Origin of the sequence: Kitasatospora sp. NPDC048545, assembly GCF_040651155.1 — a bacterium.
In the GTDB taxonomy this organism is placed as follows: domain Bacteria; phylum Actinomycetota; class Actinomycetes; order Streptomycetales; family Streptomycetaceae; genus Kitasatospora.
Genome location: NZ_JBEZIQ010000010.1, coordinates 1 through 57671 on the forward strand (window position 1 = coordinate 1; position 57671 = coordinate 57671).

Genomic DNA, 57671 nt, shown 5'->3' on the forward strand with positions numbered 1-57671 from the left:
CGCGCCGCCGTCGCCGCCTTCGACGGCGTCGACCCGGCGAGCGTCCCGGCCGACGCGCTGACCGCCTCCGGCTCCGGCCTCGACCCGCACATCTCCGTGGCCTACGCCAAGGAGCAGGTCAACCGGGTCGCCAGGGAACGCGGACTGCCGGCCGACAAGCTGAACCAGCTGGTCGACACGTACACCGAGGGCCGCTCGCTCGGCTTCCTCGGCAACGAGGCGGTCAACGTCGTCCTCCTCAACAAGGCGCTCAGCGAGCAGAAGTGACACCGCATCGGAACAGCGGTTGAACCGGGCCGGCCCGGGCACGGGAGAACACCTCCCGCGCCCGGGCCGGCCGACCCGCGTCCGCGCGCACCACCTCCCGGGGCGCGCGCCACCTCACGATGGAAAGAGCAGTGCCCATGGCCCGCGACCTCACCCCCGGTGCCGGCATCCGCCGTGGCCGGCTGAGGGTGTACCTCGGCTCCGCGCCGGGGGTCGGCAAGACCTATCGGATGCTGGACGAGGCCCGGCGCAGACAGGAACGCGGGTCCGACGTCGTGATCGGGTACATCGAGTGCCACGGGCGGCGCCACACCGAGGGCATGCTGGCCGGCCTGGAGGTCCTGCCGAGGGTCCACCGCTCCTACCGGGAAGCCGAGTTCGAGGAGATGGACCTCGACGCGGTGCTCGCCCGCCGTCCGTCCGTCGTCCTGGTCGACGAGCTGGCGCACACCAACGTCCCCGGCGGCCGGCACCCCAAGCGCTGGCAGGACGTCGAGGAGATCCTGGCCGCCGGGATCGACGTCATCACCACCGTCAACATCCAGCACCTGGAGTCGCTCAACGACGTCGTCCGGAAGATCACCGGCATCCCGCAGCGCGAGACCGTCCCGGACGAGGTGGTCCGCCGGGCCGACCAGATCGAACTCGTCGACATGGCCCCGCAGGCACTGCGCCGTCGGATGGCCCACGGCAACGTCTACAAGGCGGAGAAGGTGGACGCCGCGCTCTCCAACTACTTCCGGGTCGGCAACCTCACCGCCCTGCGCGAACTCGCCCTGCTCTGGGTCGCCGGACGGGTCGACGAGGGCCTGCGCGACTACCGCGCGACCCACAGCATCGACCGGGTCTGGGAGACCCGTGAACGCGTCGTGGTCGCCCTCACCGGCGGCCCCGAAGGCGAAACGATCATCCGCCGTGCCGCCCGCATCGCCGACCGCACCGCCGGCGGCGAACTGCTGGCCGTCCACATCACCCGCAGCGACGGCCTGGCCGGCGCCTCCTCCGGCGCACTCGCCCAGCAACGGCAGCTGGTCGAGACCCTCGGCGGCAGCTACCACGTGGTCGTCGGCGACGACATCCCCACCGCACTGCTCGCCTTCGCCCGCGCCCACGACGCCACCCAGCTGGTACTGGGCACCAGCCGCCGCGGCCGGATCAACCGCTTCCTCACCGGCCCCGGCATCGGCGAGACCACCGTGGACGCCTCCGAGGACATCGACGTCCACATGGTCACCCACGAGTTCACCGGCCGCGGCCGGCTGCCCCCGCTCGGCCGCCGCCACTCCAAGCGCCGCACCGTCGTCGGCTACGCGGCGGGCCTGGTGCTGCCCTGGCTGCTCACCGCCCTGCTCTCCCAGGCGCACCACCGGATCAACCTCACCACCGATGCACTGATCTTCCAGCTCGGCGTCGTCATCGTCGCCCTGCTCGGCGGTGCGGTGTCCGCCCTGGTGGCCTCGGTCATCGCCTCGGTACTGCTGAACTACTACTTCATCCCGCCGATCCACAGCCTCACCATCGGCGAGACCAACAACATCGTCGCCCTGGTGGTCTTCGCCGCCATCGCCCTCACCGTCTCCACCGTGGTCGACCACGCCGGCCGGCTCACCACCCGGGCGGCCCGGGCCACCGCCGAGGCCGAGACCCTCTCCACCCTGGCCGGCAGCGTGCTGCGCGGCGCCGACGCCCTGCCCGCCCTGCTGGAGAAGTCCCGGACGGCCTTCGGCATGCGGGCCGTCGCCCTGCTCTCCCGGGCCGACGGCGAGGTGCTGGCGCACTGCGAGGGTGAGCACCAGGACGACGGCGACGGCCCGCAGGAGTCCACCGAGGTCCCGGTCGGCGCGGACGCCGTCCTGGTGCTCACCGGCCGCCGGCTGTCCGCCGCCGACCAGCGCGTGCTCACCGCCTTCGCCGCCCACGTCGCCGCCGCCCTGGAACGCGACCGGCTGGCCGTCGTCGCCGCCGAGGTCGAGCCGATCAAGGCCGCCGACCGGATGCGCACCGCCCTGCTCGCCGCCGTCAGCCACGACCTGCGCACCCCGCTCGCCGCCGCCCTCGCCTCGGTCGGCTCGCTGCGCAGCCCCGACGTCGAGTTCTCCCCCGAGGACCAGGCCGAACTCCTCGCCACCGCCGACGAATCCCTGGTCAAACTCACCAGCCTGGTCGACAACCTGCTCGACATGAGCCGCCTCCAGGCCGGTGTGCTCACCCTGCACCTCACCGAGACCCACCTGGACGAGATCCTGCCCCGGGCGCTCGACAGCCTCCCCGACCCGTACGCACCGGTCCAGCCCCTGGACCTGGACACGACCCCGGCCGTGTTCGCCGACCCGCCGCTGCTGGAACGCGTCCTCGCCAACGTGATCACCAACGCGCTGCGCCACAACGCCCCCGGCGCACCCGTCCTCGTCACCGCCAGCCACCACGCCGACCAGGTCGAGATCCGGGTGATCGACCGCGGCCCCGGCATCGCCCCCGAGGACCGCGACCGGGTCTTCCTGCCCTTCCAGCGCCTCGGCGACACCGACAACACCACCGGTGTCGGCCTCGGCCTCGCCCTCTCCCGCGGCCTCGCCGAGGCCATGGGCGGCAGCCTGGAGGTCGAGGACACCCCCGGCGGCGGAACCACCATGCTGCTCACCCTGCCCGCCGTCACGGCGCACCCCGCCACCGAGCCCGCCGCCCCGGGGAAGGAGCCACCGCATGAGTGACATCCTGATCGTCGACGACGAACCGGCGCTGCTGCGCACCCTGCGGATCAACCTCAGCGCCCGGCAGTACGCCGTCCGCACTGCCGCCAGCGGCGGCGAGGCACTCGACCGCGCCGCGCACGCGCTCCCGGACGCCGTCCTGCTCGACCTCGGCCTGCCCGACCTCGACGGGATGGAGGTGCTGCGCGGCCTGCGCACCCGCAGCGCGATGCCGATCATCGTGCTCTCCGGCCGCAGCGACGCCGCCGACAAGGTCGGCGCCCTGGACGCGGGCGCGGACGACTACCTCACCAAGCCGTTCCTGATGGACGAACTGCTGGCCCGGTTACGGGCGGTGCTGCGCCGGCCCTTGGGCGGTGTCCCGCCGGCCAGGCCGGTGATCGGCGACCACACCGTGGACCTCGCGGCCACCACCGTCAACGGTCCCGCCGGTCCGGTGCGGCTCACCCCGACCGAGTGGCGGATCCTCGCGCTGCTGCTCGCCAACCCCGGCCGGCTGGTGCCCGGCCGGCAGATCCTGCGCGAGGTGTGGGGCCCGGCCCAGGAGGGGCGCGGCAACTACCTGCGGGTCTATCTCGCCGGGCTGCGCCGCAAGTTGGAGCGCGACCCGGCCCGGCCGCGGCACCTGATCACCGAGCCGGGGATCGGGTACCGGTACGTGCCGTAGCGCCGGGCCGGCGACCCGTGCGTCCGGGCGTCCGTGTGTCCGGGCGTCCGGGCGTCGGCGTCAACGGGGCGTCAAGACCGGCCCCCGGCACGGCAGTAGAGCGTCAAGGCCGGCCGGGGGAGGTGCTCCGTGGGCGTAGCGTCGGTGCCGAACCGAGCGGTCCCCGCTGCGTGTGGGGTAGCCGGGGCCGCTCGCGCCGCCGTCGAACGACGGCCAGCAGGTGGGGGAGGGGCGCGTGACAATCCGTCGCGCGCCCCTTTGATCTCCTGGTCCGCACCGTTGATCCGCCGCTCCGGTCCGTCCGGTCCGTTCGGTCCGGTCCGTCCGCTCCCGTCCGTCCGCAGGCCCTGCCGACCCCGCAGGCCCGGCCGGCCCTCGCCGGTCAGTCCTCGGTGCTTCCGGACTGCCGGGGCAGCGCCAGTGCCACGGTGTCCGCGAACTCCCGCACTGCGCTGGTCCGGCTGACCACCCGGCCGCTGTGCACCACCAGCCGGCTGTGCCCGCCGGCGAGCGCCCCGGCCAGGCTGTCCCCGCGCACCGCCAGCAGCTCCGCCGGGAACCCGGCGTCCACCCGGACCGGCGGCAGCCCGAGCGCCGCCCGGGCCTGGTTCGCCACCGCGTCGTACGCCGTCTCCGGGTCCAGCTCCCCGCCCGCCGCCAGCAGGTACGCCGACTCCAGTGGATCCGCCCGGCCGACCGGGTTGGACGGGTCGCGCAGCGCTCCGCTGCCCGCCGCCAGTGGCACCCGGGCCGCCGCCAACTCCCTCAGCAGGCCCGGCCGCAGGCCCGTCGTGCGGCCCTCCAGGCCGGTGCAGCCGCCGTTCTGCGGCAGGCACACCACCCGCACCCCGCCGGTCGCCAACACCGCCGACGCCCCCCGGGCCAGCGCGCCGCACGGCCCGAGCGTCACCCGCGGCCGCAGCGGCGCCAAGGCGCCTGTCAGCCGCGCGAGTTGGGCGAGGTCGGCGGCGGTGGTGTGCAGGTCGACCGGGCAGTCCGCCTCCCGGGCGGCCTCCAGCAACAGCTGGACGTACCCGGCCGGGTCGGGGTCGAGCTCCGGGCAGCCGCCCGCCGCCGTGGCGCCGAGCTTCAGCGCCTCGCGTAGCTGTGCCCGGCCGTCCGCGCCGGCCCGGCCGGTGAGCAGCCGGGGCATCGCCACGGCCTGCAGGTCGGCCAGCCCGCGCAGCGCCTGCCGGGCGGTGAGCACCGCTTCCAGGGGGCGCAGCCCATGCACGTTGCCGATCCGGACGTGGGTGCGCTGGGCGGTGGCGCCGTAGCCGAGCGAGGTGAGCGCGGCCTCGGTGATCCGGCGGGTGAGGTCGGCCTGGGTGTCCTCGGGCGGGGCGGGCAGGGCGGCGGAGAAGGCGGTGTCGTAGTGGGCGTGCGCCTCGGCGGGGGCCGGGAGCAGCAGGTAGCCCTTGAGGTCGATCCGGGCGCCGGTGGTGACGGTGGGCGCGCCGGGCAGGGCGGGCATCGGGCCGAGGCTGCCGACGGTGCCGACGGCCTGGATCCGGTCGCCGCTGATCCGGACGTCCACCACCCGTCCGTCGGCCAGCCGGGCGCCGGTGAGCAGCAGGACCGGGCCGTGCCCGAGGGGGTTGGCCGCCGGGCCGGGCTCGTGGTGCGGCCCGTCGGCGGCTGCGCTGTCCATCGCGGGCTCCTTCTCGGGCCGGCCCGTGCGGGCGGCCAGTCGATCCCGGTGAATGAGCGTCGAGCCTATGGCGCGCGGGGGCGGGGAGCCGGGAGGCGGGAAATAGTCGTATCGGGTCGGGCCGTGCGCCCCGTGGGCCGATCGAACACCCGGCCTTGGATCGCTCCTCCGTGCACCTCGCCCACCTGCGGTCTTCGCCGCGGGATACGGATTTCACCTCCGGCCGCGAAACGTGTAATCTCTTCCTCGTTCGCCCCTATAGCTCAGTCGGTAGAGCGTCTCCATGGTAAGGAGAAGGTCTGCGGTTCGATTCCGCATGGGGGCTCTGGTGAGAAGCAGTCAGTTTCGACTGTGCTGCGGATCACTGTGGCGGTGTAGCTCAGTTGGTAGAGCAAGCGGCTCATAATCGCTGTGTCACCGGTTCAAGTCCGGTCACCGCTACCCCGCGTAGTCGGTCGGGAGATCGCACTCCCGGTCGGCTACTCTTGTTGTGTTCTTATTCGTTGTCCAAGGAAGGCACTCCCGTGGCTGCCACCGACGTCCGCCCGAAGATCACGCTGGCCTGCGTGGAGTGCAAGGAGCGGAACTACATCACCAAGAAGAACCGGCGTAACGACCCGGACCGTCTTGAGATGAAGAAGCACTGCCCCCGCTGCAACTCGCACACCGCTCACCGCGAGACCCGCTGACCTCTTCGTAGGGCATCGGGCCTGTGTGAACTCAGGTCTTCGACTCCGGGCCGCATCCCTCTTGGGGGGTGCGGCCCGGAGTCATTTCCGTATCCGTCCGCTTCGTGTCCATCCGTGTTCCGAGGAGCTGCCATGGCGCTCGACCCCTCCTTCATCGGGCGTAGTTACCCGCCCACCGAGCCGTACGAGGTCGGCCGGGAGAAGATCCGCGAGTTCGCGATCGCGATCGGCGACGCCAATCCGGCGTACGCCGACGCCGAGGCGGCGAAGGCGCTGGGCCACCCGGACGTGATCGCCCCGCCGACCTTCCCGTTCGTGGTCACCTACAGTGCGGCCGGCCAGGTCGTGGGGGACCCGGAGCTGGGCCTGGACTTCAGCCGGGTCGTCCACGGCGACCAGAAGTTCACCTACACGCGCCCGGTGCGGGCCGGCGACCGGCTCTCGGTCGTGGTGACCATCGACAACATCAAGTCGCTGGCGGGCAACGACGTGCTCACCGTGCGCGGCGAGGTGCTGGACGGGACCGGCGAGCACGTGCTGACGGCGGTCATGACCCTGGTGGCCCGGGCCGCCGACGAGGCGGGGGAGTGAACACGATGGCGATCAGCTACGACGAGGTCGAGGTCGGCACCGAGCTGTCGGCGCAGTCGTTCCCGGTGACCCGCGCCACCCTGGTGCGCTACGCGGGCGCCTCGGGCGACTTCAATCCGATCCACTGGAACGAGAGGTTCGCCCTGGAGGTCGGCCTCCCGGACGTCATCGCGCACGGCATGTTCACCATGGCCGAGGCGATCCGGGTGGTCACCGACTGGGTCGGCGACCCGGCCGCGGTGGTCGAGTACGGCGTGCGGTTCACCCGTCCGGTGCCGGTGCCCGACGACGGGGTCGGCGCGGTGATCGAGGTCTCGGCGAAGGTCGCCAAGAAGCTGGACGACGGCCGGGTGCAGGTCGACCTGCTGGCCACCACGGGCGGTCAGAAGGTCCTCGGGATGTCCAGGGCGATCGTCCGGCTGGCCTGAGGCCGACCGGTCCGGGGGGAGGGCCGACCGGGGGAGGGCCGGGCCGGGGGGGCCTGGCCGGGGGTCTGGCCACGGCCGGGTGGCCGGCTGCGACCGGGGCCGTGCGGCGGGATCCCCGGGTGCGGCCGTGGGCCTTGCATAGATAGTGATTGGCCACTAACTTGGAAGTCATGGCGAGGTCGAGCATGCGGATGAGCGCGGAGGAGCGGCGCGAGAGCGTCGTCCGTGCCGCGATGATCGAGTTCGCCCGGGGTGGCTACCGGGGCACCTCCACCGAGGCGATCGCCCGCCGGGTGGGCGTCTCGCAGCCGTACCTGTTCCGGCTCTTCCCGGGCAAGCAGGCCATCTTCGAGGCCGCCGCCGAGCGCTGCGTCGAGGAGACCTGGAGGGTCTTCGACGAGGCGTCGGCCGGCCTGACCGGCGAGGCCGCCGCCGAGGCGATGTCCGAGGCGTACCTGGGGCTGGTCGAGGACCGTGACCAGCTGATGATGCAGATGCAGCTCTACGTCTCCGTGTTCGCGGCCAGGGCGGTCGGCGAGGAGGAGATCGGGGAGAGCGCCCGGCGACTGTGGGAGAGCCTGTTCGAGCGGGTCAGGATCCGGATCGGCGGCGACATGAAGGACGCCACGCAGTTCTTCGCGCACGGGATGCTGATCAACACCCTGGTGGCGCTGGGCTTCCCGCCGGACCACCGGATCTGGGGCGGCTTCGACGGGTGCGAACCGGCCGGGTAGCAGGGTCGCGCGGTGGCGTCCGTGCGGCCCCTTTTCGGCCCATGAAAGTTATTGATCAATAACTACCTAGAGGCACCAACTACCTAGAGACCTGGGGAAGTCATGACGGAGAAACCGGCCCTCGGCAGGACCGCGATCTGGACCCTGGTGATCGTCAGTGCGGCCAGTTTCATGGCCGCCCTGGACAACCTGGTGGTCACCACCGCACTGCCGTCGATCCGCGAGGAACTCGGCGGTGGGCTGTCCGACCTCGAATGGACGGTCAGTGCCTACACCCTGAGCTTCGCCGTGCTGCTGATGTTCGGGGCCGCCCTCGGCGACCGCTTCGGCCGCCGCCGGATCTTCCTGATCGGCCTGGCGATCTTCACCGCCGGCTCCGCGGGGGCCGCCCTCTCCCCGGAGATCGGTGAGCTGATCGCCGCCCGGGCGGTGCAGGGCGTCGGTGCCGCGGTGATGATGCCGCTCACCCTCACCCTGCTCACCGCCGCCGTGCCCGAGGCAAAGCGGGGGATGGCCTTCGGCATCTGGTCGGGCGTCAGCGGCCTCGCCGTCGCCGCCGGACCGCTGATCGGCGGGTCGCTGACCGAGCACTTCTCCTGGCAGTGGATCTTCTGGGTGAACGTCCCGGTCGGTCTCGTGCTGCTGCCGCTGGCCTTCCTGCGGCTCGGCGAGAGCCGGGGTGCGGACCGGGCCCTGGACCTGCCCGGGACCCTCCTGGTCAGCCTGGGCATGTTCGGCGTGGTGCTCGGCCTGATCCGTGGCAACCCGGACGGCTGGACCAGTCCGCTGGTCCTCGGCGCCCTGATCGCCGGCGTCGTGCTGCTGGCCGCCTTCGTCTGGTACGACCAGCGCGTGGCGGCCCACCCGATGCTGCCGATGCGGCTCTTCCGCAGCCGCGCCTTCTCGGCCGTCAACGCCGCCAGCCTGCTGATGTACCTCGGGATGTTCGGCTCGATCTTCCTGATCAGCCAGTACCTCCAGGGCGTCGGGGGCTACAGTCCGCAGGAGGCCGGCATCCGGATGCTGCCGTGGACCGCGATGCCGCTGCTGGTCTCGCCGATCGCGGGCATCGTCTCCGACCGGATCGGCGGGCGCCCGATCGTGGTCACCGGACTGGCCCTCCAGGCCGTCGGCCTGGCGCTGTTCGGACTCGTCGCCGACGGCGGCGGCTTCGACTACCCCGCGCAGATCCCGGCCATCGTGATCTGCGGGATCGGCATGTCGCTGTACTTCGGCCCGACCGCCCAGCTGGTGATGGCGAGCGTCCGGCCGCAGGAGCAGGGGATCGCCTCCGGCGCCAACAACGCGATGCGCGAGGTCGGCGGAGCTCTCGGCGTCGCCGTGCTCTCGGCGGTGTTCTCGGCACAGGGCGGCTACCAGTCGGCGCAGGCCTTCGCGGACGGGCTGGTGCCCGCGCTGTACGTCGGCGCGGTGGCCGTCGGCGTGGGTGCGTTCGCCGCGGTGCTGATCCCGCGCCGCCGCAAGGCCGCGGCGGCCGCTGCGGCTGCCGGGTCCGCCGGGCAGCCGGCGGGGGACCGGGCCGAGGCCGCCCGGGTCTGAGCCGGTACGGCGTGCGGGGCGGGGTGCGGGGGGAAGGGCGGCCGGGCGGCCGCCCTTCCCCCCGTACGCTGGTGGGCGTGCTGGTAGAAAACGACGCCCCCCTCGCCCCGCTGACCACGCTCCGGCTCGGCGGCCCGGCCCGCCGCCTGGTGACCGCCCACACCGACGACGAGGTGATCGCCGCCGTGCGCGAGGCCGACGCGGCCGGCGAGCCGCTGCTCGTCCTCGGCGGCGGCTCCAACCTGGTGATCGGCGACGACGGCTTCCCCGGCACGGTGCTGCGGATCGCCACCGCCGGCTTCACCCTGGACGGCACGGTGCTGGAGCTGGCCGCCGGTGAGGTGTGGTCGGAGGCGGTCACCCGCGCGGTGCGCGAGCACGGCCTGGCCGGCGTCGAGTTCCTGGCCGGCATCCCCGGTTCGGCCGGTGCCACCCCGGTCCAGAACGTCGGCGCGTACGGCCAGGAGGTCGCCCACACGATCACCGAGGTCGTCGCCTACGACCGCGCGGCCGACCGGGTGGTCACGCTCTCGAACGCCGAGTGCGCGTTCTCCTACCGGCACAGCCGGTTCAAGGCCGAGCCGGACCGCTACGTGGTGCTGCGGGTCCGGTTCGCCCTGACGGACCACGACGGCTTCTCCAGCCCGGTCAAGTACGCCGAGGTGGCCAAGCACTTCGGCGTCGGGCCGGACGAGCGGGTGCCGCTGGTGGAGGCGTACGAGGCGGTGCTGAAGCTGCGGTCCGGCAAGGGCATGGTGCTGGACCCGGCGGACCACGACACCTGGTCGGCCGGCTCCTTCTTCACCAACCCGGTGCTCACGGCCGCGCAGTACGAGTCCTTCCGGACCCGCCCGGGCGCCGAGAACGCCCCCGCCTACCCGGCCCCGGAGGGCTGCACCAAGACCTCCGCGGCCTGGCTGATCGACAAGGCCGGCTTCGGCAAGGGCTACGGCAGCGGCCCGGCGACCCTCTCCACCAAGCACACGCTGGCGCTCACCAACCGCGGCTCGGCCACCGCCGAGGACCTGCTGGCCCTGGCCCGGGAGATCCGGGACGGGGTCCGCGAGGCCTTCGGGGTGGAGCTGGTGAACGAGCCGGTGATGGTGGGCGTCGCGCTCTAGACGGTCGTGGCAGCGGTGGCGGCGGGCGCGTCCGCGGGGGCGTGCCCGTTCGCCAGCCAGGCGTCGATGTCCGCCAGCAGCTCCTTGCGGACGGCCTCCGGCGCGACCGAGCCGCGCACCGACTGCCGTGCCAGCTCGGCGAGTTCGGCGTCGCTGAAGCCCAGGAAGTCCCGGGCCAGGTCGTACTGCGCGGCCAGCCGGCTGCCGAACAGCAGCGGGTCGTCCGCGCCCAGCGCCAGCGGGACCCCGGCGTCGAAGAGCCTGCGCAGCGGGACCTCCTCGGGGCTCTCGTAGACGCCCAGCGAGACGTTGGAGGACGGGCACACCTCGCAGGTGATCTGCCGGGCCGCCAGCCGCTCCATCAGCCGCGGGTCCTCGGCGGCCCGCACGCCGTGGCCGATCCGGCCGGCGTCCAGGTCGTCCACGCAGTCCCGGACGGACTCCGGGCCGGCCAGCTCGCCGCCGTGCGGGGCCGCCAGCAGGCCGCCCCTGCGGGCGATCGCGAAGGCCCGGTCGAAGTCCCGGGCGAGGCCACGGCGCTCGTCGTTGGAGAGGCCGAAGCCGACCACCCCGTGGTCGGCGTAGCGGACGGCCAGCCGAGCCAGTGTCCGGGCGTCCATCGGGGACTTCATCCGGTTGGCCGCGACCAGCACCCGGATCCCCACCCCGGTGGCCCGGGCGGCCTGCTCCACCGCGTCCAGGATCAGTTCCAGTGCGGGGATCAGCCCGCCCAGCCGGGGTGCGTACGAGGTCGGGTCGACCTGGATCTCCAGCCAGCGGGAGCCGTCCTGCCGCTCGTCCTGCGCGGTCTCCAGGACCAGCCGGCGGATGTCCGCCTCGTCCCGCAGCACCGAGCGGGCGGTGTCGTAGAGGCGCTGGAAGCGGAACCAGCCGCGCTCGTCGGTGGCCCGCAGTTTCGGCGGCTCGCCGGAGCTGAGCGCCTCCGGCAGCCGGACGCCGTGCTTGTCGGCCAGCTCCAGCAGCGTGGCGGGGCGCATCGAGCCGGTGAAGTGCAGGTGCAGGTGGGCCTTCGGGAGGCCCCTGACGTCTCGCGGGTTCAACAGGCGTTCCATTCACCGATACTGCCGTATGCGGCCCCCAAACGGGAACCGCCCTCGTTCCATCCCCTGAAGGGGTGAAAGAGGGCGGTGTGCCGGGTGAATCCCGCGTGTCAGGTTGACCCCGGGGTCAGTCGCGGGCCTCGCCGAGCAGCTTCTGGATCCGGCTGACGCCCTCGACCAGGTCGGCGTCGCCGAGCGCGTAGGAGAGCCGCAGGTAGCCGGGGGTGCCGAAGGCCTCGCCGGGGACGACCGCGACCTCGGCCTCGTCCAGGATCAGGGTCGCCAGCTCGCCGGAGGTCTGCGGGCGGGTGCCGCGGATCTCCTTGCCGAGCAGGCCCTTCACCGACGGGTAGGCGTAGAAGGCGCCCTCGGGCTCGGGGCAGTAGACGCCCTCGATCTCGTTGAGCATCCGCACGATGGTCCTGCGGCGGCGGTCGAAGGCGGTGCGCATCTCGGCGACGGCGTCCAGGTCGCCGGCGACGGCGGCCAGGGCGGCGCGCTGCGCGACGTTGGAGACGTTCGAGGTGGCGTGCGACTGCAGGTTGGTCGCGGCCTTGACGACGTCCTTGGGGCCGATCACCCAGCCCACCCGCCAGCCGGTCATCGCGTAGGTCTTGGCGACACCGTTGACCACGATGCACTTGTCGGCCAGCTCGGGCAGCAGGGCCGGCAGCGAGGTGAAGGTCGCGTCGCCGTAGACCAGGTGCTCGTAGATCTCGTCGGTGAGCACCCACAGGCCGTGCTCCAGCGCCCAGCGGCCGATCGCCTCGGCCTCGGCCTCGGTGTACACCGCGCCGGTCGGGTTGGACGGCGAGACGAACAGCACCACCTTGGTGTTCTCGGTGCGGGCGGCCTCCAGCTGTTCGACCGACACCTTGTAGCCGGTGGTCTCGTCGGCCACGACCGCCACCGGGACGCCGCCGGCCAGCTGGATCGACTCCGGGTAGGTGGTCCAGTACGGGGCCGGGACGATGACCTCGTCGCCCGGGTCCAAGATCGCCGCGAACGCCTCGTAGATCGCCTGCTTGCCGCCGTTGGTGACCAGCACCTGGGCGGCGTCCACCTGGTAGCCGGAGTCGCGCAGCGTCTTGGCGACGATCGCGGCCTTCAGCTCGGGCAGGCCACCCGCCGGGGTGTACCGGTGGTTCTTCGGGTCGCGGCAGGCCTCGACGGCCGCCTCGACGATGTAGTCCGGGGTCGGGAAGTCGGGCTCGCCGGCGCCGAAGCCGATGACCGGGCGGCCGGCGGCCTTGAGGGCCTTGGCCTTGGCGTCCACGGCGAGGGTCGCGGACTCGGCGATCGCGCCGATCCGGGCGGACACCCGGCGGTCGGCGGGGCGGATGGACTGGTCGGGCTGCGGAGTCGAAGCGCTCATGCCTGCATGGTCGCAGAACCGGACGGACCGGGCGTCGTGGTTCCAGTATCCGTACGGTCCCGTCCGGATCGCGGCGACCGGCGATCCGTCGGCGGGCGCCCCGCGGGACCGGACATCCGCCGGGCGACCGGTCCTCCCGGAAGAAGAGGTTCGACCAAACACCCCTCGACCACGTACACTCGCTGCTCGACGGCCCGCCGAAAAGACCGGAGCTTTCACCGCTTGTGCAGACAGCGGGGAGAGATGCGGTAGGTTGGTCGCCACAGGAGCCGCGAGGCACCGTAGGGCAATAGCTCAATTGGTAGAGCACCGGTCTCCAAAACCGGCGGTTGGGGGTTCGAGTCCCTCTTGCCCTGCTGCTAGATCCGTTTTCAGCCCGTTCGCTCCACAGAGCGAGCGGGCTTGATGGGGAGATGGCACCGATCAGCACCGCTAAGCCGGCCGGTCGTGCCCCATCGGGTGTGCGGCGAGTCCGGCAGGACCCGGATTCAGGTGAGGACGAGTGACGGAGACCACGGGCTCCACCGCAACGCCTGAGAGCGGCAACCCCGAGGGTGCCGATGGCGCGGCCGAGACCACGTCCGCGGAGGGCGAGGAGAAGGCGCTGTCGCGCCGCGACCGCAAGCGGGCCAACCGCTCCGGCGACAAGAAGTCCGGCAAGCGGGCCAAGAAGGGCCTGTTCGCCCGCATGGGGCTGTTCTACCGCCAGATCATCGCGGAACTGCGCAAGGTCGTCTGGCCCTCCCGGAGCGAGCTCACCAACTACACCACCGTCGTGGTCGTGTTCGTCGTCGTCGTGATGGCCTTCGTGGCCGGTCTGGACTACGGCTTCTCCAAGCTGAGCCTCTGGATCTTCGGCTGACGCGGCCGACCACCTTCGAAACAGCCTCCCGACCCGGGCCGATCTTCGGCCCGGGTCGAGCTGTCGGCGGCGGTCGTACGCGCCGTTACCGTTGACTCGGTACTGTTGAAGTCTCCGAGACCTCACCAGGCGCCCGCGCGAGCGGCAGCGTGCCGGGTCCGGTTTCGGAGCGCGCCACCTTCACCATCTCCAGGAAAGAAGCAGCCACCGTGTCTGAGTCCCCCCTGTACGACGCCGACGAGACCGTCCGCGAGGCGGATGTCGCCGCCGAGCTGGACGCGGCCGAGCTGGCTGACGACGCCGAGGCCGCCGAGCAGGTCGTCGACGCCGCGGACAGCGACGAGGACGAGGTCGAGGCGTACGACGAGGCCGAGGCGGGCGAGCCCGCCGAGGAGGCCGCGCTGCACGTGGAGGACGACGTCGAGGCCGCCGCCGAGGAGACCGAGGTCGAGGAGACCGAGGTCGTCGAGGCCGCCGAGGAGGCGGAGGAGGCGGAGGAGGCCGAGGAGGTCGACCCGGTCGCCAAGTTCCGCGAGGACCTGCGCTTCATGCCGGGCGAGTGGTACGTGATCCACACCTACGCCGGCTACGAGAACCGGGTGAAGCAGAACCTGGAGCAGCGCGCCGTCTCGCTGAACGTCGAGGAGTACATCTTCCAGGCCGAGGTGCCGCAGGAGGAGGTCGTCCAGATCAAGAACGGCGACCGCAAGACCATCCGCCAGAACAAGCTCCCTGGCTACGTCCTGGTGCGCATGGACCTCACCCCGGAGTCCTGGGGCGTCGTGCGCAACACCCCGGGTGTCACCGGCTTCGTCGGCAACGCCTACGACCCGTACCCGCTGACCCTGGACGAGGTCGTCAAGATGCTCGCCCCCGACGTCGAGCGCCAGGCGGCCAAGGAGGCCGGAAAGCCCTCGCCGGTCAAGCCGAGCGAGATCCAGGTGCTGGACTTCGAGGTCGGCGACTCGGTCACCGTCACCGACGGTCCGTTCGCGACCCTGCAGGCGACCATCAACGAGATCAACCCCGACTCGAAGAAGGTCAAGGGCCTGGTCGAGATCTTCGGCCGGGAGACCCCGGTCGAGCTCTCCTTCGACCAGATCCAGAAGAACTAGTCGTACGGTCTTCGGATCCGGGGCAGGGCCGAGGGCCCTGCCCCGGATCCGTTTTGGTCCAGCGGCGCTGACGCGTTAGCCTGGTTCGATGTGTGTGCTGGCGGCCGGGTGTCGCCCCGGTTCCGCACGCACCAGCAATCACCTCTCGGAAGGACCCGGAGAGACATGCCTCCCAAGAAGAAGAAGGTCACGGGGCTTATCAAGCTCCAGATCAACGCCGGTGCGGCCAACCCGGCGCCGCCGGTCGGCCCCGCGCTGGGCCAGCACGGCGTCAACATCATGGAGTTCTGCAAGGCCTACAACGCTGCGACCGAGTCGCAGCGCGGCATGATCGTGCCGGTGGAGATCACGGTCTACGACGACCGTTCCTTCACCTTCGTCACGAAGACGCCGCCGGCCGCGCGCCTCATCCTGAAGGCCGCCGGTATCGAGAAGGGCTCCAGCGAGCCGCACAAGACCAAGGTCGCGAAGCTCACCAGCGCCCAGGTCCGCGAGATCGCCACCACGAAGATGCCCGACCTGAACGCCAACGACCTGGACGCGGCGGAGAAGATCATCGCCGGCACCGCCCGGTCGATGGGCATCACCGTCGAGGGCTGATCACCTTCTCGTCCCCTGTGGTAGGGCCTGCGCAGGCCCGTGAATACCACAACTCCAATCACCATTCAGGAGCAGCAGTGAAGCGCAGCAAGGCTCTGAAGGCCGCGGACGCCAAGGTCGACCGCGAGCGCCTTTACGCCCCCCTCGAGGCCGTCCGCCTCGCCAAGGCGACCAGCACCACCAAGTTCGACGGCACCGTCGAGGTCGCCATGCGTCTGGGCGTCGACCCGCGCAAGGCCGACCAGATGGTCCGCAGCACCGTGATCCTCCCGCACGGCACCGGTAAGACCGCTCGGGTCCTGGTCTTCGCGACCGGCGAGCGTGCCGAGGCCGCGCGTGCTGCGGGTGCCGACATCGTCGGTGCCGACGAGCTGATCGACGAGGTCGCGAAGGGCAAGCTGGACTTCGACGCCGTCGTCGCCACCCCGGACCTCATGGGCAAGGTCGGCCGCCTCGGCCGCGTGCTCGGTCCCCGTGGTCTGATGCCGAACCCGAAGACCGGCACCGTGACCCCGGACGTCGCCAAGGCTGTCAACGACATCAAGGGCGGCAAGATCGAGTTCCGCGTCGACAAGCACTCGAACCTGCACTTCATCATCGGTAAGGCCTCCTTCACCGACGAGCAGCTGGTCGAGAACTACGCCGCCGCGCTGGACGAGGTGCTCCGCGCCAAGCCGTCCGCCGCCAAGGGCCGCTACATCAAGAAGACCGCGTTCTCGACCACCATGGGCCCCGGCATCCTGGTGGACCCGAACCGCACCCGCAACCTCCTCACCGAGGAGGACCCGGCCGCGGTCTGAGCCCCAGTGCTCTAGAGCAGTCCGTACGGCGGGCCCGTACCCCCTTCACCGGGGGTGCGGGCCCGCCGTCGTTCCCGCCGCAGGGCCCGCGGTCCGGGCCGGTCGTGGGGACCGGGACCTGCACGGATGGGAACAAGTGCCCGAAGCGTCGTACGCTCTGTCGGTCAGCATGTGGAGAACCCGTGACCGACGGAGTGTGCCGTGCCGCCCACCCCCCGCTCCGCCGCCCTGGTGGTGGCCCTGCTGCTGCTCGGCGCCGGCTCCGGCTGCAGCCTGCTGGCCGCACCGGCCACCCGTACCCCCGGCTCCCCGGCGGCCGTACCGCCCAAGCAGGTGGTGCTCTCGGCCGCGCAGGCACTGGACGATGCGGGCGGTGCCCGGATCGAGGTGGTGCGGGAGGGCCCGGCCGGTCGGCGCACCGCGAACGGCACGCTGGTCTGGGGCCCCCGGGACGAGGCCGAGCTGACCGTCACCGACGAGGCGGGCACCGGGCAGCTGGTGATGAAGGACGGTGCCATCGACCTGTCCTATGGGGGTGGTGCGGCCAAGCACGCCGAGCGGGCCACCGCCGAGGCGCTGGATCCGACGGCCGGCCCGGCCCCGGACGGCTACGCGGGCGGCTGGACGACCGCGCTGGTCACCGCCCCGGGCAGCCGCGCGTACGCGATCGCGCAGAGCGTCAAACTCGGTTCGCTCGGCGCCGAGGAACTGGCCGGCGCGACCGTGGCGCACTACCAGGGCTCCGCGCCGGTGGAGGAGTTCCTCGCTGCGGACCCGGAGTCGAGCCCGCAGCGGCGTGCCGCGACGGTGGACTGGTACCGGCAGCACGGGGTGACGGCGATCGCCTTCGACGTCTGGGTGGGACCCGGCGAGCGGTTGCTCCGGCTGCGCGAGACGGTCCGGGGGAGCGACGGAACCACCGTGACCACGACCGACGTCCCCTTCTCCGGCACGGACGACGCGACACCCGCCGCGGGAGGCTGACCGGAGGCCCGGAATCCGCTGCGTGGCGGCTCCGACGATCCGTTAGAGTCCGGCTGGGCAATGCCTGGGAAGAGCTGACAATCGGCTCTTCCGTGAAGCTGTTACGGATCTCACGGGGGTACCTCCATGCGCGCTGTGCGCCTCGCCTCGGCCGTCGCGACGACGGCCCTCCTGCTCGGTGCGGTCACCGCCTGCGGTGGCAGCAAGGGCGGCAACGACGCCAAGAGCGGTGACGCCAAGGGGGGCGACCCCATCGCGGCGGCGCTGACCGGGGACCCGAAGGCGGCGCTGACCGCCTCCGCGCTGGTGATGCAGAAGGCCGGCAACGGCAAGGTCAGCATGGTCAGCCCGGACGACAGCAAGGGCGGCGGCACCGGCGACGCCGACTGGAAGGAGCCGGGCAAGGCCTCCGTCGACCTGGTCGGCGACATGGGCGGCAGGAAGCTCAAGATCCGGGTGATCGGGCCGGACGCCTACCTCGGCGGGGACGACGCGGCCGCGGCCCTGGGCGGCAAGCACTGGGTCAAGCTGCCCGCCGGCAACGAGGCCGGCGACGGCTTCCGGGCGGCCGGCCAGATGCTGAACCCGGTCGTCCTGCTCACCGTCGCGGCCCAGAGCGGCAAGCTGTCCAAGGTCGGCGAGGAGACCCTGGACGGCGCCCAGACCACCCACCTGAAGGCGGTCGAGGACACCGCCACCCTGGTGGCCGGGATGTCGGCGCTCCCCGAGGAGCAGCGCAAGGTCGTCCAGAAGACGCTGGAGCAGGACGGCAAGACCCTCACCTTCGACTTCTGGCTGAACGGCAAGCAGGAACTCGTCCAGTACCAGGAGTACGGCGACTCGAACGGCCCGAAGCAGGCCGTCACCGTCAAGTACTCCGGCCTCGGCAAGGCCGCCGCGATCACCGCGCCCGCCGCCACCGACCTCGGCAGCGAGGCCGACCTGCTGAAGCTGCTCGCGGGCTGATCGACCCGGGCCCGTGACCGGGGCCGGCTCGGCCGACCGGTGGATCCGGCCGGGTCTGCGCGATCCGACCAGGGGGCCGCCACCCGCCGGGCCGGGGACGGGTGGCATGGTGGCCGGACGAGGACGGCCGCCGGACGGGGCCGGCGACGAAGGGAACGGACGTGGCGGGACGGCAGCGGTTGGCGGCAGTGGCCGTCGTCGCCCTGCTGGCGAGCGGGCTGAGCGGATGCGGCGGCGGGGACGACGCGACCGCCACGCCGTCCGGCAGTCCGACCCCGACCAGCGTCTCGCCGACCGGTTCCCTTCCGACCGGCCCGGCCAAGCCGACCGACCGCTCCCCGCACGGGGTGCTGCTCTCCGCCCAGCTGGCCATGCAGACCGCCCGCCGCGCCAAGGTCAGCTACCGGCTCGGCGCGGACGCCGGGTCGGGCCCGCTGTTCTGGGCGCCCAAGACGGCGCTGCAGATCAAGCGCTCCACGCCGGCCGACGCCGAGCAGCTGATCGTCGTGGACACCGTCGCCTACCAGGGCGGCGACGCCGCCACCGCGGCCCGCCAGGGTGGTAAACACTGGGAGCGCTTCACCGTCCCGCCGGACCCGGACGGCCACAAGGAGATCCCGTACGCCGGCCTGGTCGACCTGCTGAACCCGGTCGAGGCGCTGGCCGCGGCCAACGCCGACGGGGTGGACCCCGCCTTCGTCGGCGAGGAGAAGTACGAGGACTCGACCGTCGAGCACTACCGGGTCACCACCACCGCCGAGAAGTACGCGGCCGCCCAGACCCAGCTGAGCCAGACCCGGCGGGACGGCCTGCGGGCGGCGCTCGCGCCCGGCGGCTCGCTCTCGCTCACCGTGGACCTCTGGCTCAACGACAAGGACCAGCTGGTCCGGCTCCAGCGCACCGGCAGCGGGGACAGCGGCCGGGCGGACGACTCGGTGCTCTACACCGACCTCGCCGGGGCGCTGCTCTCGGCGCAGGCGCCGGCCGAGGCGGACACCGCCGACACCGGCGTCCGGACGGTCCCGCCGCCGGCCCGCTGAACCCGCCGAGCCCCGCCGAGCCCCGCCGGGCCCGGCAGGGCGTCCCCGGAACCGCTCCGGAACCACTCCGGAACCGCCCGGGAGGCCGTTCCGGGCCGGTCCGCCCGAGGGCGATTTGCACCTGGGGAACGCCTCCGGCTAATCTGGCCGAAGCCAAAGACCGCTGGTTGTCGCCGCGCCCCCGCAAGGGAGTCGGTGGCCGAAGGATCTGCGCTTCGTCGCAGGCAGCCCGCGCAGGTGCGTCTGGAGCTTCGACTTCCGGGTCCCGCGTTCGCGTGGGTGTCCGTCGAGGTCGTTCCGAGCCCCGTGCCCCTGCGCACCGGGGCTCGTTGCATTTCTGCAAGAGCTTCCTTCCGTCCGGTCGGTCCGCGGCGACATTGGTCGACTTTCGCGGTCGGCCCGAATTCGACATCACGGAAGGAGGCGTAAGCCTATGGCCAGGCCCGACAAGGCTGCCGCCGTCGCCGAGATCACGGACAAGTTCCGTGGCTCCTCTGCGGCGCTGCTGACCGAGTACCGCGGTCTCTCGGTGAAGCAGGTCAAGACCCTGCGTCGCTCGCTCGGCGACAACGCCGAGTACGCCGTGGTGAAGAACACGCTGACCAAGATCGCGGCCAATGAGGTCGGGATCACGGAGCTCGACGACCTGTTCAACGGTCCGACGGCTGTCGCCTTCGTCACCGGTGACCCGGTGGAGTCGGCGAAGGCTCTGCGTGACTTCGCCAAGGAGAACCCCGCTCTCATCATCAAGGGCGGTGTCCTTGACGGTAAGGCGCTGTCCGCCGATGAGATCAAGAAGCTCGCGGACCTCGAGTCCCGCGAGGTGCTGCTCGCCAAGCTGGCGGGTGCCCTGAAGGCCAAGCAGTCCCAGGCTGCCGCGCTCTTCCAGGCCCTGCCGTCGAAGCTCGTCCGCACTGTGGACGCGCTGCGCGACAAGGTCGAGCAGGGCGGTGCCGGTACGCCGGCTCCCGCCGCCGAGGACGCTGCCGCCGAGTAATTCGGCAGGCTCACGCCTCGCTGCGGGCCCGTGCCCGCCCAACCCGTACATCCGGCACCACCTGCCGATTTAGTGGAAGGACGCCATCATGGCGAAGCTGACCCAGGACGAGCTGCTCGCGCAGTTCGAGGAGCTCACCCTCATCGAGCTCGCTGCCTTCGTGAAGGCCTTCGAGGACAAGTTCGACGTCACCGCTGCCGCCCCGGTCGCCGTTGCCGCCGCCGGCGTTGCCGGCCCGGCCGCCGAGGCCGCTGAGGAGCAGGACGAGTTCGACGTCATCCTCGACGGTGCCGGCGACAAGAAGATCCAGGTCATCAAGGAGGTGCGCACCCTGACCTCCCTCGGCCTGAAGGAGGCCAAGGACCTCGTTGACACCGCTGGTGCCAAGGTCCTGGAGAAGGTTGCCAAGGACGTTGCCGAGAAGGCCAAGGCTGCCCTTGAGGGTGCCGGCGCCAAGGTCACCGTCAAGTGATCTTGCGCCCCCTCTGAGGGGGCGTGCGGCCGGGCCGATCACCCTTGCGGGTGGTCGGCCCGGCCTTTTCGCGTTCCCGGGGGGCGGGGCCGGCCGCCGGCCGCGTTCCGCCGTCCGGGTCGACGCGCTCCACCGGTGTGGCCGATCGCGCACTCGGCAGCGTCGGTGGCGAGAGGTATGGTGATCACCGTCGTCGGGTGGCCCCCACCACGGGTTCTGTAACGCGGGAGGGGTCCGGGTCGATGAACGGGGTGAGGCCCGCGCCGTCGGCGGGCCCTTGACGAACCAGGCGCGGCGCGCGATTCTCAAGGCGCGAGTCCGCCCGGTTGGTCCGCTGCTGGATGCATAACCAGTGGCTCCGGCGGGAAATGACTCCACGTGAGTTAGAGCAGTACCCGGTGGGCGTCCGCGCTCCCCGGCTACCGGGAGGAGTCTCCGATTCGGTCTCCGAATCAGAGCTGGACAGCAGTGTGGCCTTTGGCTACACTGTCCCTTTGCGCTGCCTGTTAGCTGCTCCGTGACTCGTCGCCCGGAGTTTGCGTTGCCCTGAAGGGGTCTGGCATCGCCTCCGCAAAGCGGCTCTGACCTGGGGTTTCGACCCCGGCGGAGGCCGGTGGCGATGGAGGCGGGACCAAGCCCAAGCAGGCCCGGCTGGTACGCGCGTAGTGAGCTCCGAGCCCTCGGAAGGACCCCCCTCTTGGCCGCGCCGCGCAACGCCTCGAACAATTCCGCCGCATCCACCGCCCCGCTCCGCGTCTCGTTCGCGAAGATCAAGGAGCCCCTCGAGGTCCCGAACCTCCTGGCCCTGCAGACCGAGAGCTTTGACTGGCTGCTCGGCAACGCGGCCTGGAAGTCCCGGGTCGAGGCGGCGCTGGAGAGTGGTCAGGACGTCCCCACCAAGTCCGGTCTGGAGGAGATCTTCGAGGAGATCTCCCCGATCGAGGACTTCAGCGGGTCGATGTCCCTGACCTTCCGCGACCACCGTTTCGAGCCGCCGAAGAACTCCATTGACGAGTGCAAGGACCGCGACTTCACGTTCGCGGCCCCGCTCTTCGTCACGGCTGAGTTCACCAACAACGAGACCGGTGAGATCAAGTCTCAGACGGTCTTCATGGGCGACTTCCCGCTCATGACCCACAAGGGCACGTTCGTGATCAACGGCACCGAGCGTGTCGTCGTCTCGCAGCTGGTCCGCTCCCCGGGTGTGTACTTCGACTCCACCCTGGACAAGGTGTCCGACAAGGACATCTACTCCTGCAAGGTCATCCCCTCGCGTGGTGCCTGGCTGGAGATGGAGATCGACAAGCGCGACATGGTCGGCGTCCGCATCGACCGCAAGCGCAAGCAGTCCGTCACCGTGCTGCTCAAGGCGCTCGGCTGGACCAACGAGATGATTCTCGAGGAGTTCGGCGAGTACGAGTCGATGCGCGCCACCCTGGAGAAGGACCACACCCAGGGCCAGGACGACGCGCTGCTGGACATCTACCGCAAGCTGCGTCCGGGCGAGCCGCCGACGCGTGAGGCCGCGCAGACCCTGCTCGAGAACCTCTACTTCAACCCGAAGCGCTACGACCTCGCGAAGGTCGGCCGCTACAAGGTCAACCGCAAGCTGGGCAACGCCGAGTCGCTGGACTCCGGCGTGCTCACCGAGCCCGACATCATCGGTGCGATCAAGTACCTGGTGAAGCTGCACGCGGGCGAGACCGAGTGGCGTGACGGCGAGGGCCGCGACATCGTGGTCGAGGTCGACGACATCGACCACTTCGGCAACCGCCGCCTGCGCAACGTCGGCGAGCTCATCCAGAACCAGGTCCGTACGGGTCTCGCCCGTATGGAGCGCGTCGTGCGCGAGCGCATGACCACCCAGGACGTCGAGGCGATCACGCCGCAGACCCTGATCAACATCCGGCCGGTCGTCGCCTCCATCAAGGAGTTCTTCGGCACCAGCCAGCTGTCGCAGTTCATGGACCAGACGAACCCGCTGTCGGGCCTGACCCACAAGCGTCGTCTGTCCGCCCTCGGCCCCGGCGGTCTCTCCCGTGAGCGCGCCGGCTTCGAGGTCCGTGACGTGCACCCCTCGCACTACGGCCGCATGTGTCCGATCGAGACCCCCGAAGGCCCGAACATCGGTCTGATCGGGTCGCTGGCCTCGTACGGCCGGGTCAACGCCTTCGGCTTCATCGAGACCCCGTACCGCAAGGTCGTCGACGGTGTGGTCACCGAGCAGGTGGACTACCTGACCGCCGACGAGGAGGACCGCTACGTCATCGCGCAGGCGAACGCCCCGCTGACGGCGGAGCTGACCTTCGCCGAGCCGCGTGTCCTCGTCCGCCGCCGTGGCGGCGAGATCGACTACATCCCGGGCTCCGAGATCGACTACATGGACGTCTCGCCGCGCCAGATGGTGTCGGTCGCGACCGCCATGATCCCGTTCCTCGAGCACGACGACGCCAACCGCGCGCTCATGGGCTCGAACATGATGCGTCAGGCGGTGCCGCTGCTGAAGAGCGAGGCCCCGCTGGTCGGCACCGGCATGGAGTACCGCTGCGCCGTCGACGCCGCCGACGTCATCACCGCCGAGAAGGCCGGTGTCGTCCAGGAGGTCTCGGCCGACTACGTCACCGTGGCCAACGACGACGGCACGTACACCACGTACCGCGCCGCCAAGTTCACCCGCTCCAACCAGGGCACCGCCTTCAACCAGAAGGTGCTCGTGGACGAGGGCGCCCGGGTCGAGGTCAACCAGGTGCTGGCCGACGGCCCCTGCACCGACGAGGGCGAGATGGCCCTCGGCAAGAACCTGCTCGTGGCGTTCATGTCGTGGGAGGGTCACAACTACGAGGACGCGATCATCCTGTCGCAGCGCCTCGTGCAGGACGACGTCCTCTCCTCGATCCACATCGAGGAGCACGAGGTCGACGCCCGTGACACCAAGCTCGGCCCCGAGGAGATCACCCGGGACATCCCGAACGTCTCCGAGGAGGTCCTCGCCGACCTCGACGAGCGCGGCATCATCCGCATCGGCGCCGATGTCGTCACCGGCGACATCCTGGTCGGCAAGGTCACCCCGAAGGGCGAGACCGAGCTGACCCCCGAGGAGCGCCTGCTCCGCGCGATCTTCGGTGAGAAGGCCCGTGAGGTCCGCGACACCTCGCTGAAGGTGCCGCACGGTGAGTCCGGCAAGGTCATCGGCGTCCGCGTCTTCGACCGCGAAGAGGGCGACGAGCTGCCCCCGGGCGTCAACCAGCTGGTCCGCGTCTACGTGGCCCAGAAGCGCAAGATCACCAACGGTGACAAGCTCGCCGGCCGTCACGGCAACAAGGGCGTCATCTCCAAGATCCTGCCGGTCGAGGACATGCCGTTCCTGGAGGACGGCACCCCGGTCGACATCATCCTCAACCCGCTGGGCGTCCCGTCCCGAATGAACCCGGGACAGGTCCTGGAGATCCACCTCGGGTGGCTCGCCAAGCAGGGCTGGGACGTCTCCGGCCTCGCCGACGAGTGGGCCCAGCGCCTGCAGGCGATCGGCGCCGACCAGGTCGACGGTGGCACCAACCTCGCCACCCCGGTCTTCGACGGCGCCCGCGAGGACGAGATCACCGGCCTGCTGGACAACACCACCCTCACCCGTGACGGTGAGCGCCTGGTGAACTCCACCGGCAAGGCCCGGCTGTTCGACGGCCGCTCCGGCGAGCCGTTCCCGATGCCGGTCTCGGTCGGCTACATGTACATCCTCAAGCTGCACCACCTGGTCGACGACAAGCTGCACGCCCGTTCGACCGGTCCGTACTCGATGATCACCCAGCAGCCGCTCGGTGGTAAGGCGCAGTTCGGTGGTCAGCGCTTCGGTGAGATGGAGGTGTGGGCCCTTGAGGCGTACGGCGCGGCCTACGCGCTGCAGGAGCTGCTCACCATCAAGTCCGACGACGTGCTCGGCCGCGTGAAGGTCTACGAGGCCATCGTCAAGGGCGAGAACATCCCCGAGCCCGGCATTCCCGAGTCCTTCAAGGTCCTCATCAAGGAAATGCAGTCGCTCTGCCTCAACGTGGAGGTGCTGTCCTCGGACGGCCAGTCCATCGAGATGCGGGACTCCGACGAGGACGTGTTCCGCGCCGCCGAGGAGCTCGGCATCGACCTGTCCCGGCGCGAGCCGAGCAGCGTCGAAGAGGTCTGACGGAGGCCGGGCCGGCCGCACGACCGCGGCCGGCCCGCCCCCAGGCCCCCCTCAGACCACATGAACGACTCTCGACTTACGAAAGAGGGCTTGACGACCAGTGCTTGACGTCAACTTCTTCGACGAGCTCCGCATCGGCCTGGCCACCGCCGACGACATCCGCCAGTGGTCGCACGGCGAGGTCAAGAAGCCGGAGACCATCAACTACCGCACCCTGAAGCCGGAAAAGGACGGGCTCTTCTGCGAGAAGATCTTCGGCCCCACCCGGGACTGGGAGTGCTACTGCGGCAAGTACAAGCGCGTCCGCTTCAAGGGCATCATCTGTGAGCGCTGCGGCGTCGAGGTGACCCGCGCCAAGGTGCGCCGCGAGCGGATGGGCCACATCGAGCTGGCCGCCCCGGTCACCCACATCTGGTACTTCAAGGGTGTCCCGTCCCGTCTGGGCTACCTGCTGGACCTGGCGCCGAAGGACCTCGAGAAGGTCATCTACTTCGCCGCCTACATGATCACCTGGGTCGACGACGAGCGCCGCCAGCGCGACCTGCCGTCCCTGGAGGCGCACGTCTCGGTCGAGCGCCAGCAGATCGAGAACCGCCGCGACTCCGACCTCGAAGGCCGTGCCAAGAAGGCCGAGACCGACCTGGCCGAGCTGGAGGCCGAGGGCGCCAAGGCCGACGTGCGCCGCAAGGTGCGCGAGGGCGCCGAGCGCGAGATGAAGCAGCTGCGCGACCGCGCGCAGCGCGAGCTCGACCGCCTCGACGAGGTGTGGGCCCGCTTCAAGAACCTCAAGGTCCAGGACCTGGAGGGCGACGAGCTGCTCTACCGCGAGCTGCGCGACCGCTTCGGCACCTACTTCTCCGGCTCGATGGGCGCGGCGGCCCTCAAGGACCGCCTCGAGAACTTCGACCTGGCGGAGGAGTCCGAGCGCCTGCGCGAGATCATCCGCACTGGCAAGGGCCAGAAGAAGACCCGTGCGCTGAAGCGCCTCAAGGTCGTCTCCGCGTTCCTGCAGACCACCAACAAGCCCAACGGCATGGTGCTGGACTGCGTCCCGGTCATCCCGCCGGACCTGCGTCCGATGGTGCAGCTGGACGGTGGCCGCTTCGCGACCTCCGACCTGAACGACCTGTACCGCCGCGTGATCAACCGCAACAACCGCCTGAAGCGCCTCCTCGACCTCGGTGCCCCCGAGATCATCGTGAACAACGAGAAGCGCATGCTCCAGGAGGCTGTCGACGCGCTGTTCGACAACGGCCGCCGCGGCCGTCCGGTCACCGGCCCGGGCAACCGCCCGCTGAAGTCCCTCAGCGACATGCTGAAGGGCAAGCAGGGTCGTTTCCGTCAGAACCTGCTCGGCAAGCGAGTCGACTACTCGGCCCGTTCGGTCATCGTCGTCGGCCCGCAGCTCAAGCTGCACCAGTGCGGTCTGCCGAAGGCCATGGCGCTGGAGCTCTTCAAGCCGTTCGTGATGAAGCGCCTGGTCGACCTGAACCACGCGCAGAACATCAAGTCGGCCAAGCGCATGGTCGAGCGCGCCCGTCCGGTCGTGTGGGACGTCCTCGAAGAGGTCATCGCCGAGCACCCGGTCCTGCTGAACCGTGCGCCCACCCTGCACCGCCTCGGCATCCAGGCCTTCGAGCCGCAGCTGGTCGAGGGCAAGGCCATCCAGATCCACCCGCTCGTCTGCACCGCGTTCAACGCGGACTTCGACGGTGACCAGATGGCCGTCCACCTGCCGCTCTCCGCGGAGGCGCAGGCCGAGGCCCGCATCCTGATGCTGTCCTCGAACAACATCCTGAAGCCGGCCGACGGTCGCCCCGTCACCATGCCGACCCAGGACATGGTGCTGGGCCTGTTCTTCCTCACCTCGGACCGCGACAACGTGAAGGGCGCCGGCCGCACCTTCTCGTCGACCGCCGAGGCGATTATGGCCTTCGACGCCCGCGACCTGGACGTCCAGGCCCCGATCGAGCTGCGCCTGCCGGCCGGCACCGTCCCGCCGCGCGGCTGGGCCGCTCCGGTGGACGAGGACGGCCAGCCGACCTGGTACGAGGGCGAGCCCTTCCGCCTGACCACCACCCTGGGCCGCGCGCTCTTCAACGAGCTGCTGCCCGAGGACTACCCGTTCGTCGACTACGAGGTGGGCAAGAAGCAGCTCTCCGCGATCGTCAACGACCTGGCGGAGCGCTACCCCAAGGTCGTCGTCGCGGCGACCCTGGACAACCTGAAGGCGGCCGGCTTCCACTGGTCGACCCGCTCGGGTGTCACCGTCTCGATCTCGGACGTCGTCGTCCCGCCGAACAAGCCCCAGATCCTGGAGGGCTACGAGGCGAAGGCGGAGAAGGTCCAGCGTCAGTACGAGCGCGGCCTGATCACCAACGACGAGCGCAAGCAGGAGCTCATCGGCATCTGGACCCAGGCGACCAACGAGGTCGCCGAGGCCATGAACGTGAACTTCCCGAAGACGAACCCCATCTTCATGATGGTCGACTCGGGTGCTCGCGGAAACATGATGCAGATGCGCCAGATCGCCGGTATGCGTGGTCTGGTGTCGAACGCCAAGAACGAGACCATCCCGCGACCCATCAAGGCGTCGTTCCGTGAGGGTCTCACCGTGCTGGAGTACTTCATCTCCACCCACGGTGCCCGTAAGGGTCTGGCCGACACCGCCCTCCGTACCGCCGACTCCGGCTACCTCACCCGTCGTCTGGTCGACGTCTCCCAGGACGTCATCATTCGCGAGGAGGACTGCGGCACCGAGCGCGGCCTGAAGCTGGCGATCGGCTCCGTGGGTGCGGACGGCGTGCTGCGCAAGGCCGACGACGTCGAGACCAGCGTGTACGCCCGCATGCTCGCCGAAGACATCACCATCGACGGCAAGCTGCTGGCCACCGCGAACACCGACCTCGGTGACGTGCTGATCGACGAGCTGATCCGCCACGGCATCGGCGAGGTCAAGACCCGCTCGATCCTGACCTGTGAGTCGGCCGTCGGCACCTGCGCCATGTGCTACGGGCGTTCGCTGGCCACCGGCAAGCTGGTCGACATCGGTGAGGCGGTCGGCATCATCGCCGCCCAGTCCATCGGTGAGCCCGGTACCCAGCTGACGATGCGTACCTTCCACACCGGTGGTGTGGCCGGTGACGACATCACCCAGGGTCTGCCGCGTGTCGTCGAGCTCTTCGAGGCCCGTACCCCCAAGGGTGTGGCCCCGATCTCGGAGGCCACCGGCCGGGCGCGGATCGAGGACACCGAGAAGACCCGCAAGATCGTCATCACCCCGGACGACGGCAGCGACGAGATCGCCTACCCGGTCTCCAAGCGTGTGAAGCTGCTGGTCAGCGAGGGCGAGGCGGTCGAGGTCGGCCAGAAGCTGACCATGGGTGCCACCAACCCGCACGACGTCCTGCGCATCATGGGCCAGCGTGCCGTCCAGGTCCACCTGGTCGCCGAGGTCCAGAAGGTCTACAACTCGCAGGGCGTGTCGATCCACGACAAGCACATCGAGATCATCATCCGGCAGATGCTCCGCCGCGTGACGATCATCGAGTCGGGCGACGCCGAGCTGCTCCCGGGCGAGCTCGTCGAGCGCGGCCGCTTCGAGACCGAGAACCGTCGTGTGGTCGCCGAGGGCGGTCACCCCGCCTCCGGCCGTCCGCAGCTGATGGGTATCACCAAGGCCTCGCTGGCCACCGAGTCCTGGCTGTCGGCCGCCTCCTTCCAGGAGACGACCCGGGTCCTCACCGACGCGGCGATCCACGCCAAGTCGGACCCGCTGCTGGGCCTCAAGGAGAACGTCATCCTCGGTAAGCTCATCCCGGCCGGTACGGGTCTGCCCCGCTACCGCAACATCCGGGTCGAGCCGACCGAAGAGGCCAAGGCCGCGATGTACTCGGCCGTCGGCTACGACGACTACGACCTGTCGCCCTTCGGCGCCGGCTCCGGCCAGGCCGTTCCGCTGGACGACTACGACTACGGCCCGTACACCGGCTGAGTCCCCCTCCTCGCCCGTCATCGGGCAGGAGTGGCCCAGGTCACTGATCGCAGGGCGGTCACCCCTCACGGGGTGGCCGCCCTGCGGCGTTTCCGGGCCGCGGGGCCGCGGGGCCGCAGGTTCCGAGCCGCGGGCGGCGGGCCGGCGGCTCACCCGTGCGGGGGAGGGGCAGGAACCGCTCCGGGGAGGGAGGTGGGGGAGGGCGCGGGCGGGGGAGGGTTCTCGGTGTCGGGATGACGGGCTTGCGAAGGGGGCCGGGGATGAAGCGGGTACTGGGCGCGATGGCGATCACGGCGGGGGTGCTGGCCGGGATGTCGGGCTGTCTGCCGGTCGGGGACGACCAGGAGCACCGGACGGTCGGCTACGGGGTGGCGGAGCCGGTCAGGGAGCTGGTGGTCGAGGGGGAGAACGGCGGTGTGGTGGTGAACGGCGGCGGTGACGCCGTGCACGTCGTCGAGAACCAGAACTACCGGGGGGACGCGCCGAAGAGCACGCACGAGGTCAAGGACGGCGTGCTCCGGCTGACGTACGACTGCGACCACTGCGGGATCGGGTACACCGTGCAGGTGCCGGCCGGGACCAAGGTGCGGGTGAAGGAGACCAACGGCGGCATCAAGCTGACCGGGCTGGCCGCCGAGGTGGAGGCGGACGTCAAGAACGGCGGGGTCGAGGCGAGCGGGCTGACCTCCCCGCGGGCGAAGCTGACCGCGGTGAACGGCGGGGTGCGGGCCGACTTCGCGGCCGCGCCGTCGAAGGTGGAGGCGACGACCTCGAACGGCGGCGTGCGGGTCACGGTGCCGACCGGGGAGGCGTACGCGGTGGACGCGCACGCCTCGGTCGGCGGGGTGGACGTGGGCATCCCCTCGCAGCAGGGGGCGGCGCGCAGCATCACCGCCCGGGCGGAGACCGGCGGTGTGACGGTCAGCGGTGCCTGACCGGGCCGTGCCGGAGGCCCTGCCGGTAGGGCATGATCTTCTCCGCGGGGGCGGTGTCCCCGGCTACGGGGGAGGTAGCGGGGTGGAGCGTGCGTCGGGCCGGTCGAACCGGCCTGCCGGGCTGGGGTCGTACGTGCTGGACCCGCTGCTGGCAGTGGCCGCGGCCGGGGTCGCGGTGTGGGCGGTGTCCCAGGATGAGACGGCCCGGCCGTGGTGGATCTACCTGCTCGCGGTGACGACCGCCCTGCCGCTGCCCTGGCGACGCCGGGGACCGCTGACGGTGCTGCTGCTGGCGACGGCGCCGGCGCTGGTGATCTCGGTCGTGGCTCACTCGGCGAACCCCCAGGTGCCGCTGTCCGGGGTGATCGCCCTGTTCACGGTGGCGGAGCGCTCCTCGGACCGGATGCGGTGGAGCGTGCTGGCCGTGGTGGTGGCCGGCAACGTCCTCGGCACCCACTCGCCGAACGGCGCGCTGTTCAGCCTTGTCACCTCCGTCGGCACCTTCGTCTTCGGCTCGCTGGTGCGTGCCCAGCGGCAGTTGGCCCGGGTGCAGGCGGAGCGGGCCCGGGAAGCCGGTGAGCGGGCGGCGAGTGACGCGGCGCGGGCGGTCGCGGAGGAGCGGGCCAGGATCGCCCGGGAGATGCACGACATCCTGGCGCACGCCGTCTCGTTGATGGTGATCCAGGCCGAGGCCGGGCCGGTGGTGGTGCGCAGCGATCCGGACCGGGCGATCCGCGCGTTCGACGCCATCGGTGACGCCGGCCGGGACGCGATGGTCCAACTGCGGAGGGTGCTCGGCGTGTTGAAGGATCCGGAGGCGGGCCGGCAGCTGGCGCCGCAGCCCCGGCTGGCCGAACTCGCCGACGTGGCCGAGCGGGTGCGCGGGGCCGGCCTGCGGGTCGAGATCGAACTCCCCGACGGGAAGGGCGGGTTGCCCGCCGACGTGGAAGCTGCGGCGTACCGGATCGTGCAGGAGGCGCTGACCAACACGGTCAAGCACGCCGGGGCCGACCGGGCGGCGGTCCGGGTCCGGCGGACCGGGGAGGTGCTGGAGGTCGTGGTCTCCGACAACGGCCGCGGGGTGCCGCCGACGGCCGGCCGTGCGGTGGTCGGCTGGTCCGGTGGGCGCGGGCTGGTCGGCATCCGGGAGCGGGCGGCGGCCTGCGGCGGGCGGGCCGAGGCCGGTCCGGGACCGGAGGGCAGGGGTTTCGTGGTGAGCGCCCGGCTGCCGCTGCAGGCGGGCGGAAGAGCGGAAGGGGTGGGCGGATGACGCCGATTCGGGTGGTCGTCGCGGACGACCAGGAGCTGGTGCGGGCCGGGTTCGGGATGATCCTGGACGCGCAGCCGGACATCGAGGTGGTGGCCGAGGCGGCCGACGGCGCCGAGGCGGTGGAAGCGGTCCGCGCGCACGGCCCCGACGTGCTGCTGCTGGACGTCCGGATGCCGGTGATGGACGGGCTGGAGGCCGCCCGCCGGGTGTGCGCGGAGTTCCCGTCCACCAAGGTGATCATGCTGACCACCTTCGACATCGACGACTACGTCTTCGACGCGCTGTATGCGGGGGCCAGCGGCTTCCTGCTGAAGGACGTCCGGCGGGACGACCTGGCGCACGGGGTGCGCATGGTCGCCTCGGGGGAGGCGCTGCTCGCTCCCTCGGTGACCAGGCGGCTGATCGGCGAGTTCGCCGCCCGGCGGCCGGGGGCGCCGGAGCGGGCGGTGCGTCCGCCGTCCAAGCTGCTGGAGCAGCTGACCCTGCGCGAGCAGGAGACGCTGCGGCTGATCGCGCGCGGGCTGTCCAACGCTGAGATCGCGGCCGAGCTGGTGGTCAGCGAGCACACGGTGAAGACGCACGTCAGCAATGTGCTGGGCAAGCTCGGGCTGCGGGACCGGGTGCACGCGGTGGTGTTCGCGTACGAGGCGGGCGCGGTGGTGGTGGGGGAGTCCTGAGCGCCGGGGGTCCTGTGGGCGGGAGTCCTGAGGCCCGGGGCCGGGGCGTGAGGTTCGGGGTGTGAGGTTCGGGGTGTGCGGGCTCCCGCGCGGCGGCGGGCTCCCTCGTGCGGGGGAGGCCGGGAGTTCGCCGGTGCGGGCGATCCGCGAGGAGAGCCCGGACCGGGAGGCTCTGGGGTGTCGGACAGGCCCACACCACTGGAGATCGTCAGATGAACGCCACCCGCACCGCCCAGGCCACCCGAACCACCCGCACCGGTCGCGCCGCCCGGCCCGCCCGCACCGCGGACCTCACCCGCGTCACCCCGCTCGCCGTCGTGGGCGCCCCCGCCCTGATGGCCCTCTACGGCGGCATCCGCCTGGTGCCGGGCTCCCGCGAACCGGGCCTCGGCTGGACGGCCGGCCACACCGCGATGTTCGCCGGACTGCTCCTCTTCGCCCCGGTCTTCCTCGCCCTGCGCCGCAAGCTCGCCCCGCACGGCACGGCCGGGCGGATCGCGGCCGGCGCGGCGACGGCGACCGCCTTCGCGGGGCTGCTCTGCTCGCTGGCGCAGATCGGGATCGACCTGGTCGTCGGCCTCGCGGCGGCGGACAAGGCCGAGCAGGCGCGGCTGTTCGACCGGGTGCAGGACGTCCCCGGAGTCCTGCCGGCCGTCTACCAGGTCGGCCCGCTGCTCTTCTACGTCGGCCTGCTGGCGCTGCTGACCGCCGCCGCGGTCGGCCGCTCCCGGACGCTGCGCTGGTGGAGCCCGGTGCTGGTGCTGCTCGGCACCCTCGCCTCGGGGGTCGACCTGGCCCTCATCCCGCTCGCCGCCGCCTGCTACCTGGTCGCGCTGGCCCCGCTCGCCCGCCCGGCGTCCGCACCGCGGCCGGTGCTCGTCTGACCGCGGCGCGACGCCGCTCGGCCCGTCCGGAACACCGGACCGCGCCGGGTGAACGGCAGCCCGGCCCGCGCGCGGTGAACGGCGGCCCCGGCTCGCGCCGGACGAGGCGGGCGTGCCCGCGGCCGTACCCGGATTTTCGGTGGCCGGGGGAGGGCCCGTGGCCGTAGCGTCCGGGCATGAACGCGAAGCGTCCCCTGATCGCCGTGCTCACCGGCGCGGGCATCTCGACCGATTCCGGCATCCCCGACTACCGCGGCCCGCAGGGGTTGTGGCAGAAGGACCCGTCGGCGCAGGAGCTGGTCACCATCGGGCCGTACCGGGAGGATCCGGAGATCCGGCGGCGGGCCTGGCGGATGCGGCTGGAGACGGGCGCGCTGGCCGCCGAGCCGAACGCCGGGCACCGCGCGCTGGTCGACCTGGAGCGCTCCGGGCTGCCGCTGCGGGTGCTCACCCAGAACGTGGACGGGCTGCACCAGGCGGCCGGGCTGAGCGGCCGCAAGGTGCTCGAACTGCACGGCACCGCACGGGAGGTGCAGTGCCTGCGCTGCCGGGTGGTCGGCTCGATGGCGGACGCGCTGGCGCGGGTCGAGGCGGGCGAGCCGGACCCGGCGTGCCGGGAGTGCGGGGGGATCCTCAAGCCGCGGACGGTGATGTTCGGCGAGAACCTGGACCCGGAGGTGCTCGGGCAGGCCGACTCGATCGCGCGGGCCTGCGACGTCTTCGTCGCGGTCGGCACCAGCCTGCAGGTGTTCCCGGTGGCGGCGCTGCCGTACAACGCGGTGAAGACCGGGGCGCGGCTGATCATCCTGAACGCCGAGCCGACGCCGTACGACGAGGCGGCGGACGAGGTGATCCGGGAGCCGATCTCGGAGGCGCTGCCCAAGCTGGTGCGGCGGCTGGTGACGGAGCGCGCCTGAGCGGGCCGAGCGGGCCGAGTGGCCGGGGGCCGAGGAGGCGGGGCGGGGGAACGGGCAAGGGCGGGAAGGGTCTTATCCACGGACGGACCGCCTGCGTACGATGATCATTCCGGCTCCCCCTCACGGCCTGGAGTGATCGACCGATGACGACGACGGCGAAGTTCGACCCCTGGTCGGCGGCGTTCGTGGCCCACCCGTACGACGCGTACGCCGAGCTGCGCGCCCACGCACCGGTGACGTACTTCGAGCCGACGAACCAGTGGCTCGTCTCGCGCCACGAGGACGTCAGCGCGCTGCTGCGCGACCGACGGCTCGGCCGCACCTACACCCACCGCTTCAGCCACGCGGAGTTCGGCCGCCCCGAGCCCGACCCGGCGCACGAGCCCTTCCACACCCTGAACGACCACGGCCTGCTCGACCTGGAGGCGCCCGACCACACCCGGATCCGCCGGCTGGTCTCCAAGGCCTTCACCCCGCGCATGGTCGAGGGCCTGCGCCCGACCGTCCGGCGCCTGGCCGGCGAGCTGGTCGACGACCTGCTCGCGGCCGGCGGCGGCGACCTGATCACCACCGTCGCCGAGCCGCTGCCGGTCGCCGTGATCGCCGAGATGCTCGGCGTCCCGGAGGGAGACCGGCACCTGCTGCGGCCGTGGTCCGCCGACATCACCGGGATGTTCGAACTCAACCCGACCGAGGAGACCGCCCGCCGGGCCGTCGCCGCGAGCACCGAGTTCTCCGACTACCTGCGCGCCCTGATCCGCGAGCGCCGGTCGGAACCGGGCGAGGACCTGATCAGCGCGCTCATCCGGGCCCAGGAGGGCTCCGACGCGCTCAGCGAGCAGGAAATGGTCTCCACCTGCGTGCTGCTGCTCAACGCCGGCCACGAGGCGACCGTCAACACCACCGGCAACGGCTGGTGGGCGCTGTTCCGCAACCCTGGTGAACTCGCCCGGCTGCGCGGCTCGGTGGACGAGCTGCTGCCCACCGCGATCGAGGAACTGATGCGCTGGGACACCCCGCTGCAGATGTTCGAACGCTGGGTCCTGGACGACATCGAGGTCCGCGGCGTCACCATCCCGCGCGGCTCCGAGATCGCCCTGCTCTTCGGCTCCGCCAACCGAGACCCCGAGCGCTTCGCCGACCCCGACCGCCTCGACCTCGGCCGCACCGACAACCCGCACGTCACCTTCGGCGCCGGAATCCATTTCTGTCTGGGCGCCCCGCTTGCCAGACTGGAACTCACCGAGTCCTACGGCGCCCTGCTGCGCCGGGCCCCGGGCCTGCGGCTCGTCCGCGAGCCCGAGTGGAACCCGGGCTACGTGATCCGAGGGCTCAAAGAACTGCCGGTCGAGGTCTGACGGGGCGACGGAGAACAGGGGGAAGGGCCGTGGGCAAGGCGACAGGAGCACTGCTGGGGCTGGCGATCGGGGACGCGATCGGCCGGGTGACGGAGTTCAGGACCGTCGAGGCGATCGCCGCCGACCATCCGGACTGGCGGCGGCTCCCGCTGCCCGCCAGGGCGTTGGTCACCGACGACACCCAGATGACGCTTGCCCTCGGCCGAGGCCTGCGCACCGCCCTGGCGCGCGGGCCGCTGACCCCGCTGCGCCTGGAACGGCCCGTCCGCGAGGAGTTCGTCGACTGGTGGCGCTCCCCGGAGAACAACCGCGCCCCCGGCATGACCTGCCTGCGCTCCTGCGAACGGCTGAGCCACGCCGGGGTCCGCTGGCAGCAGGCGAGCGACGTCGGCTCCAAGGGCTGCGGCGCCAACATGCGGGTCGCCCCGATCGGGCTGGTCCGCGAACTGGACGCCCGACAGCTCGCCGGCGCCGCCCAGCTGCAGTCCGCACTCACCCACGGCCACCCCACCGCGCTCGCCGCCAGCGACCTGACCGCGTACGCCGTCCGCAAGCTCGCCGAGGGCCTGTCGCCGGCCGGCTTGCCCGCGGTGCTGCGGGCGTACGCGCTGGCGAGCCGGGAACGGTACGACGAGTTCTGGCTCGGCGACCTCGCCGCCCACTGGTACGGCCCCTCGCCGCAGGCCGTCATCGCCCGCGGCTGGGACGACTGCCTGGCGGTGCTCGACCAGCTGGACGCCGCGCTCGCCGCCCCGGACCCGGAGGCCGACCCCTGCCTGGCCACCGGCGAGGGCTGGGTCGCCGAGGAGGCCTTCGGCACCGGCCTGCTCTGCTTCCTGCTGCTGCCGGACGACCCGGTGGCCGCCGTCCGCCGGGCCGCCTACTCCAGCGGCGACTCCGACTCCCTCGCCTGCCTGACCGGCGCCTTCGCGGGCGCCCACCACGGCGAGACGGTCTGGCCCGCCGAGTGGGTGGAGCGGATCGAGCACCGGGACGAGCTGCTGGAGCTCGGAGCGCTCTGGGACTGAGCGGAAGCGGTCGGGGACGGGCGGGACAGCCGGCCGGCGGGCGCCGGGGAACCGGTCCGCGGGGTCGCGCGTCGAAGGGCCATGACGAACCGCAGCACCGGAACCCGTCGTCCACCCCGTCGTCCGGCGGCGCTGCTCCTCGCCGCCGCGCTCGCCGCACCACTGCTCGCCGGGTGCGGCAGCAAGGGAGTCGCCGCGCCCGCGGAGCTCCGGGCCTCGGCGCCCGCGAGCCGCCCGGCGGCCGACCCGGCCGAGGTGGCCGCGACCGCGACCGCCACCGACGCCTTCGGCCTCGACCTCCTGCACACCCTCAGCGCGCGGCCCGACGCCGCCGGCCGCAACCTCGTCGTCTCCCCGTCCGGCCTGGCCACCGTGCTCGCCATGCTGCTGCCCGGCGCCCGCGGCGCCACCGCCGACGAGCTCGCCAAGGCCCTGCACACCGAACTCACCCCGCAGCAGTACGCCCTCGCCAGCGGCGCGCTGAACCGCGGGACCCCCTCCGCCGGCGGACTCACCCTGCGCCAGAGCGACGACCTCTGGACCCAGCAGGGCTTCCCGGTGCAGCCGGACTACCTGGCCACCCTGGCCGCCGCCTTCGACACCGGCGTGCACCCCGTCGACTTCGCCAAGGACCCGGAGGGCTCGCGCAAGAGCGTCAACGCGGCCGTGGAGAAGGCCACCGAGGGCCGGATCAAGGACCTCTTCGCTCCGAACACCATCACCCCGGCCACCCGGCTGGTGCTCACCGACGCGCTCTACCTCAAGGCCAAGTGGGCCTCCGCGTTCAAGCCCGCACAGACCGCCGACCGCCCGTTCCACAAGCTCGACGGCTCCGCCCCGGCCGTCCCCTCGATGAGCCAGACCGGCGAGTTCAAGTACGCCGAGGGCTCCGGCGGGATCGTCGGCGAACCCTGGCAGGCCATCGAACTCCCGTACGCGGACGGCGGGTTGGTGATGGACCTGATCGTCCCCGCGCAGGGCGGCTTCGCGGCCTTCGACAAGGGCCTGGACCAGCCCCAGCTCGACCGGATCCTCGGTGCCCTCGCCGAGCGGCGCGTCGACCTGCAGCTTCCGCGCTTCCACTTCGACACGTCCAACGAGCTCACCCCGGCGCTGCGCTCGCTCGGCGTGAACGCGGTCTTCGACCGGGCCGACCTCAGCGGCATCGCCAAGGAACCGCTCGCCGTCAGCACCGTGGTGCAGAAGGCCACCGTCGAGGTCGACGAGGACGGCACGGTCGCGGCCGCGGGCAGCGGCGTCGGGGTCGCCGCAGCGGCCGCGCCGGCCCAGGACCAGACCGCCCAGCTGCACATCGACCGGCCGTTCCTGTTCCTGATCAGGGACACCCACGGCGGGCGGCCGCTGTTCCTGGGTCAGGTCGCCGACCCCGCGGCGCGGTAGTCACCGGGCCGGCCGGGTGCCGCGCGGAGGGGCACCCGGGTCGGCCGGGCGCCGAGGGGGCACCCGGGCGGCTCACCAGGCCGGGTAGCGCCCGCCGAGCCCCGGGTGGAGCGGATCGCGGCTGCCGAACAGCACCAGCAGGTCGTCCGCGACCTGCCGCAGCTCGGCCCGCCCCTCGACCGCCCCGGCCCACTCGGCGGGCAGCGCCGAGGCACCGTACGCGGCCCCGACCAGGTTGCCGCAGACCGCGCCGGTCGAGTCGCTGTCGCCGGAGTGGTTGACCGACAGCAGCAGCGCGGTGCGCACAGGGTCGGGGTCGAGGGTGGCCGCCAGCAGTGAGTGCACCGCGATGGCCAGGCACTCCTCGGCGATCCAGCCGAGCCCGACCCGCTCCACCGCCTCCGCCCCGGGCTCGGACTCCTGGGCGATCCGCACCGCCCGGGCCAGAGCCTGGACGGTCTCCTTGGACGAGGGCAGCTCGCGGATCTGCTCCACGGTCTCGCCGACCGCCGCCCACGGCTCCGTCCCGTTCACGAGCCGCTCGACCAGCGCCGCGAAGGCGCCCGCCGCGAGGTAGCCGGTCGGGTGCCCGTGGGTGAGCTGGGCGCACTGCACGGCCAGCCCGAAGGACTGCTCGACGCCCAGCCGGGCCAGCCCGAACGGCGCCGAGCGCATCACCGTGCCGCAGCCCTTGGACCCGGGGTTGACCGGCCCCGGCCGCCCGATCGCGGACGGCGCCTCGAACACCGGGTGCTCGGACACCCCGCTCAGACAGGCGTTGCCCGGCGCCCGCCGCGCGTACAGGAACGGCTGGCGCAACAGCCAGCCGTCGTACGGGCGGGGCTGCGGCTCGGTGTCAGGCGCGGGCTGGTACTGCGTCATCAGCCAGCGCCGGTAGGCGCCGTGGACGGCCTCCGGTACCGAACCGCCACCGCCCGTCCAGCCGCGGACGAAGCCGCGGATCAGGCCCTCGGCGGTGAACAGCGTCATCTGGGTGTCGTCGGTGACCTCGACCGGACCCGGTCCGGCCGGCAGCGCGGTCACACCCGCCGGCCCGTACCGGTCCTGGATCTGGTGGAGCTGCTGGAACTCCACCGGCCAGCCCAGCGCATCGCCGATCGCTCCGCCGAGCAGCGCTCCGCGCACCCGGTCCCGGTACCCCGACTCGGCAGCCGGCTCCGTCACGTCGAATCCCCCTTGGTTCGTGGCGGATTAGTTTCTATCAGGTCTCCGGGTGGCACTACCGGCGGATCTCCCCGGCGCGCCCGTGCAGCGCGGCCCGGTCGGCGGCGGCGCGTCCGGCCGCCCAGCCCTCGCCGTCACTGACCCGGACCCGCTGGGAGACCAGCTTCGGGAACAGCCGGCCGACCTCGTCGTCCACCGCCTCCGAGCGGGCGGCGAGCGCGGGCAGCAGCCGCTCGTCCGGCAGCAGCTGCTCCTCGGTGCCGTCCTCGCGCAGGTGCCGGCCGGCCGCGGCGGCACTGGTGGTCCGCTCGGTGGCGGCGGTCAGCCGCTCGCGGATCCGCGCCGCGTAGGCGACCAGGAAGGACTGCCGGAACGCCTTGCTGCGCGAGTCCCGGCGGGAGCCCGCCTTGTTGAGCGCGTGGGTGGCCTGCACCAGCAGCGAGGTGTAGAGCAGCTCGACGCCGTCCAGGTCGCCGTCGAACCCGACCACCGTGCAGAAGCCGAACTCCTTCGCCCACACCACCCGGCACCGGTTGGCCACCGCGACGGCGTCCAGCAGCATCGTCTTGGGGCCCTCGTACGGGTTGTCCACCCCGATCCGCAGGGCCGCCGGGGTGTCCCGGTCGGCACCGGTCGCGGCCAGCAACGCGTCGTCGATGCTGTGCTGGGCCATCAGCTGCTGGGCCTTGGCGGTCAGCGCCTCGGCCTCCTCCGGGTACTCGGTGGACTCGGCCTTCGCCAGCAGCGCCCGGATTCGGGCCAGCATCCGCGGCTCGCCGGTCGCCGCTCCGGCGTGCCGGGGTCCGGCGTGCTGCGGTCCGGTGTGCGGCGTTCCCGAGTGCGGTGACCTGCCCGCCTGCCCGGGAGCGGGTCCGACCGGGGCGATCGGCGGCAGCCGGCCCCAGGTGCGCAGCAGCTCCAGGGTGGCGGTGGCGAGCGCGAAGCGGTCCAGCCGGTGCCGGTGGGCGAAGGCGCCGAGGTACTGCTCGTCGGCGGGCCACCAGACCTCGGCCTCCAGCTCGCGCAGCTGCTCCCGCCAGCGCCGGTCGAGCGCCGCCGCGGCGTGGCGGCGGTCCTCGGCGGCGATCAGGTCCACCGCGAGCGCCAGGTGGACGGGCTTCAGTTCGCGCCGCACCACCCGCACCAGGTCCGCCGGGCGCCACCCGGCCGACCAGCAGCGGCCGACGGCGGTGTCCGCGTACCCCAGCACCGCCCGGCTGACCGCCGACCACTGCGCGGCCGAGGCGGCCAGCAACGACGCCCCGGTGTCCAGCGCCAGGTCCAGCCCCTCCTCCGGTGCCGTCAGCACCGACCGCACCGCCTGCTCCAGCAGCGGCCCGGCGTCCCCGCCCTGCTGCGCGCGCTTGCCCACGGTGTGTCCCTGCTCTCCTCGACGGCCCGGTTCCTCCTGCCCATGATGCCGGAGCGCTCGGGGAGGACCGGATCGGCCGGGAACGGCCGGAGCGCCCGGGAACGGCCGGAGCGGACGGCGGGGGAGCGGAGGAGCAGGGCACGGACAGCGGCGCCCGGCCCCGGGGCAGGACCGGGCGCCGGGCGGCACGGTTCGGCTCAGCGCTCGACGGCCTTGGCCAGGATCTCCGGGGCGCGTTCCAGCAGCCGGGTGGCCGCCAGCCGGACGCCGAGGACGGCGACCAGGGCGCCGTAGAGCGGGCCGAGCAGCAGGACCGGCCAGGTCGGTCCGTCCGAGAGCAGCGCCCAGCCGAGGTAGCCGCCCACCGGCAGGGCGAGCAGTGCGACGCCGAACATCGAGCCGAACGAGTTGAGCATGATCAGCCCGCCCTGGCCGGGGGCGGCGTTGCGCATCGGGTTGCTGTCGGCCGGCATGGTGTACGGCACCAGCACGCTGAACATCGCGCCGAGCGCCACTCCGCAGCCGAGCAGCGCGCACGCGAGGCCGAGGGCGGACGGCAGCTCGGCCCATCCGCCGGTGACGGCGGCCAGCGCGATCCCGAGCACCAGCGTGACCGGGATCGCGTACGACAGCACCGCGTACGCCCGGCCGCGCAGTTCGTCCCGGGCGTCGGCCGGGGTGCGCAGGGTGGCGGCGACCATCCAGAACGCCGAGCCGTCCATGCCGAACAGGTTGAGCATCTGCAGCCCGAGGAACATCCCGGTCATCGCCAGCAGGTAGACGCTCGCCCAGCCCTGGACCATCGACAGCAGGCAGACCACCGCCGTCATGCCGATGCTGGTGAACAGCGCGGCCTTGGCCCGCGGCTCGCGCCAGGCGTACCGCAGGTGGCGCTGCATCACCGCGCCGGTCCGGCCCTCGGGCAGGAAGGACCAGCCGCGCGAGCGCTGGACCCCGCGGGCCACCTCCAGGGTGGAGGAGTCGGCGGTGACCATCAGCTCCTGCAGGCTGCCGCGCCACCAGCGCAGCAGCAGTGCCAGCAGCACGAGGGCCGCGGCGAGCTGCAGCAGCGCGAGCCCGTACCGGCCCTCGGCGGCGGTGCGCGGGGCGTCCGCCGCACTGATCGGCGGGATCCAGCGCAGCACGGAGGCGATCGGCTTCAGCGGGCTGAGGTCGATGTTCTGGCCGGGACGGCCGAAGACGCTCTGCGAACCGACGTTGGCGGCCTGGATCAGCAGCGCGAAGGCCAGCCCGCCGAAGATCGCGAAGTCCTTGCCGCGCCGGCTGGACAGCATCCGGGCGTTGCCGGCCGCGACCGCCCGGGAGAGCGTGACCAGGCAGAGCACCGCCAGCGGCACGCCGACCACGGCGACCGCGGCCGAGGCGCCGCCGCCCGCGCCGGCCAGCACCGCGCCGGTCACCAGAACCAGGTTGGTCAGCGGGCCAGGCCCGATCAGCGCCGCCAGCAGCGTGCCGCGCAGCAGCGGGCCGGGCCGCAGCGGCAGCATGGTGAGCCGGGTCGGGTCGGCGCTCTCGTCGCTGGAGAACAGGAACAGCGGCAGGGCGGCCCAGCCCAGGGTCAGCACGCCGAGCAGCATCACCCCGGCGTCCCCGGAACCGGCGAAGCGCCCGTTCAGCGCGGCCATGGCGACGGCGATGCCGCTCGCGAAGGCCAGGCCGACGAGGCCGCCGATCACGTAGACGGCGGTCCGGCCGGGGCTGCGCCGCAGCCCGTTGCGCAGCAGCCGCAGCTTGAGCGCCACCAGGGCGCGGACCACCGTCCGCCCGTCCGGCACCGCGTGGGGTGCGGCCGCACTCACTGCCCGCTCCCGAACTGCCCGCCGCCGACCGGGCCGCCCGCGACGGGGCCGCCCGTGGCAGGACCGTCCCCGCCCCGGCCGCCGCCGAGCCAGCCGAGCGCCTGCCCGTCGTCCTCGCGGACGCCGATCAGGTCGAGGAAGGCCTCGTGCAGGCTGCGCCCGTCCCGTACCGAGTCCAGCGGGCCCTGGGCGATCACCCGGCCCGCGTTGACCACCGCGACCCAGTCGCAGAGCTGCTCGACCAGTTCCATCACGTGGCTGGAGAAGACGACCGTGGAGCCGGCCGCCGCGTACCGCTTGAGCACGCCGCGGATGGTCTGGGCGGAGACCGGGTCGACGCCCTCGAAGGGCTCGTCGAGGAACAGCACGTCGGGGTTGTGCAGCAGTGCGGCGGCCAGCCCGATCTTCTTGCGCATGCCGGTGGAGTAGTCGGCGACCAGCTTGTCGGCGTCCCGGCCGAGGTCCAGGACGGCCAGCAGTTCCTCGGCCCGGCGGTCCACCTCGGCGCCGGGCAGGCCACGCAGCCGGCCGGTGTACTGCAGCAGTTCGCGCCCGCTGAGCCGCTCGAACATGCGCAGGCCCTCGGGCAGGATGCCGATCCGCGCCTTGACCTCGACCGGGTCGGCCCAGACGTCGGTCCCGTGGACCAGGACGGTGCCCTGGTCGGGCCGGAGCAGTCCGGTGGCCATGGAGAGCGTGGTGGTCTTCCCGGCGCCGTTCGGGCCGACCAGGCCGATGAACGAGCCCGCCGGCAGCTCCAGGTTCAGCCCGGCCACGGCAGCCTGGGTGCCGAAGTGCTTCCACAGTCCGCGGATGCTGACGGCGGACGGGGTGCCTGGTTCGGGGTGGTCGGAGGACGGTGCTGCTGACGCCTGCATGCGGCCTTCTCGGTTCGTGGTGGACGTGACTCCCGGGTTTCAGCGTGTCACTGCCCGGACGGGCTGTCGCCCGAGTTGAGGATCCCCTGAGCGTGTCCGCCGAACGGGTGAGGCGCGCCGCTCGGATTTCTCGTTCCGACAGCTACTGGGCCGAATTGGCAACTACTCAGTTCGCCTGTTCGTCCTGCACTATGAGGACGAGTGAGGGTGCGCGGGGGTGCCGCGGTACCGGGAGGTGGCGGATGTCCGTTCAACCGTGGGGCGAACCCGGTCCCGGCCACGAGTACGGCCACGGCCGGGAGCCCGGTCGGCACGGCCACGGCCACGGCTACGGCCCGGATCGTCGGCCGCTCGTCGGCTGGCAGCCGGCCGCGGTCCCGGCCCCGTCCCCGCAGGACGCGATGCGGGCGGGCCACGCGGACCGCGACCGCACGGTCGACGTGCTGAAGGCCGCGTTCGCCGAGGGCCGGCTCTCCGTCCAGGAGTACGAGCAGCGGCACGAGGCCGCGGCCGGCGCGCAGACCTACGGCCAGCTGGCCGCGCTGGTGGCGGACCTGCCCGTCGGCCCGATGGTGACGCCCGCCCCGGCCGGCCCGCCGGTTCCGGCCACCTTCCTGCCTGCCGCGCCCCCGCCGGCCCGCCCCACCAGCGTGCTGGCGGTGGTCTCCCTGGTCTCCAGCCTGATGTTTCTGTCCCTCCCGGCGGTGGTCACCGGCCACATCGCCCGCTCGCAGATCCGGCAGCGCAACATGGACGGCGACTGGGCGGCGGTCCTCGGGCTGGTCATCGGGTACATGGGCTCGGCGTTCTGGACCCTGCTGATCCTGGCGGGCATCGCCTGAGCCGGTCGGCCCGGCCCGGTGCTCCGGTGGCGACCGGTCGGCGACTGTGGTAGAGCGGGTGGAGACGGCCCGACACCGGGCGGTCACGTGCGGGACACCCGCGTGACGCCCGGCCGAAGGCGGCGACCTGCGGCGTTGCATTTGTTTTGACCGCGCCCCATGCGCTAGGTACGCTCTGACCTTGTGCCTGGGGTGTCCCCGGGTCCTTGTGCGTGCATGCACACCGGTCGCCGCGCCGAGCCGGAGCGCTTTCCAGCGCCCCGCGCGTAGAGCGCCGTCGCTGTACATCAGCCATGGGATTCCGTGCCGGAAAAAGCCCAACACACCCGACCGCGTGGGTCGACCACGGGGCCGTGTGCGAGGGAGACACCGCAGGTTAGTTCCACCAAGCCTTGGCACACAGAAAACGGAGAAACGGTGCCTACGATCCAGCAGCTGGTCCGAAAGGGCCGGCAGGACAAGGTCGAGAAGAACAAGACTCCCGCGCTGAAGGGCTCCCCGCAGCGCCGTGGGGTCTGCACGCGTGTGTACACGACCACCCCGAAGAAGCCGAACTCGGCGCTTCGTAAGGTCGCCCGTGTGCGCCTCACCAGCGGGATCGAGGTCACCGCTTACATCCCGGGCGAGGGCCACAACCTGCAGGAGCACTCCATCGTGCTGGTGCGCGGTGGTCGTGTGAAGGACCTTCCTGGTGTCCGCTACAAGATCATCCGCGGTTCGCTCGACACCCAGGGTGTCAAGAACCGCAAGCAGGCCCGCAGCCGCTACGGCGCCAAGAAGGAGAAGTAAGAATGCCTCGTAAGGGCCCCGCCCCGAAGCGCCCGGTCATCATCGACCCGGTTTACGGCTCCCCGGTCGTCACCCAGCTGGTCAACAAGATCCTGCTGCACGGCAAGCGCTCCACCGCCGAGCGGATCGTCTACGGCGCCCTTGAGGGCGTTCGTGAGAAGACCGGCGCGGACCCGGTCGTCGCGCTGAAGCGTGCGCTGGAGAACGTCAAGCCGGCCCTCGAGGTCAAGTCCCGCCGTGTCGGTGGCGCGACCTACCAGGTTCCGGTCGAGGTCCGTCCGGGCCGCGCCAGCACCCTGGCGCTGCGCTGGATGGTCGGTTACTCCCGCGCCCGTCGCGAGAAGACCATGACCGAGCGCCTGATGAACGAGATCCTCGACGCCAGCAACGGCCTGGGCGCTTCCGTGAAGCGTCGCGAGGACACCCACAAGATGGCCGAGTCCAACAAGGCCTTCGCGCACTACCGCTGGTAGTCCCTACCCCGTCACTAGACAGAGAGAGAACGAGCCACCATGGCTGCAACCTCCCTTGACCTCGCCAGGGTCCGCAACATCGGGATCATGGCGCACATCGACGCGGGCAAGACCACCACCACCGAGCGGATCCTGTTCTACACCGGTGTCTCGTACAAGATCGGTGAGGTCCACGATGGCGCTGCCACCATGGACTGGATGGAGCAGGAGCAGGAGCGCGGCATCACGATCACGTCGGCCGCGACGACCTGTCACTGGACGGTCGACGACGTCGACAACACCATCAACATCATCGACACCCCGGGTCACGTCGACTTCACCGTCGAGGTGGAGCGTTCGCTGCGCGTCCTCGACGGTGCGGTGACGGTGTTCGACGGTGTCGCCGGTGTCGAGCCCCAGTCCGAGACCGTGTGGCGGCAGGCTGACCGCTACGGCGTCCCGCGCATCTGCTTCATCAACAAGCTGGACCGCACGGGCGCGAACTTCTTCTTCTGCGTGCAGACCATCGTGGACCGCCTCGGCGCCACCCCGCTGGTCATGCAGCTCCCGATCGGTGCCGAGGCGGACTTCCAGGGCGTCGTCGACCTGGTCCGCATGAAGGCGCTGGTCTGGTCGGCCGAGGCCGCCAAGGGCGAGATGTACGACATCGTCGACATCCCGGCCGAGCTGCAGGAGCAGGCGGACGAGTACCGCACCCAGCTGATCGACACCGTCTCGAACATCAGCGACGAGATCATGGAGCTCGCCCTCGAAGAGGCTGAGATCCCGGTCGAGCTGCTGCAGGACGTCATCCGCAAGGGCACCCTGAACTCGGACTTCACCCCGATCTTCTGCGGTACCGCCTTCAAGAACAAGGGCGTTCAGCCCCTGCTCGACGCGGTCGTCAAGTACCTGCCGTCGCCGCTGGACATCGGCTCGGTCGAGGGCACCAAGCCCAACGACGCCGAGGTCAAGATCTCCCGCAAGGCGTCGGACGACGAGCCGCTGTCCGCGCTGGCGTTCAAGATCATGTCCGACCCGCACCTGGGCAAGCTCACCTTCGTCCGGATCTACTCCGGTCGCCTGGAGTCCGGCACCTCGGTGCTGAACGCCGTCAAGGGCAAGAAGGAGCGCATCGGCAAGATCTACCGCATGCACGCGAACAAGCGTGAGGAGATCGAGTCGGTGGGCGCCGGCGACATCGTCGCCGTCATGGGCCTGAAGCAGACCACCACCGGTGAGACGCTGTCCGACGAGAAGCAGCCGGTCATCCTGGAGTCCATGGACTTCCCGGCCCCGGTCATCCGCGTCGCGATCGAGCCCAAGTCCAAGGGTGACCAGGAGAAGCTGGGTGTCGCCATCCAGCGTCTCGCCGAGGAGGACCCGTCCTTCCAGGTCAACACGGACGACGAGACCGGCCAGACCATCATCGCGGGTATGGGCGAGCTGCACCTCGAGGTGCTGGTCGACCGTATGAAGCGTGAGTTCAAGGTCGAGGCCAACGTCGGCAAGCCGCAGGTCGCGTACCGCGAGACGATCCGTCAGGCCGTCGAGCGCATCGACTACACCCACAAGAAGCAGACCGGTGGTTCCGGTCAGTTCGCCAAGGTGCAGATCGCGATCGAGCCGCTCGAGCAGGCCGAGGGCTACGAGTTCGTCAACAAGGTCACCGGTGGCCGCGTTCCGCGGGAGTACATCCCGTCGGTCGACGCCGGTTGCCAGGAGGCCATGGAGTTCGGCATCCTCGCCGGCTACCCGCTGCAGGGTGTCCGCGTGAGCCTGCTGGACGGCCAGGCGCACGACGTCGACTCCTCCGAGCTCGCGTTCAAGATCGCCGGTTCGATGGCCTTCAAGGAAGGCGCGAAGAAGGCCAAGCCGGTCCTTCTCGAGCCGATGATGGCCGTCGAGGTCACCACGCCCGAGGACTACATGGGCGACGTGATCGGCGACATCAACTCTCGCCGTGGCCAGATCCGGTCCATGGACGAGCGTCACGGTGCCCGCGTCGTCACGGCGCTGGTGCCCCTCTCCGAGATGTTCGGCTACGTCGGTGACCTGCGCAGCAAGACCTCTGGTCGCGCCAGCTACTCGATGCAGTTCGACTCGTACGCCGAGGTCCCCAAGGCCGTGGCTGAGGAGATCATCGCCAAGTCCAAGGGCGAGTAGGTCCGGCTCTGTCGGCCTCGGAATCAGTCCGACATTCGGGATGATTTCGACCCCTTAGGCTATGAGGAGGCGACCCGGGAGGATCCGGACGGATCCTCCCGGGGCCTCCGGCCCCCACCCGCGGGACGGTACGAGGTGCTTCCGGCATCACGGACCAAGCCCGATACAAGACCAACTGACGTCAGCACGGCGTACAGGATCTGTCCTCAGGAGGACTGCAGTGGCGAAGGCGAAGTTCGAGCGGACGAAGCCCCACGTCAACATCGGCACCATCGGTCACATCGACCACGGTAAGACGACCCTTACCGCGGCCATCACCAAGGTGCTGCACGACGCGTACCCGGAGATCAACCCCTTCACGCCGTTCGACCAGATCGACAAGGCGCCGGAGGAGCGGCAGCGCGGTATCACCATCTCGATCGCGCACGTCGAGTACCAGACCGAGGCGCGTCACTACGCCCACGTCGACTGCCCGGGTCACGCGGACTACATCAAGAACATGATCACCGGTGCGGCCCAGATGGACGGTGCGATCCTCGTCGTCGCCGCCACCGACGGCCCGATGCCGCAGACCAAGGAGCACGTCCTCCTGGCCCGCCAGGTCGGCGTCCCCTACATCGTCGTCGCCCTGAACAAGGCCGACATGGTGGACGACGAGGAGATCCTGGAGCTCGTCGAGCTCGAGGTCCGTGAGCTCCTCTCCGAGTACGAGTTCCCGGGCGACGACCTGCCGGTCGTCCGCGTCTCCGCGCTGAAGGCGCTGGAGGGCGACAAGGAGTGGGGCGAGAAGCTCCTCGGCCTCATGCACGCGGTCGACGAGAGCATCCCGACCCCGGCCCGCGCCGTGGACCAGCCGTTCCTGATGCCGATCGAGGACGTCTTCACGATCACCGGTCGTGGCACCGTCGTCACCGGTCGTATCGAGCGTGGCATCCTCAAGGTCAACGAGACTGTCGACATCATCGGCATCAAGGAGACCAAGACCACCACCACGGTCACCGGCATCGAGATGTTCCGCAAGCTGCTCGACGAGGGCCAGGCCGGTGAGAACGTCGGTCTGCTCCTCCGTGGCATCAAGCGCGAGGACGTCGAGCGCGGCCAGGTCATCATCAAGCCGGGTTCGGTCACGCCGCACACCGACTTCGAGGCCCAGTCCTACATCCTGTCGAAGGACGAGGGTGGCCGCCACACCCCGTTCTTCAACAACTACCGCCCGCAGTTCTACTTCCGTACCACGGACGTGACCGGCGTCGTGACCCTCCCCGAGGGCACCGAGATGGTCATGCCGGGCGACAACACCGCCATGACGGTCGCGCTGATCCAGCCGATCGCCATGGAGGAGGGCCTGAAGTTCGCCATCCGTGAGGGTGGCCGCACCGTCGGCGCCGGCCAGGTCACCAAGATCATCAAGTAATTGACGATCTGACCTGCCTGCCCCGTACAGGCTGAGTCCGAAGGGCCCCGCGCACCGCACGGTGCGCGGGGCCCTTCGGCGTCTCACGGGGCACTCACCGGAGCGCGCCTCCTTTCAGGGGCCGCTCATCGCAGACTGTTATGGTCGGGCCACCAACCAGCCCCGCCGTCGCGGAAAGTGGGACCAACGCATGTCAACGGCACCGCTGTTGTCGGTCGTGATGCCGATCTACAACGAGCAGGAGGCGCTCCCGCTGACCGTGGAACGGCTGCGGCCGATCCTCGACGGGCTCGGCGTCGCCTACGAGGTGGTCGGCGTCGACGACGGGAGCACCGACGCGACCCCGGTGCTGATGCAGAAGATCCGCCAGGACTGGCCGGAGTTCCGCATCGTCCGCTTCGCCCGCAACTCCGGCCACCAGGCCGCCCTCACCGCCGGCATCCACCGCGCCTTCGGCGACTACGTCGTCTCCATCGACGCGGACCTGCAGGACCCGCCGGAGAAGATCCCCGAGATGCTGGAGCTCGCCCGCGAGCAGGGCCTCGACATCGTCTACGGCGTCCGCGGGGACCGCGGCACCGACACCTTCTTCAAGCGGCACACCGCCGGCGCCTACTACTGGCTGATGCGCAAGCTGGTCGGCAAGCGGATGCCCAACCAGGCCGGCGACTTCCGGCTGCTCAGCCGGGCCGCCGTGAACGCGCTGAAGGCGATGCCCGAGCACCAGCCGGTCTACCGGCTGCTGGTGCCGTGGCTGGGCTTCCCCAGCGGCGAAGTGGTCTACGTGCGCGAGGAGCGGGTCGCGGGCAGCACCCACTACCCGCTGTCCAAGATGGTCCGGCTGGCGCTGGACAGCGTCACCAACTTCTCCGCGGCCCCGCTGCGGCTGGCGACCTGGCTCGGGCTGTTCAGCTTCCTGGTCTGCATCGCGCTGGCGCTCTACACCACGATCGCGTACGCGCTCGGCTCCACCGTGCCGGGCTGGTCCTCGCTGTTCATAGGGATGCTGTTCATCGGCGCCGTCCAGCTGGTCTGCGTGGGACTGCTCGGCGAGTACGTCGGCCGGATCTACTCGGCGGTCCAGGCCCGGCCCGCCTACTTCGTCGGCTACGACTCGGCCGAGGAGCCGGACCGGTACGGTACGGGCGAGTGAACGAGATCCTCTCCGCGGACCGGGACGAGCACGACGATCACGGCGCGCACCACGGGCAGCACGGGCACGACGGCCGGGACGAAGAAGCCGCCGGCCCGCGAACGGTCCGGCGGCAGCTGCCGTCCTTCCTGGTCATCGGGGTGCTGAGCACCCTCTTCTACCTGGCGCTGTTCGTCGCCCTGCGCCTGGTCGCCTCCTCGCAGGTGGCCAACCTGGTCGCGCTGGCCGTCAGCGCGGTGGCCAACACCGCGGCCAACCGCCGCTTCACCTTCGGCATCACCGGCTCGGACGGCGCGGTGCGCCACCAGCTGCAGGGCCTGGTGGCGTTCCTGATCGGGCTCGGCCTCAGCAGCGGTGCCCTGGCGCTGCTCGGCGCGGCGGTGCCGCACGCGTCCCGTGCGGTGGAGGTGACCGGGCTCGTGGCGGCGAACGGTCTCGCCACCGTGGCCCGGTTCGTCCTCCTCAAACTGTGGGTCTTCAGGAAGCGCTGACCCCGGCGGCCCGCTCCGCCGGTTCGGCCCCGGCACGGCTGCCGGTGCTGGTCCACGCCCAGATCCCGAGCACCACGCAGCCGACCGCCGCGGTCAGCAGCGCGGTCGCCGAGCCCGCCGGCGGGTGCCAGGCGCCGGCCAGCGGGTTCAGCGGGGTGTAGTCCACCGAGGTGCCGACGCCGGCCTGCCAGCGGATCATGGTGTACCCCAGGAACGCCAGCTGCAGCGGCAGCACCAGCAGCGCGATCGTGCGGACCAGCGAAGCCGACCGGGCCCCTTCGAGCACGCCGCGGCGGCCGAGGACGAAGGCCGCGACCAGCGGCACCCCGACGGCGACCGGCAGCAGGTACCGGCCCTGGCCGACGAAGCCGACCTTGTGCGCCGAGATCGCGTCCGAGAGCGTGATCACCGCGAACGGGGCGAGGAAGAAGGCGAGCACCCGCCAGCGGTCGCTCCACGCGCCGAAGGCGAGCGCCGGCAGCACCAGGCAGCCGATCGCCAGGTACCAGAGGTAGTACGCGGTGGCGGGCAGGTGCGTGTCGAGCCAGGACGGCACACCGATCACCTCGGTGAAGTAGTCCGGCCAGCGCACGATCACCTCGTGCCGCAGCGCCTTGGGCACCGTGATGCCGGGCGGCACCTGGACGGGCATCAGCTCGGAGGCCTTCATGACCACGGTCCACAGCGCCCCCGCGGCGCCGGCCGCACCCAGGGCGCCGACCGTCCACCAGGCCGGCCGGAAGCGCAGCAGCTGCTTCAGCCGCTCGCGCTTGGCCGGGACCAGCATGATTCCGAGGATCGCCGCGCACCAGAGCGGCCCGAGCGCGCGGACCGTCATGAGCACCGACCCGGCGATGCCGATCTGCACCATGGCCGCGCGGCGCAGCGGCTGCTCCGGGTCCAGCAGGGTCGGGATCAGGGCGGCGACCAGGGCCACCCCGGCCGCGATCTCGATGCCGTTGGGGTTGATCGAGCCCGCCAGGTGCGCGGTGATCGGGGTGACCGCGACCAGCAGCCCGGCCGCCGCGATCCGGTGCCTGGTCCAGGCGACCAGGCTGTGTGCGGCGGAGGCGAGCAGCGCCGCGACCAGGCCCGCGCTGACCAGCCGGGCCAGCGTGAGGCCCAGCCAGTTCGGCCACAGGGCCATCGGCCAGCCGACGAGCGCGTAGTAGACCGGGTTGTAGCGGCCGGCCCTGGTGCCCACCCGCTCGACGTGCTGGTCCTCACCACCGGGAGCCTTGGCGCAGGCCGCCGACTTGGTGGGGTCGAACCACCAGCAGTTGTCCCGGACGATCGAGGCCGGCACGTTCTGGAAGGCGCCGATGCCGCCGCCGGCCGCCTCCGGCTTGGGCGCGAACTCGCCCCGGGCCACCCCGACCGCGCGGATGATGTGCTCCCGCTCGTCCGGGCTCGCGTCGTACGGCGAGGCGAGGGCCCAGCCGGCGCAGACGAGGAAGAACCCGATGAACGCGGTCCACCAGGTCCGCCGGAACAGCAGGTGGCCCGAACCACGGGAATCGTGGCCGGATCCGCTCGCGGCGGGCGAGGGAGGAGAGGTCACGGCGGGGGAGTATGAGGACACGCGACCAAGATAACGGGTGGCCGAATCGGCCCTGCCCGGGCGGCTGTGTGGCCGCCGGGCGTTGCACTTACGATTCCCCCGTGACTCAACTGGAATCGCCCTCGGAAGTGTCCGGATCCACCGTGAAGGGCCGGATCGCCGGACTCCTGGGCCATAGCGCGGTGCGGTTCCTGGCCGCCGGCGTCACCAGCACGACCGTGGACATGGGCCTGCTGTACGTCCTGCACGGGGTGCTCGACCTGCCGCTCGCCCCGTCGACCCTCGTCGCGGTGCTGGCGGGCTTCACGACGAACTTCGTGCTGAACCGGATCTGGGCCTTCGACAGCTCCTCGCCGGTCGGCAAGCAGACCGTCCGCTACCTGGTGATGGCGGGCGGCAACTGGGTCGGCACCGTGCTGCTGGTCGGCGGCCTGGTGAAGCTGGGCCTCTTCTACCTGCTGGCCCGCGCGGTCGCGCTGGTGCTCCTCTCGGTGGTCAACTACTTCGGTTACAAGTACTGGGTGTTCCGGGACAACTGACCGGACGACGAAAGCCCGGCCGGATTCCTCCGGCCGGGCCTTCGTGCGTTCCGGTGGCGGGACCTCGGTCCCACCGGGGTCGGTCCTACGGGGTGCGCAGGCCCTCGGTGAACGCCTTGCACGCCTCGTAGTTCGGCAGCAGGCCGGAGGAGATCGCCTCCGCCAGCGACGGCGCGGCCTCGTCCCGGGCCGACAGCAGCGGTTGCTCGGCCGGCCACTCGATGCCCAGGTCGGGGTCGAGCGGGTGGACGGAGTGCTCGCCGGTCGGGTTGTACGTCTCGGAGCAGAGGTACGAGAGCGTGGCGTCGTCGCTCAGCGCGCAGAAGCCGTGGCCGAGGCCCTCCGGGATGTAGACCGCGCGGCGCTCCTCGTCGTCCAGCCGGACGCCCTCCCAGCGGCCGAAGGTCGGCGAGCCGACCCGCAGGTCGACGATGACGTCGAGCACGGCGCCGCGCACGCAGGTCACGTACTTGGCCTGGCCGGGCGGGACGTCGGCGAAGTGGATGCCGCGGACCACGCCGCGGGAGGAGACCGACAGGTTGGCCTGGGCCAGCCGCAGCGGGTGGCCGACGACCTCGGCCAGCCGGTCGAAGCGGTACCACTCGGTGAACATGCCGCGCGGGTCGCCGTGCAGCTGCGGGGTGATCTCGACCAGACCCTCGATGCTCAGTTCGCGGAACTTCACCGGGCGTCCTCCTCGTCCAGCAGGGCCAGCAGGTACTGTCCGTAGCCGCTCTTCAGCAGCGGTTCGGCGAGTTCGCGCAGCTGCTCGGACCCGATCAGGCCGGCCCGCCAGACGGCCTCCTCGATGCAGCCGATCTTGAAGCCCTGGCGCTCCTCGATGACCCGGACGAACTCCGAGGCCTGCACCATCGAGACGAAGGTGCCGGTGTCCAGCCAGGCGGTGCCGCGGTCCAGGATCGTGACGTTCAGCTCGCCCTTGCGCAGGTAGGCGTCGTTGACGGCGGTGATCTCCAGCTCGCCGCGCGCGCTGGGCTTCAGGCCGCGGGCGATCTCCACGACCTGGTTGTCGTAGAAGTAGAGGCCGGGGACGGCGTAGCGCGACTTGGGCTTCTCGGGCTTCTCCTCGATGGAGATCGCCTGGCCGTTCTCGTCGAACTCGACCACGCCGTACGCGGTCGGGTCGGCCACCGGGTAGGCGAAGACCCGGCCGCCGGCCGAGTCGGTGTGCTCGGCCAGGCGCGTGCCGAGGCCGCTGCCGTGGAAGATGTTGTCGCCGAGGATGAGGGCGACGGACTCGTCACCGATGAAGTCGGCGCCGAGCACGAAGGCCTGGGCGATGCCCTCGGGCTTCTCCTGGACGGCGTACTCCAGCTTGAGGCCGAGCTGCGAGCCGTCGCCCAGCAGGCGCTCGAACTGCTCGCGGTCGGCGGGGGTGGTGATGATCAGGATCTCGCTGATGCCCGCCATCACCAGGGTGGATAGCGGGTAGTAGATCATCGGCTTGTCGAAGACGGGGAGCAGCTGCTTCGAGACCGCCCGGGTGAGTGGCCACAAGCGCGAGCCGGTCCCGCCGGCCAGGAGGATTCCACGCATGCGAGCAGCTTAAGTGAGAGCTGCGGGCGCCCCGTCCCCGGCCGTTCGAGCGGGCCGATCGGCGACGGTAGACTACGCGCATTATGCGCATCCTCGTGACCGGCGGCGCCGGATTCATCGGTTCGGAGTTCGTCCGTCAGCTCCTCGGAGCGGATGAGAGCGCCCGGATAACCGTCTTCGACAAGCTCACCTACTCGGGCGTCCTGGAGAACCTGGCCCCGGTGGCAGACCACCAGGGCTACGCCTTCGTCCAGGGCGACATCTGCGACGCGGACGCCGTCGACCAGGTCATGCCGGGCCACGACGTGGTGGTGCACTTCGCCGCCGAGTCGCACGTGGACCGGTCGATCGCCGGCGCGGGCCCGTTCGTCGTGACCAACGTCCTGGGCACCCAGGTCCTGCTGGACTCCGCCCGCAAGCACGGCGTCGGCCGCTTCGTCCACGTCTCCACCGACGAGGTCTACGGCTCCATCAGCGAGGGCTCCTGGACCGAGACCTGGCCGCTGGCCCCGAACTCCCCCTACTCGGCCTCCAAGGCCGGCTCCGACCTGCTGGCGCTGGCGTACCACCGCACCCACGGCATGGACGTCGTGGTGACCCGTTGCTCCAACAACTACGGGCACTACCAGTTCCCGGAGAAGGTCATCCCGCTGTTCACCACCAACCTGATCGACGGCAAGAAGGTGCCGCTGTACGGGAACGGTGGCAACATCCGCGACTGGCTGCACGTCGCGGACCACTGCCGGGGCATCGAGCTGGTCATGCGCGGCGGCCGCGCCGGCGAGGTCTACAACATCGGCGGCGGCACCGAGGTCACCAACAAGGAGCTGACCGGCCTGCTGCTGGAGGCCGCGGGCACCGGCTGGGACATGGTCGAGTACGTCGAGGACCGCAAGGGCCACGACCTGCGCTACTCCCTGGACATCAGCAAGATCCGCGAGGAGCTCGGCTACGAGCCGCAGGTGTCCTTCCCGGACGGCCTCGCCGCGACCATCGCCTGGTACCGCGAGAACCGCGCCTGGTGGGAGCCCCTGAAGCAGAAGGCGGCCCTGGCCAAGTGACCGCGAACGCCGCCGGCCGGGTGCGCTGGCTGGTCACCGGCGCGGCCGGGATGCTCGGGCAGGACCTGCTGTCGGTGCTGGCCGCCGACCCGACCGCCGAGATCACCGCGCTGCGCCGGGCGGACCTCGACATCACCGACGCCGCGGCCGTGCTGGCCGCCGTCGAGGGCCACGACGTCGTGGTCAACTGCGCCGCGTGGACGAACGTCGACGCCGCGGAGACCGAGGAGGACGCCGCCACCGCCGTCAACGGCACCGGCGTGCGCCACCTCGCTGCGGCGTGCGCCAAGACCGGTGCCCGGCTGCTGCACGTCTCCACCGACTACGTCCTGCCGGGCGACGCCACCGAGCCCTGCCCGGAGGACGCCCCGACCGCGCCGGTCAACGCGTACGGCCGGAGCAAGCTGGTGGGGGAGCGGGCCGTCGCCGAACTGCTCCCCGAGCACGGCTACGTCGTGCGGACCGCCTGGCTGTACGGCGAGCACGGCCCGAACTTCGTGGCCACCATGCTCAAGCTGGCCGCCCAGCGGGAGACCCTGGACGTGGTCGACGACCAGCACGGCCAGCCGACCTGGTCGTACGCGCTCGCCGGCCGCCTGGCCGAACTCGGCCGCGCCGCGCTCGCCGGACGGGCCCCGTCCGGGGTCTACCACGGCACCGCGAGCGGCCGGACCACCTGGTGCGGGCTGGCCCGGGAGGCCTACGCGCTGAGCGGGCTCGACCCGGAGCGGATCCGCCCGACCACCTCGGAGGCGTTCGTCCGACCGGCCGTCCGTCCCGCGTTCAGCGTGCTGGGCCACGACCGCTGGGCCGCCGCCGGGCTGGCGCCCCTGCCCGAGTGGCGGGCCATGCTGGCCGAGGCCCTGGAGCGTCCGGCCTTCCGGGCGCTGCGCACCGCGGCGGAGCGGTGAGCGGCGTGCTCGGCCGGCTGACGCGCGCGCTGCCGCCGGGACTGCTGGCGGTCGGCGTCGGGACGGTCACCCTCGGGGTGGCCTCGTACGCGCACCTCGCGGTGGCCGGGCACGCGCTCGACCGTGAGTCGCTCGCCGAGGTCTCCGTCCTGTGGACGATGGCGATGTCCTTCGCGCTCGGGCTGTTCTTCCCGGTCGAGCAGGAGCTGACCCGGGTGATCGCGGCCCGGACCGCCCGCGGCGAGGGCGCGGCCCCGGTGCTGCGCAAGGCGGCGGTGCTGACCGGCGGACTGCTGCTGGTGGTGCTCGTCGGGCTCGGGGTGTTCTCCCGGCAGCTCGCGGACGTGTTCTTCCACGGCGACCGGAGCCTGGTCGTGGCGCTGGCCGCCGCGTTCGTCGGACCGGCCGCCTGCTACCTGACCCGCGGCGTGCTGGCCGGCCTCGGGCACTTCGGTGCGTACGGCCTGCAGCTCGGGCTGGACGGCGTCCTGCGGATCGTCTTCTCGGTCGGTCTGCTGGTGGCGGGCGTGCACTCCGCGCTCGCGTACAGCCTGATCCTGGCGGTCTCCCCGCTGCTGGCCATGCTGGTCAGCCTGCCGCGGACGCTGCGGATCGCTCTTCCGGGGCCGACCATCGGCTGGCGGGAGCTGTGCAGCGGCCTGGGCATGCTGACCGTCTCGTTCCTGCTGGCGCAGTTCGTCGCGAACGCCGCGGTGCTCAGCATCCAGGTGCTGGCGCCCTCGCAGGCCGTGCTGGTCGGCGCGTTCACCGGCGCGATGGTGCTCAGCCGGGTCCCGCTGTTCGTCTTCGGCGCGCTGCAGGCCTCCCTGATGTCGGGTCTGTCGACGGCCGTGGCGACCGGCGACCGGGCGGGCTTCCGCAAGCTCCTGACCAAGACCTGCGGCATGGTGGCGGCCCTCGGTGTCCTCGGCGGGGTGCCCGCCGTGGTCCTGGGGCCATGGGTGATTCACATCGCGTTCAACGCGGACCGGCATGCTCTCGGTCCGGTGGACTTCCTCTGGCTCTCGGTCGGCACGCTCGCCTACCTGCTCGCCACGGTCGTCGGCCAGGCGGTCATCGCCCGCGGCCACCACCGTCGCCAGCTGCTCGGATGGGCGCTCGGCACCGCGACCCTGCTGCTGGTGACCTGCCTCCCGGGATCGCCCGCCGTCCGGGTGGAGGCCGCCTACACCGCCGGTCCGCTGGTGGTGCTCGTGATCATGTTGCTGGCGCTGCGCGGCGACGGTAGCGTGCGCGGCGCCGGTGCGGACTCGTCACCGGTCGCCGTCTCCGCCGACTCGGTCTCCGCGAGCTGATCACGATGTCGTCACGGCTCCCCCCGGAGACGCCCCGCGGTACCGGTATCCCTAGCATGTGCTCCATTCACCCCCATGCCTCACCGAAGCGTGAAAGGCGAGATCCATCGTGCAGCTGAGTGTGCTGACTTCGATCACCGGCGTGCTGGTGCTCGTGTGGATCCTGGAGCTGCTGCGTCGTCAGCAGCTCCGGGAGAAGTACGCGGCCCTCTGGCTGGCCATCGGCGTCGTGATCGCCCCGCTGGGCTTCTTCCCCCGGCTGCTGGACTCGACCGCGCGCCGCCTCGGCGTGGCCTCCGGGGTCAGCCTCGTCCTGTTCGCCGGCTTCGTGCTGGTCCTGCTGGTCTGCGTGCACCTCAGCTGGGAGACGAGCCGGCTGGAGGCCGAGACCCGCACCCTGGCCGAGGACGTCGCGATGATGCGCGCCCACCTCGCCGAGCACCACGACTTCCCGATTGCCCGCTCCGGCAGCGACGTGAACGACCCCGAGGTGAAGGCATGATCGACGGCAAGCGGGTTCTGATCATCCTCCCCGCCTGGAACGAGGCCGAGGGCCTGCCGAAGATCCTCCGCGAGATCCAGCAGAAGCTCCCCGGCGTGGACACCCTGGTGGTCGACGACGGTTCGACGGACAGCACCGCGGCGGTCGCCGCCGCGTACGGCTCGAAGGTCGCGCAGCTGCCGTACAACCTCGGTGTCGGTGGCGCGATGCGCTTCGGCTACCGCTACGCGCACCTGCACGACTACGACGTGGCGATCCAGTGCGACGCCGACGGCCAGCACGACCCGGCCTACGTGCCCGCACTGCTGGAGAAGCTCCGCGACGAGGCCGACC

At 71.5% G+C, this 57671-nt stretch carries 51 protein-coding genes and 3 tRNA genes (1 of these 54 running past the window's edge); 44 read left to right on the forward strand and 10 right to left on the reverse strand.

Going from position 1 to position 57671, the window contains the following annotated elements:
* The 3 genes from AB0D10_RS11925 to AB0D10_RS11935 all read left to right on the forward strand — a co-directional run.
* The coding region (locus tag AB0D10_RS11925; RefSeq protein ID WP_360254559.1) for a potassium-transporting ATPase subunit C at positions 1-267 on the forward strand (267 nt) is incomplete at its 5' end.
* A gap of 137 nt (positions 268-404) precedes the next feature.
* Positions 405-2978, forward strand: coding sequence for a sensor histidine kinase KdpD (locus AB0D10_RS11930; RefSeq protein ID WP_360254561.1), 2574 nt, complete (start codon positions 405-407; stop codon positions 2976-2978).
* Positions 2971-3645: a response regulator gene (locus AB0D10_RS11935; RefSeq protein WP_360254563.1), complete on the forward strand. Its 675-nt coding sequence runs from the start codon at positions 2971-2973 to the stop codon at positions 3643-3645. Before AB0D10_RS11930 ends, AB0D10_RS11935 begins: the two co-directional genes overlap by 8 nt.
* Positions 3646-4027: 382 nt before the next feature.
* Here AB0D10_RS11935 and AB0D10_RS11940 read toward each other — a convergent pair whose 3' ends face one another.
* Positions 4028-5296: a hydrolase gene (locus AB0D10_RS11940; protein WP_360254565.1), complete on the reverse strand. Its 1269-nt coding sequence runs from the start codon at positions 5294-5296 to the stop codon at positions 4028-4030.
* A gap of 252 nt (positions 5297-5548) precedes the next feature.
* On the opposite strand from AB0D10_RS11940, the gene AB0D10_RS11945 reads away from it, so the two are divergent.
* The 8 genes from AB0D10_RS11945 (at position 5549) to AB0D10_RS11980 (ending at position 10419) form a co-directional block, all read left to right on the forward strand.
* Positions 5549-5621, forward strand: a tRNA-Thr gene (locus AB0D10_RS11945).
* 43 nt (positions 5622-5664) lie between these two features.
* Positions 5665-5737 (forward strand) — tRNA-Met (locus AB0D10_RS11950).
* A gap of 83 nt (positions 5738-5820) precedes the next feature.
* Positions 5821-5985: a 50S ribosomal protein L33 gene (gene rpmG, locus AB0D10_RS11955; protein WP_006604855.1), complete on the forward strand. Its 165-nt coding sequence runs from the start codon at positions 5821-5823 to the stop codon at positions 5983-5985.
* A gap of 132 nt (positions 5986-6117) precedes the next feature.
* Positions 6118-6576, forward strand: coding sequence for a MaoC family dehydratase N-terminal domain-containing protein (locus AB0D10_RS11960; protein ID WP_360254567.1), 459 nt, complete (start codon positions 6118-6120; stop codon positions 6574-6576).
* Between the two features lie 5 nt (positions 6577-6581).
* Positions 6582-7004 (forward strand): MaoC family dehydratase, encoded by a 423-nt coding sequence (locus tag AB0D10_RS11965; RefSeq protein WP_360254569.1) that lies wholly within the window; start codon positions 6582-6584, stop codon positions 7002-7004.
* A gap of 170 nt (positions 7005-7174) precedes the next feature.
* Positions 7175-7738, forward strand: a complete 564-nt coding sequence (locus AB0D10_RS11970; RefSeq protein WP_360254571.1) for a TetR/AcrR family transcriptional regulator — start codon at positions 7175-7177, stop codon at positions 7736-7738.
* A gap of 102 nt (positions 7739-7840) precedes the next feature.
* Complete coding sequence (locus AB0D10_RS11975; RefSeq protein ID WP_360254573.1) at positions 7841-9298, forward strand: MFS transporter; 1458 nt, start codon at positions 7841-7843, stop codon at positions 9296-9298.
* Between the two features lie 77 nt (positions 9299-9375).
* Positions 9376-10419 (forward strand): UDP-N-acetylmuramate dehydrogenase, encoded by a 1044-nt coding sequence (locus tag AB0D10_RS11980; protein WP_360254575.1) that lies wholly within the window; start codon positions 9376-9378, stop codon positions 10417-10419.
* Here AB0D10_RS11980 and AB0D10_RS11985 read toward each other — a convergent pair.
* Positions 10416-11492, reverse strand: a complete 1077-nt coding sequence (locus AB0D10_RS11985) for an adenosine deaminase (protein ID WP_360254577.1) — start codon at positions 11490-11492, stop codon at positions 10416-10418. The two genes, AB0D10_RS11980 and AB0D10_RS11985, sit on opposite strands and share 4 nt — an antisense overlap.
* 115 nt (positions 11493-11607) lie before the next feature.
* Entirely contained in the window at positions 11608-12855 is a 1248-nt protein-coding gene (locus AB0D10_RS11990; protein WP_360254579.1) for a pyridoxal phosphate-dependent aminotransferase, read from the reverse strand.
* 283 nt (positions 12856-13138) lie between these two features.
* Here AB0D10_RS11990 and AB0D10_RS11995 point away from each other — a divergent pair.
* From AB0D10_RS11995 to AB0D10_RS12090, 20 genes are all read left to right on the forward strand, one after another.
* Positions 13139-13211: transfer RNA gene (locus AB0D10_RS11995), tRNA-Trp, on the forward strand.
* 248 nt (positions 13212-13459) lie between these two features.
* On the forward strand, positions 13460-13717 hold the full coding sequence (secE, locus tag AB0D10_RS12000; RefSeq protein WP_360254833.1) for a preprotein translocase subunit SecE: 258 nt from the start codon (positions 13460-13462) through the stop codon (positions 13715-13717).
* Positions 13718-13926: 209 nt separating this feature from the next.
* Positions 13927-14832: a transcription termination/antitermination protein NusG gene (gene nusG / locus AB0D10_RS12005; protein WP_360254581.1), complete on the forward strand. Its 906-nt coding sequence runs from the start codon at positions 13927-13929 to the stop codon at positions 14830-14832.
* A gap of 165 nt (positions 14833-14997) precedes the next feature.
* On the forward strand, positions 14998-15432 hold the full coding sequence (rplK, locus tag AB0D10_RS12010; RefSeq protein WP_360254583.1) for a 50S ribosomal protein L11: 435 nt from the start codon (positions 14998-15000) through the stop codon (positions 15430-15432).
* Positions 15433-15509: 77 nt separating this feature from the next.
* Entirely contained in the window at positions 15510-16232 is a 723-nt protein-coding gene (rplA, locus tag AB0D10_RS12015; RefSeq protein WP_360254585.1) for a 50S ribosomal protein L1, read from the forward strand.
* 201 nt (positions 16233-16433) lie between these two features.
* Positions 16434-17216 carry a hypothetical protein gene (locus tag AB0D10_RS12020; protein WP_360254587.1) on the forward strand — a complete coding sequence of 261 codons (783 nt, stop codon included), beginning with the start codon at positions 16434-16436 and terminating at the stop codon, positions 17214-17216.
* 126 nt (positions 17217-17342) lie between these two features.
* The gene (locus tag AB0D10_RS12025) at positions 17343-18182 is read left to right on the forward strand and encodes a hypothetical protein (RefSeq protein ID WP_360254589.1); all 840 of its coding nucleotides are present in this window, start codon (positions 17343-17345) and stop codon (positions 18180-18182) included.
* A gap of 161 nt (positions 18183-18343) precedes the next feature.
* A complete protein-coding gene (locus tag AB0D10_RS12030) occupies positions 18344-19222 on the forward strand; it encodes a hypothetical protein (RefSeq protein ID WP_360254591.1) in 879 nt (292 codons plus the stop codon).
* A gap of 433 nt (positions 19223-19655) precedes the next feature.
* A complete protein-coding gene (gene rplJ / locus AB0D10_RS12035; RefSeq protein ID WP_045693068.1) occupies positions 19656-20219 on the forward strand; it encodes a 50S ribosomal protein L10 in 564 nt (187 codons plus the stop codon).
* An 88-nt stretch (positions 20220-20307) separates the two neighbouring features.
* On the forward strand, positions 20308-20691 hold the full coding sequence (gene rplL, locus AB0D10_RS12040; RefSeq protein WP_360254593.1) for a 50S ribosomal protein L7/L12: 384 nt from the start codon (positions 20308-20310) through the stop codon (positions 20689-20691).
* A gap of 697 nt (positions 20692-21388) precedes the next feature.
* Positions 21389-24865, forward strand: coding sequence for a DNA-directed RNA polymerase subunit beta (rpoB, locus tag AB0D10_RS12045; protein WP_360254595.1), 3477 nt, complete (start codon positions 21389-21391; stop codon positions 24863-24865).
* Between the two features lie 100 nt (positions 24866-24965).
* Positions 24966-28859: a DNA-directed RNA polymerase subunit beta' gene (locus AB0D10_RS12050; RefSeq protein ID WP_360254597.1), complete on the forward strand. Its 3894-nt coding sequence runs from the start codon at positions 24966-24968 to the stop codon at positions 28857-28859.
* 260 nt (positions 28860-29119) lie between these two features.
* Positions 29120-29794, forward strand: coding sequence for a DUF4097 family beta strand repeat-containing protein (locus tag AB0D10_RS12055; RefSeq protein WP_360254599.1), 675 nt, complete (start codon positions 29120-29122; stop codon positions 29792-29794).
* 82 nt (positions 29795-29876) lie between these two features.
* Positions 29877-31064 carry a sensor histidine kinase gene (locus AB0D10_RS12060; RefSeq protein WP_360254601.1) on the forward strand — a complete coding sequence of 396 codons (1188 nt, stop codon included), beginning with the start codon at positions 29877-29879 and terminating at the stop codon, positions 31062-31064.
* Positions 31061-31741: a response regulator transcription factor gene (locus AB0D10_RS12065; protein WP_360254603.1), complete on the forward strand. Its 681-nt coding sequence runs from the start codon at positions 31061-31063 to the stop codon at positions 31739-31741. The genes AB0D10_RS12060 and AB0D10_RS12065 overlap by 4 nt, the downstream gene beginning before the upstream one ends.
* Positions 31742-31953: 212 nt before the next feature.
* Complete coding sequence (locus AB0D10_RS12070; RefSeq protein WP_360254605.1) at positions 31954-32625, forward strand: hypothetical protein; 672 nt, start codon at positions 31954-31956, stop codon at positions 32623-32625.
* A 176-nt stretch (positions 32626-32801) separates the two neighbouring features.
* On the forward strand, positions 32802-33542 hold the full coding sequence (locus tag AB0D10_RS12075) for an NAD-dependent deacylase (RefSeq protein ID WP_360254607.1): 741 nt from the start codon (positions 32802-32804) through the stop codon (positions 33540-33542).
* Positions 33543-33685: 143 nt separating this feature from the next.
* Complete coding sequence (locus AB0D10_RS12080; RefSeq protein WP_360254609.1) at positions 33686-34900, forward strand: cytochrome P450; 1215 nt, start codon at positions 33686-33688, stop codon at positions 34898-34900.
* Positions 34901-34929: 29 nt separating this feature from the next.
* A complete protein-coding gene (locus AB0D10_RS12085; RefSeq protein ID WP_360254611.1) occupies positions 34930-35928 on the forward strand; it encodes an ADP-ribosylglycohydrolase family protein in 999 nt (332 codons plus the stop codon).
* 81 nt (positions 35929-36009) lie between these two features.
* Positions 36010-37329 (forward strand): serpin family protein, encoded by a 1320-nt coding sequence (locus AB0D10_RS12090; protein WP_360254613.1) that lies wholly within the window; start codon positions 36010-36012, stop codon positions 37327-37329.
* A gap of 72 nt (positions 37330-37401) precedes the next feature.
* On the opposite strand, the gene AB0D10_RS12095 is transcribed toward AB0D10_RS12090, so the two are convergent.
* From AB0D10_RS12095 to AB0D10_RS12110, 4 genes are all read right to left on the reverse strand, one after another.
* Positions 37402-38514, reverse strand: a complete 1113-nt coding sequence (locus tag AB0D10_RS12095) for an ADP-ribosylglycohydrolase family protein (RefSeq protein WP_360254615.1) — start codon at positions 38512-38514, stop codon at positions 37402-37404.
* A gap of 55 nt (positions 38515-38569) precedes the next feature.
* Positions 38570-39886, reverse strand: a complete 1317-nt coding sequence (locus tag AB0D10_RS12100) for a DUF2786 domain-containing protein (RefSeq protein WP_360254617.1) — start codon at positions 39884-39886, stop codon at positions 38570-38572.
* A gap of 197 nt (positions 39887-40083) precedes the next feature.
* Positions 40084-41706: a transporter gene (locus tag AB0D10_RS12105; protein ID WP_360254619.1), complete on the reverse strand. Its 1623-nt coding sequence runs from the start codon at positions 41704-41706 to the stop codon at positions 40084-40086.
* Complete coding sequence (locus AB0D10_RS12110; protein WP_360254621.1) at positions 41703-42584, reverse strand: ABC transporter ATP-binding protein; 882 nt, start codon at positions 42582-42584, stop codon at positions 41703-41705. Before AB0D10_RS12110 ends, AB0D10_RS12105 begins: the two co-directional genes overlap by 4 nt.
* Positions 42585-42826: 242 nt before the next feature.
* On the opposite strand from AB0D10_RS12110, the gene AB0D10_RS12115 reads away from it, so the two are divergent.
* The 7 genes from AB0D10_RS12115 to AB0D10_RS12145 all read left to right on the forward strand — a co-directional run bounded on the left by AB0D10_RS12115 (position 42827) and on the right by AB0D10_RS12145 (position 49891).
* On the forward strand, positions 42827-43426 hold the full coding sequence (locus tag AB0D10_RS12115; protein WP_360254623.1) for a DUF1707 and DUF4190 domain-containing protein: 600 nt from the start codon (positions 42827-42829) through the stop codon (positions 43424-43426).
* Between the two features lie 417 nt (positions 43427-43843).
* On the forward strand, positions 43844-44215 hold the full coding sequence (rpsL, locus tag AB0D10_RS12120) for a 30S ribosomal protein S12 (RefSeq protein WP_014144289.1): 372 nt from the start codon (positions 43844-43846) through the stop codon (positions 44213-44215).
* 2 nt (positions 44216-44217) lie between these two features.
* Positions 44218-44688 carry a 30S ribosomal protein S7 gene (gene rpsG / locus AB0D10_RS12125; RefSeq protein ID WP_188306747.1) on the forward strand — a complete coding sequence of 157 codons (471 nt, stop codon included), beginning with the start codon at positions 44218-44220 and terminating at the stop codon, positions 44686-44688.
* Between the two features lie 39 nt (positions 44689-44727).
* Positions 44728-46833, forward strand: a complete 2106-nt coding sequence (fusA, locus tag AB0D10_RS12130) for an elongation factor G (protein WP_360254625.1) — start codon at positions 44728-44730, stop codon at positions 46831-46833.
* 220 nt (positions 46834-47053) lie between these two features.
* Positions 47054-48247 (forward strand): elongation factor Tu, encoded by a 1194-nt coding sequence (tuf, locus tag AB0D10_RS12135; protein ID WP_031063092.1) that lies wholly within the window; start codon positions 47054-47056, stop codon positions 48245-48247.
* A 190-nt stretch (positions 48248-48437) separates the two neighbouring features.
* A complete protein-coding gene (locus tag AB0D10_RS12140; protein ID WP_360254627.1) occupies positions 48438-49400 on the forward strand; it encodes a glycosyltransferase family 2 protein in 963 nt (320 codons plus the stop codon).
* Positions 49397-49891: a GtrA family protein gene (locus AB0D10_RS12145; RefSeq protein ID WP_360254629.1), complete on the forward strand. Its 495-nt coding sequence runs from the start codon at positions 49397-49399 to the stop codon at positions 49889-49891. Before AB0D10_RS12140 ends, AB0D10_RS12145 begins: the two co-directional genes overlap by 4 nt.
* On the opposite strand, the gene AB0D10_RS12150 is transcribed toward AB0D10_RS12145, so the two are convergent.
* Positions 49878-51452: a DUF2142 domain-containing protein gene (locus AB0D10_RS12150; RefSeq protein ID WP_360254631.1), complete on the reverse strand. Its 1575-nt coding sequence runs from the start codon at positions 51450-51452 to the stop codon at positions 49878-49880. The genes AB0D10_RS12145 and AB0D10_RS12150 overlap by 14 nt on opposite strands.
* A gap of 101 nt (positions 51453-51553) precedes the next feature.
* Between AB0D10_RS12150 and AB0D10_RS12155 the strand changes: the two genes are divergently transcribed.
* Entirely contained in the window at positions 51554-51991 is a 438-nt protein-coding gene (locus tag AB0D10_RS12155) for a GtrA family protein (protein WP_360254633.1), read from the forward strand.
* A gap of 85 nt (positions 51992-52076) precedes the next feature.
* Here the strand turns inward: AB0D10_RS12155 and rfbC are convergent, their stop codons facing one another.
* Complete coding sequence (gene rfbC / locus AB0D10_RS12160) at positions 52077-52676, reverse strand: dTDP-4-dehydrorhamnose 3,5-epimerase (protein WP_360254635.1); 600 nt, start codon at positions 52674-52676, stop codon at positions 52077-52079.
* On the reverse strand, positions 52673-53548 hold the full coding sequence (gene rfbA / locus AB0D10_RS12165; RefSeq protein WP_360254637.1) for a glucose-1-phosphate thymidylyltransferase RfbA: 876 nt from the start codon (positions 53546-53548) through the stop codon (positions 52673-52675). Before rfbA ends, rfbC begins: the two co-directional genes overlap by 4 nt.
* Before the next feature lie 83 nt (positions 53549-53631).
* On the opposite strand from rfbA, the gene rfbB reads away from it, so the two are divergent.
* The 5 genes from rfbB to AB0D10_RS12190 all read left to right on the forward strand — a co-directional run.
* The gene (rfbB, locus tag AB0D10_RS12170; RefSeq protein ID WP_360254639.1) at positions 53632-54609 is read left to right on the forward strand and encodes a dTDP-glucose 4,6-dehydratase; all 978 of its coding nucleotides are present in this window, start codon (positions 53632-53634) and stop codon (positions 54607-54609) included.
* Positions 54606-55520 carry a dTDP-4-dehydrorhamnose reductase gene (gene rfbD, locus AB0D10_RS12175; RefSeq protein WP_360254641.1) on the forward strand — a complete coding sequence of 305 codons (915 nt, stop codon included), beginning with the start codon at positions 54606-54608 and terminating at the stop codon, positions 55518-55520. Before rfbB ends, rfbD begins: the two co-directional genes overlap by 4 nt.
* Complete coding sequence (locus AB0D10_RS12180; RefSeq protein WP_360254643.1) at positions 55517-56836, forward strand: hypothetical protein; 1320 nt, start codon at positions 55517-55519, stop codon at positions 56834-56836. The genes rfbD and AB0D10_RS12180 overlap by 4 nt, the downstream gene beginning before the upstream one ends.
* A gap of 109 nt (positions 56837-56945) precedes the next feature.
* A complete protein-coding gene (locus AB0D10_RS12185; RefSeq protein ID WP_360254645.1) occupies positions 56946-57338 on the forward strand; it encodes a DUF2304 domain-containing protein in 393 nt (130 codons plus the stop codon).
* A protein-coding gene (locus AB0D10_RS12190; RefSeq protein ID WP_360254647.1) for a glycosyltransferase family 2 protein crosses the window boundary here: on the forward strand, positions 57335-57671 show its 5' portion. It continues 443 nt past the right edge of the window; 337 of the gene's 780 nt are visible here — the first part of the coding sequence; it begins with the start codon at positions 57335-57337; its stop codon lies beyond the right edge, outside the window. Before AB0D10_RS12185 ends, AB0D10_RS12190 begins: the two co-directional genes overlap by 4 nt.

Coding starts and splice junctions, on each gene's coding strand:
- AB0D10_RS11985 (WP_360254577.1), bottom strand. CDS start 11,492: ATGGAACGCCTGTTGAACCCGCGAGACGTCAGGGGCCTCCCGAAGGCC.
- AB0D10_RS11960 (WP_360254567.1), top strand. CDS start 6,118: ATGGCGCTCGACCCCTCCTTCATCGGGCGTAGTTACCCGCCCACCGAG.
- AB0D10_RS12110 (WP_360254621.1), bottom strand. CDS start 42,584: ATGCAGGCGTCAGCAGCACCGTCCTCCGACCACCCCGAACCAGGCACC.
- rfbA (WP_360254637.1), bottom strand. CDS start 53,548: ATGCGTGGAATCCTCCTGGCCGGCGGGACCGGCTCGCGCTTGTGGCCA.
- AB0D10_RS12055 (WP_360254599.1), top strand. CDS start 29,120: ATGAAGCGGGTACTGGGCGCGATGGCGATCACGGCGGGGGTGCTGGCC.
- AB0D10_RS12075 (WP_360254607.1), top strand. CDS start 32,802: ATGAACGCGAAGCGTCCCCTGATCGCCGTGCTCACCGGCGCGGGCATC.
- AB0D10_RS11970 (WP_360254571.1), top strand. CDS start 7,175: ATGGCGAGGTCGAGCATGCGGATGAGCGCGGAGGAGCGGCGCGAGAGC.
- AB0D10_RS12070 (WP_360254605.1), top strand. CDS start 31,954: ATGAACGCCACCCGCACCGCCCAGGCCACCCGAACCACCCGCACCGGT.
- AB0D10_RS12080 (WP_360254609.1), top strand. CDS start 33,686: ATGACGACGACGGCGAAGTTCGACCCCTGGTCGGCGGCGTTCGTGGCC.
- AB0D10_RS12090 (WP_360254613.1), top strand. CDS start 36,010: ATGACGAACCGCAGCACCGGAACCCGTCGTCCACCCCGTCGTCCGGCG.
- AB0D10_RS12065 (WP_360254603.1), top strand. CDS start 31,061: ATGACGCCGATTCGGGTGGTCGTCGCGGACGACCAGGAGCTGGTGCGG.
- AB0D10_RS12025 (WP_360254589.1), top strand. CDS start 17,343: ATGCGCGCTGTGCGCCTCGCCTCGGCCGTCGCGACGACGGCCCTCCTG.
- rfbB (WP_360254639.1), top strand. CDS start 53,632: ATGCGCATCCTCGTGACCGGCGGCGCCGGATTCATCGGTTCGGAGTTC.
- rplL (WP_360254593.1), top strand. CDS start 20,308: ATGGCGAAGCTGACCCAGGACGAGCTGCTCGCGCAGTTCGAGGAGCTC.
- AB0D10_RS12140 (WP_360254627.1), top strand. CDS start 48,438: ATGTCAACGGCACCGCTGTTGTCGGTCGTGATGCCGATCTACAACGAG.
- rplK (WP_360254583.1), top strand. CDS start 14,998: ATGCCTCCCAAGAAGAAGAAGGTCACGGGGCTTATCAAGCTCCAGATC.
- AB0D10_RS11990 (WP_360254579.1), bottom strand. CDS start 12,855: ATGAGCGCTTCGACTCCGCAGCCCGACCAGTCCATCCGCCCCGCCGAC.
- rplJ (WP_045693068.1), top strand. CDS start 19,656: ATGGCCAGGCCCGACAAGGCTGCCGCCGTCGCCGAGATCACGGACAAG.
- fusA (WP_360254625.1), top strand. CDS start 44,728: ATGGCTGCAACCTCCCTTGACCTCGCCAGGGTCCGCAACATCGGGATC.
- AB0D10_RS11975 (WP_360254573.1), top strand. CDS start 7,841: ATGACGGAGAAACCGGCCCTCGGCAGGACCGCGATCTGGACCCTGGTG.
- AB0D10_RS11940 (WP_360254565.1), bottom strand. CDS start 5,296: ATGGACAGCGCAGCCGCCGACGGGCCGCACCACGAGCCCGGCCCGGCG.
- AB0D10_RS11965 (WP_360254569.1), top strand. CDS start 6,582: ATGGCGATCAGCTACGACGAGGTCGAGGTCGGCACCGAGCTGTCGGCG.
- rpsG (WP_188306747.1), top strand. CDS start 44,218: ATGCCTCGTAAGGGCCCCGCCCCGAAGCGCCCGGTCATCATCGACCCG.
- AB0D10_RS11930 (WP_360254561.1), top strand. CDS start 405: ATGGCCCGCGACCTCACCCCCGGTGCCGGCATCCGCCGTGGCCGGCTG.
- AB0D10_RS12115 (WP_360254623.1), top strand. CDS start 42,827: ATGTCCGTTCAACCGTGGGGCGAACCCGGTCCCGGCCACGAGTACGGC.
- AB0D10_RS11935 (WP_360254563.1), top strand. CDS start 2,971: ATGAGTGACATCCTGATCGTCGACGACGAACCGGCGCTGCTGCGCACC.